The sequence below is a fragment of the Anaerovibrio sp. RM50 genome (assembly GCF_000622005.1).
GTDB lineage: Bacteria > Bacillota > Negativicutes > Selenomonadales > Selenomonadaceae > Anaerovibrio.
In genome coordinates, this window is the sequence record NZ_JHWV01000018.1 from 1 (window position 1) to 43,031 (window position 43,031).

The following is a 43,031-nucleotide window of genomic DNA, read 5'->3' on the forward strand; positions in this document are numbered from 1 at the left end:
ATGGTTGAGTTTGGCAATATCAATGCCTACATAAATCATGAGGTTGAACCTCCCTTTCTAAAGTCTGATACCGTGATATCCACCAGCGATTATCATCGTAGACTTGATGGAAATAAGTACTCGGACAGCTCCGGCAACATCCAGCTATAAACAATTCAGATAAAGGTAGTGGCAATACACTCCTTAGAGTAGTCAAAGCTACAGGAAAACAATCAAAAGTCCACAGTATCTGAATGTATTGAACCACGATATTAAAAAGAAAGGAAAGTATGTGTTTTAGCTTCTAAAAACATCATACAAGTGAAAATATGAAAAAGAAATTATCCCTTTTACTGTCCATGCTTTCCCTTGTATTTGGCCTGTCCTCACCGGCAGATATGCCCCAGGCGGAAGCTGAGGCCAACGGGCAAAACCTGGTTACGGGCACCATTCTTTTTGTTCCCCACGATAATCGCCCCACTTCCTGTGAGCAATCCACAGAAGCACTGGAGCTGGCAGGCTATAGGGTTCTCATGCCTCCAAAGGACATGCTGGGAGGCCTGAGAAATACAGCTGATACCCAGGAGCTTTGGGGCTGGGTCAATAGGAATATATCAAAGGCCGATGTGGCTGTGGTTTCCACTGACTCCCTTATTTATGGCGGCCTTGTAGCTTCCCGTAACCATAACAATACCGAGGAGGAGCTTCTTGAGCGTGCAAATAAATTTAAGCAGTTAAAAAAATCACATAATAAGCTTAAGATATTTGCCTTTGGCTCCCTTATGCGCACCCCTAAAAACGGTGCATCTGCCGGAGCCGAGGAGCCGGAATATTATCAAACCTATGGAGATAAAATATTCAAGGTTTCATCCCTTAATGACCAGAAGGAAACAAGACGACTGGCTGACTGGGAGAAGGAAGAGCTGGAAGGCCTTATGAATGCCATTCCAAGTGGTGTCTACAAGGACTACTTTGGGCGGCGGGCAAAAAATATTAATGTCACCAAAGGCCTTATGGATTTAACCAAAAATGGCATATTAAACTTTCTCGTAATCGGCAAGGATGATAATGCCCCATTCTGTGCCACCCATCAGGAGGCCCGTGAATTAAATACATATTCCAAAAAGCTGAGACTTCCCCAGGATAAATTTATGGTGGCCACGGGCATAGATGAATTTGCCATGCTGCTTTTGGCCCGCGCCGCAAATTCCATTGACCACAAGCAATATACTGTAAATGTGCAATACAATACAGGTGTAGGCAGAGATACCATACCAAAATTCTCCGATGAGAAAATCTATAGATCCATCCGTGATGAGCTTGCCATGGCAGGGGCAAGGGAAACCTCCAATTCCAATGCAGATTTGACCCTGCTGGTAAATACTGACCCAAAGGGCCGCACCACTGACGGTTATCCTGATCCAAATGATCCTGATCCAATGTATAACGATGGCAAAATGCGCATTGGAACACAATATTTCCTTGATATGGTAAAGGAAAATCTGGCCAAAAAACGCAATGTGGCATTGGCGGATATATGCTTTGCCAACGGCAGTGATAACGCCCTTATGGAGAAGCTTTCCGAAAACAGGCTGCTTTTCAGGCTCCGCTCCTATTCAGGCTGGAATACCCCTACCAACAGCACTGGCTTTGCCTTGGGACAGGGACTTGTAAACTTAAGAAACAGTCAGGAGGACTGTAACAGAATGCTGGTGAAGCGCTATCTTGACGATTGGGGCTATCAGGCCAATGCAAGGGAAAAGCTCATGTGGAGTCTGCCAAGCCATCAATATTTCCTAAATCTGGCAGAATACGAAAGCTACGCCGAAAATTTGGTAACAAATGAATTGCAAACCTTTGCTGCCAAGCATCTCAGCGAATATCCAAATGCAACGGACATTAAGGTTACCTTCCCATGGCATATTACCTTTATTGGAGGTATCACCATAAATGAAAATATTCCTAAAAAAAAACTAATTTTTAGCGGCCGCTGGTATATTGAAAATGACCAGGCCACCTGTGGCAACGGTGCCGCATATATAAAGGCGCGTTTTTACGGTACCAGCATTGCCGTAAAAATGGATGACAAAAATTGCTGGTGGCGCTATGAAATAGATGGCATACCATATAAACGGATTAAATTTAAGGATGAAGTGACAATCCTTGCAGATAATCTGCCAAAGGGAGAGCACGAAATCAAGCTTGTCCGCTCCACCGAGGGACAGGCGGGACACAGTATTTTCAAGGGCTTTATCCTTGACGATAATGGTGAATTACTCCCAATTGATGAGCCTAATAGGCTTAAGCTGGAATTTGTAGGTGATTCCATTACAGCCGGAGCCTTTAATGACGGTCCCCCTAATGTAATGATGTACCACGATGTGGAAAACAACGACATGGCCTACGGCCCTCAGCTGGCCAGAATGCTGAATGCAGATTACAGTGTTTTGGCAAAATCCGGTGAAGGCTTTGTACATAATTACGCAGAGGAATGGCCATACAACCAGGTCCACACCGCCGACCGCTACCCGTGGACCTACTATTCCTTTGACTGGAATGAACCGCACATAAACTGGGACTTTGCCAACAATAAAACCGATGCTGTGTTTATTTCCATTGGTACCAATGATCTTTTATTTGATCCAAAGCCAACTGAGGAGGAATTTATTAAGGGGTATATAAACCTTATAAATGTAGTCCGTAAGCATAACCCTGAGGCGGCCATTATCTGTCTGGATCCTGTGCCAACAATTATCGGGCCTGATGCTGCAAGATGGACTGAAATGGCAGTAAATGAACTACAAAAGAAAGGCGATAAAACCCTTTACTATATTCCGCTTAACAAGGATAAGCCTCTTCTTCTTGATGAAGATTACGTAGGTGATAGTATTCACCCGACCCAGGAGGGTTCAAGAAAGATCGCGGAGTATTTGAAAGACAAGGTGGAACCAATCTTAAAAAAATTAAATAAGTAAAATATTTAAAGCAGTGATTTAACCTAAAAAAATATTAGTTTGAATCACTGCTTTACTTATGTTATTCTGTAGGTAGATGTGATGTGTGTAATGATATTTAGGGGGTTTATTATGGATAAATCAAAAGTTTACTTTACTGATTTCCGTGTGCCTGTGGGTACAAGCATTTTGGCAAAGATGAAAAAGCTCTTTATCAAGGCCGGCATTCAGGAAATTGACATGGAAAACCAGTTTGTGGCCATAAAAATGCATTTTGGCGAGCTTGGCAACATGGCTTTCCTCCGTCCAAACTATGCCAAGGTTGTGGCTGATGTGGTGAAGGAACAGGGCGGTATTCCATTCCTTACTGACTGCAATACCCTTTATCCGGGCAGCAGAAAGCACGCTCTGGAGCACATGGACTGTGCCAATTTTAACGGCTTCAATACCATTACCACCGGCTGTCAGATTGTTATTGGCGACGGCCTTAAGGGTACGGACGATGTTGAAGTCCCTGTAAAAAATGGTGAATACTGCAAAACTGCCAAGATTGGCCGTGCCATTATGGATGCAGACGTATTTATTTCCCTGGCTCATTTTAAGGGCCATGAAATGACCGGCTTTGGCGGTGCCGTTAAGAATATCGGTATGGGCTGTGGAAGCCGTGCAGGCAAGATGGAACAGCATTCTTCCGGAAAAGTGGAAGTAAACATGGAAAAATGCCGTGGCTGTCAGGTTTGTGCCAAGCATTGCGGCTCCAACGCCATTACTTACGAAAACAAGAAGGCAATTATCAACAAGGATATTTGCAAGGGCTGCGGCCGCTGCATCGGGGCCTGCCCATTTGATGCCATTCACAATGACCAGTGGGATGCAGGGGATCTTTTGGACAAGAAGATGGCCGAGTACGCCCAGGCCGTTGTTCAGGACAGGCCTTGCTTCCATATCAATATGATTATGGACGTGTCTCCAAACTGCGACTGTCATGGTGAGAATGATGCACCAATTCTGCCAAATATCGGCATTGCCTGCTCCTTCGACCCTGTAGCCCTTGATCAGGCCTGTGTTGACCTTTGCCAGAAGGTTGAGCCTATCCGCAACTCCCAGCTGGGAGACAATATGGCTGACCCGAACCACCACGACCATGGTAACCATTGGCATAACAGCAATCCTAACGTTCACTGGAAGGAAACCCTGGAGCACGGTGAAAAAATCGGCATGGGCACCAGAGAATATGAATTAATCGTAATGAAATAAAGCACAAAAATCGCAAACTATACCGCACCAAAAAGCGCAAAACACGACGCAAAAACACAGAAGGCACTGGCTCAACATGAACCAGTGCCTTTTTAGTGTGTCAAATCATCCAAATTGGAACAATATAATTATCCTTGTCTATGGCCGACAGTTCAGGCTTTAAGCACAATACTGCCCCCTTGGATCGTTGTGTCCCTGATTTATCAAGCAAAGAAAATACTTTAATTATTTCTGAACCTGGATTAGAGGATTTCTTAACCTCCATAGGATACAAAACTCCATCCTGCTCCAAAATAATATCTATTTCCCTGGCGTCCTTGTCACGGTAATAGTAAATAAACGGTTCTTTACCGCAATTCATATAGGTTTTAACCAACTCGGCCACCACGTAATTTTCCAAAATAGCCCCGTTCATGGCACCCTTTTCTAATGTTTCTGCGCTGCTCCACTTAGTTAGATAACATACAAGACCCGTGTCATAAAAATATAGCTTTGGACGTTTTACAAGTCTTTTCAGCAAATTATTGGAATATGGGTGCAAATAAAAAATCAAGCCCAGTCTTTCCAGAATCGCCAGCCATTCCTTTGTCTGCTTCTGATTGATATCAGCATCTCTGGCAATTTCAGCTACATTAAGCATTTGTCCGCATCTTGCAGCCACAGCAGTAATAAAATTAAGAAATTTAAGTGTGTCTATGGCATCAGAAAGAGCTTTTACGTCACGCTCAATATATGTGGCAATATAACTGCTGTAAAAGATATTGCTGTTGCTGTGCTGTCCATTCACCATTGCGGGCATGGAACCTTTATATATTCTGTTAAAAATTTCCAGGGTATCAGCCTTTTTACGTTTTTTTCCCCGTATGGAAAGCTTATCCAAATCCAACACAAAGGGCTCCATCTCCCCGCCACTAACTTCAGCTTGGGCCAATGAAGTAAGGGAAAGAACCGCCACCCGACCAGCCAATGATTCCTGAACCCCCTCCATCATTTTGAAAATCTGTGAACCTGTAAGCCAGAAATCACCTGCATTGTGATGCTTGTCCACATGGATTTTGATGTAAGTAAACAGCTCAGGAGCATACTGAACCTCATCGATCAACACTGGTGGTTTATGGAGCTGCAAAAACAACTCCGGGTCATTTTTCGCAAGATTGCGATCGTTAAGATCATCTAATGATACATAATGCCTCTCAGTGTCCTCCATCAGCTTTTGAAGCATGGTGGTTTTTCCCACCTGCCTTGGACCAGTCACCAAAACCACGGGATATTCCCTCGTAGCTTCCAGCACAACCTTTTCCAGATTTCTATGTATATAATTCATAACAGCGCACCACCTTTTTTCGGCCGTTTTGTACTCTGATTACATTTTAGCCGAAAAAATAATTGATGACAACAAAAATTAATAGGCACCAGCGGCCAGCAGACGCCTTAAATTAGATAATGCATCCAAAATCTCAAGTTCCCTGTTTGTTATCCCCGTTTCCATATAATTCTGTAATTGTTTTGCCTTCTTTGCAGCTTCCTTATTACCTGAATCTGCCGACATTTTCAGCCATTTTAATGCCTGGTCGAAATTCCTATCTATAACATGGCCTTTAAAATACATGAGCCCCAGTACCATCATAGCCTCTGGATTGCCATTATCTGCTGCCTTAAAAATTTGTTCTCCTTCTGGCAGAAGATATGTCAGTCTGCTTATTTCATCGTTAAATTCCATCCCGGTTGGAACTGGTGCCGGGCATATAGTAGAACTACTCAAGAGATATTCCAATCTCAGATAATATCCATCACATATTTTATTTTCTGGAATATCTTTCAATTCCTCTAAACTCATTTCATGTACTGATTTTACATAAATCGGTTCAACTATAACATCATCAAATTCCCTTAATTCATCTGGTGACATAGGGAGTATATCATCCACATCCATCACCAAGTTACTACGCTTCGCCCAATAATAACAAACATTGTTTACTTCTTTATTCAGGCGACTGTTATATTTTCCTAATGCCTGGGTTATATGACAGCCTTTTTTAATTTCTATACACGCCATATAGTCATCACTGTTCATTACATAAACTATAACAGACTGATGTCGTATTATCCTATCCCGATATGTGGCCACACAGTTATTAAATGCAGCCCCTAACTTTGGAAGCATACCCGTATTTGGCAGCAATCTGAATTCATATTCTTTTATCCTGCAGGAATAGGATTGCTCTGTTTCATTGTAGTTTATTTTCGTGGATCTCCAATTTTCCATAAATGCTGTTACTTCCGTGCTTATAGCATCGTGCACATAAACGGTTGGACCATCCTTTAATAATCGTTCCTTTACTTCCTCGGACAATTGCTCATGATAGTCATGAAATGCGAGCAGTGCATCCCACTGCAATCTGTTTAAACCGGTTTCCGATGAAACGCGATACAACCACTTTAACATTCTTTTTTCGCCCTTTTGTTCAAGGACCCAGTGACAATAGTATTCCAATGCCTCCCAGTTTTTTAAAGAATAATCTCTGGTAACTTGGTTTGCCTCTTTGTCAAAGTAAAACTTTTTGAGATACATAGAGGCAATACTGTCATCCAGATAAAAGAATTTGTGCATATAATTTATGTCCTTAATCCCCCACTGCTTGAAAATCATGTACCAAACAATGGCATACGGATTAAAGGCATACGCTTTGCGCAGGCTCTTTGGTGGCCTTATTTTTAGCAAGTCACAAATAATCCTGTAGTTGTTTTTCTCCTCACGGGTAAATACTTCATCGAAAATATCATCTCCATCACGGGTAGTAAACTCCCGGAAGAACTGCTTTAAAAAAACAATATTTACATCAAATGGTCTTTCCAGGTAAGCCATTAATGTAGTTTTATTTTTTATCTGGCATAAAACACTAGGTTTAATGCCAGTTTTGTAAAGCGTACACTCACGCATAGCCTCCATAGCGGTTTCAACCACAACATCAGGGATCTCTATATCTGTTTCGGTCCAATTATTAACATTAGATTTTGGTAGTCTACATTTAGAAATAAAAATTTTGTCTTTTATAATATCCACTGATAAGGAAAAACTCATTACTTTAGTGACCACATGATTTATATCAGCATTAACCTTTAAAACATCACAGGCAATATTTATATATTTTAATGGGGCACTCTGATAAATTCGCCATCTAAGTGGTGCGAAACCTGGACTGGTGGCATAATAACCATCATAACCAATAGTGATTTCTGCAAAGCCCAATAAGCCTTCAAAACAACACCCATTCTCAGAAACAGCACGATGATTGGATATGGACTCTATTCTCTCCATCACACCATGCTTAGGGCAAAAAACGAACTTTGAGTTGGTATTCGGCCTATATGGGTTACTAATATAATTAATTAATGTTACACATGGTATATCTTCAATCTCTTTTTTAGCCAATTCAGTGTCAGTACATCTTATCCATTTACCTTCTTCATAATTGTATGTAAAAGCAACATCCAACATACCAACACCCCCTATCCTATAAAAACGATAGTTATCTAATCATATTTTATCAACTTTCATTTCGCTTTAGGTCGTTTCGCAAGCGACATTCACGTTTTCCCGAGTGTGATGTCAAAAAGCTAATCAATATTTATTATCTGTATATTATCATTACAAATTAAAATTGAAAACACTTACCTGTCCATAAAAAGGGCCACCATAAAAACCATACGTTCCAATTATGAACAATCTCTTTTTCCTATTATGCATTTTTGATATACAAAGAATTATATTCTGTTATATTTGTCGAAATTGTAAAAAAATTCTTTACATTTATTGTCTAAATAAGTAAAAAGGATTAAAATTTACATAGAGTTTTAATCGAAAAATTGATTGGAGGATGACAAAATGGCAGACAGAATCGTATTAAACTCAATTTCTTATCATGGTGCAGGTGCTATCAACGAGATTATCGGTGAGGTTAACCGCGGAGGGTATACCCACATTTTTGTATGCACCGATCCGGATCTTGTAAAATTCGGCGTAACTGCAAAGGTTACGGATTTGCTCCAGAAGAATAATATTAAGTTCACTGTATATGACAAAATTAAACCAAACCCTACTATTCAGAACGTACAGGACGGCGTGGCTGCCTTCAAGGAATGCAAGGCCGATGCTATTATTGCTGTAGGTGGCGGCTCTTCCATGGATACTGCCAAGGCAATTGGTATCATTATCACCAATCCTGAATTTGCTGATGTACGTTCCCTGGAAGGTCTTGCACCAACCAAGAACCATGCCGTTCCAACCATAGCTGTGCCTACCACCGCCGGAACTGCCGCAGAGGTAACCATCAACTATGTAATTACAGATGTGGAAAAGCAGCGTAAATTTGTATGCGTTGACCCTAACGATATTCCTGACGTGGCAATTATTGACCCTGATATGATGTCCTCAATGCCAAAGGGACTGACTGCAGCAACTGGTATGGATGCCCTTACCCACGCTATCGAGGGTTATATCACCAGAGCTGCATGGGAACTTACTGATATGTTCCACCTCGAGGCAATCAAGCTTATTTCCCAGCATCTCCGTGATGCCGTAGCAAATAAGCCTGAAGGACGTAAGGGTATGGCAATGGCTCAGTACATTGCAGGCATGGGCTTCTCAAATGTTGGTCTTGGTATCGACCATGCCATGGCTCACACCCTCAGTGCCCATTATGACACTCCACATGGTGTTGCCTGTGCTATGCTGCTGCCAATTGCAATGGAATTCAATAAGGAACACACCGGGGAGCGTTATCGTGAAATTGCCCGGGCAATGGGGGTAAAGAATGTTGATTCCATGTCCCAGTCCGAATACCGTGATGCCGCAATTGCCGCAGTAAAGAAGCTCTCCGAGGATGTTGGCATTCCTGCCAAGAATGACCGTATCAAGGAGGAAGATCTGGAAATTCTGGCCAAGGATGCCCTGGCTGATGCATGCTATCCTGGCAACCCTTGCGAGGCCACCAAGGAGCAGGTTATCGATATGTTCCGCAAACTTATTTAAGTATTTAACGTTATATAATTACCCCATTATAGTGCGCCATGTTGTGCGCACCCAAAAAGGCGTTGGTTCATCGCGAACCAGCGCCTCTTTTAATTAAATTCCTTAATCACTAAATTCACTTCAAATCTTAACATACCTCTGATTTTTACTATTTGGCTTGTCTGGAATGGTCATTTTCACCAGCCCCAGTTCAATGGCTGGATTAATATAATTCTTGCGGAGGGTGTCCCTGGACTTTAACCCCAGCTGCTCCATTACAGAAGTAGCGGTATAAGGAACATCATATTCCATTACCGTCAGCATACGCTTAACATACTCGCTGGTATTAGCACCATAATTACTTATCTGGTTAATCACCTCATCCATTATCCCATCAATCATTTCCAGCATGAACTCAATAAAGAAATCAGAGTTGCCGTTAATGTGGCACTTGGCAATGGCATCATAATATTCCTGCTGGTATTTCTCAATCTGGCTTTCCAGTGGAACAGCTTCAAAGATTGTTCGCCATCTATACAGAATCACTGTATGCCAGAGCCTGGCCATTCGACCATTGCCATCGGCGAAGGGATGAATGAAAACAAATTCATAATGAAAAACAGCGGCCATTATTAAAGGATGGACCTTTCCCTCATAATCTTTCACCCAATTTAATAGCTGGTCCATCAGCCCCGGAACCATATTGGGAGGCGGCGCAACAAAAATACATTTTTCACCGGAAAATACTCCCTCTTCCCCTTTGCGGAAATCACCTGACTCCTTCACCGTTAAATAAGTCATAATTCCATGAATCCGCTTTAAATCATAAATGCTTCCGGGATTAATTTTGCCAATCTCATCATAGGCAGCAAAAGCATTTTTTACTTCCTGAATTTCCGTCTTGTCACCAATAACCATGTGTCCATTAATAACATCCCTGACTTCATCCAGAGACAAGGAATTGGCCTCAATTTTTAAGGATGAATGAATTGAGCGAATTCTATTATTCCTGCGTAAATGCGGCTTTGCTTCCAAATCCTTATGACTGGTAATCCTGCCCACCTTTTCTGAAATGAAAGAAACCAGCTCCAGCATACGGTTTGAAATTGTATATGGTGGCATATACTCGCCCATTACCTCACCCCTATCTTGCATGTTTTCTTACTTATTATCTTATATGTTATCTTACTAAAATGCAATATGCTATAATATATTCTAGTTTCAAAAGTTTTTAACGGCGGTAAATCGTATTTATTGATAAATTGGGGAGTTTTAGGGATGTATGAACTTATAGGCAGTATTTGTGCGATATTTCAGGATTTGGCAGATCTAGTGTGGGGGTTTCCCACAAATTTGGAGTGGTATGCCAGTCTGCCGATTATAGGGGAGCTTCCGCTGGTAATTATCCTTTTGGTTGGAACAGGAATCTATTTCACTTTGAATCTGCGATTTGTTCAGATCAAGTATTTCAGATATGGTCTCAATGTCCTCATAAACAGCCAGAATAAGGACGAACGGGGCATCAGCCCACTGGCTTCATTTTTACTGTCCACCGCTATGAGAGTAGGGCCTGGAAATATTCTGGGGGTGACGGGTGCAGTTTCAACTGGCGGTCCCGGAGCATTGTTCTGGATGTGGGTATCAGCATTCTTTGGTATGGCCACTGCCTTTGTGGAATCAACTCTTTCCCAGATTTATAAAGATAAACAGGGGAATGAATATGTAGGCGGTCTGCCTTGCTATGGCAGAAAGCTCCTTGGTGGTGCAGCCATTATAGGTGGTGCACTGAGTTTTCTCTATATTATTTACGCCCTGCTTTGCATTCCGGCCCAGGGGTTCAACACAATTTCTGCCATGGTGGCCGTAACTAATAATGTGACCGGCATGGAAACAGATTCAGATGGTGCCCTGGTCTGGGGATTTTTCCTGTTGCTTATGGGATTGACGGCTTTTGCTATATTTGGCGGCCTTAAGCGCATCAGCCGCATTACTGATGTTCTTGTGCCAATTATGGCAGTTGTATATGTAGTGGCAGTGCTTATAATGATAGTAATGAACCTTGAACGTCTGCCTTGGTTCTTCTACGTGGTGGTGACGGAGGCCTTTAATCCGGAGCCTGTTTTCGGCGGTGCCATGGGTATTGCGCTTTCACAGGGGATTAAACGCGGTCTTATGAGTAATGAGGCCGGTCAGGGCACTCTCTCCATGCCCGCCGCTGTTTCCAACGCAAAGCACCCTTGCGAGCAGGGCATTATACAGGCTATTGGTGTATTTCTGGACACCATGGTTATATGTACTTTGACAGGTTTTGTCCTCATAATGGGGCAGGCCTGGCTGGGAGATAGCTCTGCAGCGTGGTTTGAGCTTGGGCGCTTGGAGAAATTTTTGGTTTCCTGCGCATATATGCTTGGTGATGGGGCTGTTTTCAGTTTGGCTACATTGATCATCACCATTTGCTTTGGGATATTCGCTTTCACCTGCCTTCTTGGTTTCCTGTCATTCTCGGAAATATGCGCAAAACAAATTTCTGGCAATAAAACCTTCATTTCAGTAGTACGGTTGGTAAATTTGACGGTGCTGGCCTTCGGAATGGTTACCAACATTGCCGGCTTTGATCTCAGTGCTCTGTGGTATCTCAGCGATTTTGCCAATATCGTAATGGTCTGCTGCAACTTGCCGCTCCTTTATCTTGGCTTCCATAAGGTCCAAAAAACCTTCGATAATTTTGAATGCCATGAAAAGAAATTCGATTCTGAAGTAATCGGTATTTCATTGCCGGTTTGGGATGAAATCAATCATCAGAGTGTGTAAGGCTGTTCAAATCATGTTCTGACAATACAATCTTGATAATCTAAGCATACTAAAACCCGTCAGTATTATTACTGACGGGTTTAATATTACCTTTTTCATTTGACACCGACTGATTAATCGGTTATTATTTAAAACATGAGAAAACGTGATGATCAGAAGAAGAATTTAATATTGCAAACCACTGCTGCCCTTATGGCGAAGCAGGGAATAAATGGCGTGTCCATGGCCATGATTGCCAAGGCCTCTGGGGTACCCCAGGCCACTATTTACGTTTATTTCAGCAGCAAGGAGGAGCTGCTGAAGGAGCTGTATAAGTACGTTATACAGCAAAACTGCGATTATATCCTGAAGGATTTGGACCTTGAGGGTGATATAAAGGAGTGCTTCAGAAAGTATTATTGGCGCATGGTGGACTATTTCCGGCATTATCCTACGGAATTTCAGGTTTATGAGCAGTTCATGTCCTCCATGATGGGCAAATCCCTGATGCTGGATAATGTTACCGACCTGTTTCAGCCCATGTATGCCTTTGTGGAACGTGGTCAGCGGGAAGGTGTCATAAAGCAGGAACTCCACCCCATTGTGGTGCTGAGCTATTTTTCCCTCCTTGCCTCCAATATCGAAAAGGGCAAGCTGTTTTGGGGCAACAGGGCTGATGATCTTGTTTACCAAATTATCTTTGATACCAGCTGGGATGCTGTTACTATACATAAATAATTCTTTGAAGGGTGTTGTTATTTTAAGATTATGGGTAAGCGTTTATTTTTCATGGACAATCTGAAAATGTTCATTATTAATTTGATGATTGTTTTTCATTTGGGACTTTGCTATATGGCCTATGCCCCGGAATGGTGGTATGTAGTTGATACGGAGCACTGCTCATTGTTCCTTACTGGCTTTGTGGTATGGGTAGATGTTTTTATCATGCCAATAATGTATTTTATCAGCGGCTATTTTGGTATTATGACCTTAAAAAAGCACGGTGACGGTAAATGGTGGTCCGGCCGCTTTAAGAGAATAATTGTGCCATGGATTGGCGGTACCTTATTATTTGCGGCTCCTGTCTCCTACCTTACATTTTTCAGCCGTAATGCCCCTGTAAGCTTTTCTGAGTTTTGCAGCAACTGGTTTTTCTTTGACCCGGTAAATGGCGGCTCCGGCCTCTTCTTTTCCCATATCCAATACTGGTTTTTGGGTATTCTGACGGTGTTTTACCTTATTTTATTCATATTAACCAAACTGGATAAGAGCTTGCTTGAACAGTGTGCCCCTTCCAAGCCTGGCAAGGTAATGGCCTGGAGCTTATTTATTTTTGTTTTCTGCAATGTTGTGGCCATGGATATTATCACCGGCTTTGATGATTTGTGGATACACCTCAACTATTTTCTGGTTCTGCAGCCATGCCGCATTCTTCCTTATGTATGGGCCTTTTTCCTTGGAGCCTACGCCTGGAGACATCAGTGGTTCACTGAGGAGGGCTACAAGCCTTCATTAGCTAAATGGGTGCCTTTGCTGGTTGTGATGACCGTTGCATATCCTATGTGGGTTCTCATGGGCAGATTTTTTGTTGCCAATGCCCTTCAGTTCGTTTTTATAAGAGGAATTTTGCAGGCGGCAATGTTTACCTCTTCCTTTTATGGTTTGCTGGCAATTTTCTGCCGTTTCTTCAACAAGACCAACAAGTTCTGGAGTGAAATGGCGGCAAATTCCTACACCATGTATTATTGCCACATGCAGATTGTATTCCCGGTGGCATATTTCCTGTTGCCGCTGGATATTTTCTGGCTGCCTAAATGGATACTCAGCTCCATAATCGGTCTCATAATCTGTTACGTGGTCAGCAGGCTGCTGCTGTTCCTGCCATGCTTTGCCAGCAGCAAAAAGGCCAAGGTGGCCTAAATTTATTTAAAAATAACATCTACGGGGAGTTTTTTCTTATTTAAAAAGGTAAAACTCCTCTTTTTGTAGAATAAGAACGTTAAATTGTTATTGAGTTAAAATATTGCTGAATTTAAAATATCGCTGAAAATAAAAAAAGCACCTGACAAAAGTCAGCTGCAACTTCTATTTAGTGAAGAATATCTCTATAATTAGAGAATAGACTTCACAAGGGCACGCATTTCGCTCATAGCCAGCTCTGGTGCAAAGATGCAAGGAATAGCTGCTGCTACGGTGAATAACCCTACCATTGAAAATAACATATCGATGTTAGTCAATGTTCCCACTCCTTTCGTGGCGATATTTAGTTTTCAACAACTTGTAATAGTTTATAACAGTTAGTGATTAGTGTCAAGTATTATTTTCATTTTTTTATAACGCCATTGTTCAATTTTTTCTTCTTCTAAGAAGAAAAAACTTCCAATTAGCGTTTCAACGAGCTGGGAGATATGCTCGCCAGCTGTTAAAGTTTGCTTTCCCCCACCTAAAGAGGTAGGGGGACATCTTTAAGCTCGTTATAATTATTTTTATGGCGGTGATTGTATGGAAATGAGTTTTATATCACCAGATGATTTGGTGCTTCTGGGAAGATTGGCTTTATCCTGCATATTGGGCGGCCTCATAGGCTATGAGCGCGAATCAAAAAGCAAATCAGCAGGTCTCAGGACCAATATGCTTGTATGTCTTGGCTCCTGCCTTATAATGATACTTTCCACTGAAATATATTCCACAGTTGAAGGAAAGACAAATGCCGATCCTGCAAGGCTTGCAGCCCAGGTAGTCAGCGGCATAGGTTTCCTTGGTGCTGGTGCCATAATGAAGGAGGGTCTCAACGTCACGGGACTTACCACGGCAGCCTGTCTATGGGTTGTAGCGGGTGTAGGCCTATCCGTAGGCGCAGGATATTATCTGAGTGCTTTCTTCACTGCTTTGCTCGTATTCCTTGTACTTGAGGTATTTGCCAAGCTTGATTCCTTCCATAAAATCGACAAGAAGCTCACTGCCAAGGTAATCATAAAAAACAATTCAGCCACCGTCCAGGAGGTATATGATACCCTGAAGCGTCATTATATAAAGATATGTCAGGTAAAAATGAAGAATACGGAATATGCCCAGGACGATTCCCATATTTTGGTGGAAATGGAGCTTATTAATACCAAGAATATCCGTGAAGTGGAAGTAATGCACGCCCTATATGCCCTTAATGGGGTTGAAACCGTAGAGCTGACATAAACCACAGAGCTGGGAAAATATGTAATAAGAAGCAAAGAGGAGGCCGCCCTGGCCTCCTTCTTTTATTGCAATTTTTTATTTATTTGAATTCCTATATTATTTAAATACCTGCATTCCTGTTATTTTTAATTCATTTCATTCCTAAATTATTAAATATAGGACATGGCATATTGCACTTCCTCGTTGGAAAAGCCTTCAATGGAAAGGCGCTGGCTGATCTTGTTTTCTGTCCAGCCCATGTCCAGATACTGTCTTGCCTTCCCAAGGGCCTGATTATTCCAGTCGGCGGACACATTAGTCATAGCATAGAAGGCCTCTTCCCTGGTAAAGCCCTCGTTTGGTGACAGCAACTGAATATAAATGCCCTTTTTGGAATAGTAGTCCTGATTCAGATAATCATAGGCCCTCCCAAGGGCGTTGTCACTCCAGTCTATACCAACATGCTCTGATACATAGGTGGCATTTTCTCTGGAATATCCATTTGACAGAAGGTATCTGAACAAGCCTTTTTTAGAAAGATGATTTTGCGACGCGTAGGCCTCCCCCTGCTGAACTGCCCCCTGATATTGTTTAGGTATATCGCCTCTTGGGGGCTGGACGCCACTTGGTTTAGGAGAGGTAATTGGCTGTGGAGTAAAGGTTGGCTGTGAATTTGGCATAGGCCGGGAATTGGTTCCACCCGCATTTGTGTTATTTACTGCAGACGGATTATTGTTTTTAAGCCTTGAAATGGCAAGCTGGTTTAATTCCGAAAGCACCAGATCAGGATCTGCATTGGCAGTTACGTGGGCAAATACGTGAATATCCCCGTCTGCGTCAATACTGCGCTTTATCACCTTGTTCTGAACCTTCAAAAAGCTGCTGCTGAATGTGATGATTTCATCACGGGTCACCACAGCATTTTCAACTTTGGTGTGGCTGGCTACAATGACCCCCAGCTGCTCCGAAATATTCCGCAGTGCCTCCTTTACAGCGTTATCCTCCCCCTGCTGTGGGGTCTCATTATCGCTGAGGGTGTACTCACCCACGGCAACATAACTCTCCATTTTGGCTTCAGCCATCTGTGGCATAACAGAAAGGAGAGAAGCAGAAAGCAATATATGGCATAAAATCTTTTTGCACTTTAACATTTTTAGGCTCCTATACACGTAATATGGAATACGTTTGCGGCTGTACACTTTAATATAAGCACATGCTGAATAAGTCTCATTTTATGACAATATTGTATTAGCAGTTAACAATATATTGCAAGTTAGAATTGGATGAGAATGCATGAGAATCATATTTAAATTGTAATTATCCTCAAAAAATGTTAAAATTTATCAGACGAAAAGAAGGTTTTTGAGATTATTTGTCGAACAAATTTATATATGGATATATGTACGAAAGGATGAAATGAAATTATGCCAAATACAAAAACAGTAAGCTTTCTCTACGATGACGGGGCCATCGATTTGGAAGTACCGGCAGAAAGCACCGTGCTGACCTCCCGTGTGGATGAGCTGAAAAGCACCCGCTCCGGCAGGGAAATAGTCCACGAAGCCATGATGAACCCTATTGACAGCCCGCTTCTCTCTGAGCTTGCAAAGGGTAAGCCTGACTGCTGCATCATCATTTCCGACCACACCCGCCCTGTTCCAAGCCAGGATATTCTGCCGGAAATGATCGCGGAGCTCCGCAAGGGCAACCCGGATATCAAGATTAATTTTTTGGTGGCCACCGGCTTCCACAGACCTACAAGTGTGGAGGAATTGCAAAACAAATTAGGCAAGGACTTGTATGATGAATTTAAAAATGATATCATTGTACATGATGCACATAATCCTGAGTGCAACACCAAGGTTGGTGTTCTTCCATCAGGTCCTGACTGCATTATTGACAAGGTTGCTGCAGAGTCCTCACTGCTTGTGGCAGAGGGCTTTATTGAGGCCCACTTCTTCGCCGGCTTCTCCGGGGGCCGTAAGAGTGTGCTGCCTGGTATCTGCGATGCAGTTACTGTTATGGGCAATCACTGCGGCGAATTTATTGCCTCTCCTTATGCCCGCACCGGTATTCTTGAAGGCAACCCTCTCCATATAGATATGGTGGCCGCTGCCCGCATGGCAAAGCTGGCCTTTATCTGCAACGTAATTATTGATGAGGACAAGAAAACCGTTGCCGCTTACGCCGGCAACTTTGAAACAGCACATCTGGAGGGTACGGAATTCCTTGCGAAGTACTGTGCCGTTAAGCCAGTTCCTGCTGATATTGTTATTACAACCAACGGCGGTTATCCTCTGGACCAGAACGCATACCAGTGTCCAAAGGGGATGTCTGCCGCTGAAGCCTCCATTAATGAAGGCGGTGTCATAATAATGCTGGCCACCTGTAAAGACGGTCACGGCGGTCAGTCTTATTATGACTCTATACACGATGCTGCCACTGCTGACGAGTTCTTCCAGAAGTGCGTAAACACTCCTCAGAAGGAGACCCTGCCAGATCAGTGGTGTGCCCAGGTATGGTGCCGTATTTTAAGAAAGCACACTGTACTCTTTGTGGCAGATCCGGCCCAGAAGCAGCTTATTGAGGACCTGAAGGCCCACTACTTCCCTACTTTGGAAGAGGCTTATGCTGAGGCCCGCCGCATAAAGGGCGATAACGCTACTGTAACCTGTATTCCAAACGGAATATCCGTTATAGTACGCGACTAAATTTGCGTTTCCCTATCATTACATACACATTTATCCAAACAGGTTATCCAAACGATAATCCAATCAAAAACAGCTGCCAGATACCCCCGGCAGCTGTTTTTGATTGCTTTTATTCTTTTTCCTCACGGGTTTTGTCGAAATAATATTTTACGAGCTTCTGGGCGTATTTCAGAACCGGCAGAACCACCTTATTATTATCAAAATAATAAATGTGACGGTTAAACCGCTTATTTACCAGATCATGCAAAAGCTCCAGCTGGAAATCCCTTTCCTCCTCACTGGTAACGATGTTCCAGAAAACATATAAGGTAATATTAAGCTCTTTTATAAATGTAACGTGATTCATTGCCCTGGATTCCTGCTCATCCAGCCCCATGTCCACCGCTATCCTTATGGCATCCTCAGTATCAATGGCAGTGGCTGACTGGTGAAGGTTGAACATAAGGCAGTTGTTGTGGGCGATGCAGTTTCTAAGGCTCTTTACCACATTAAGATATTTTGTATCAACGTGCTTTTGCTGATACTTCTCAAAATACATATCATAAAGATCAATAAACTGGGAAAAGGTCTGGACCTCTATAATATTCCACACCGCAAAATTGCCCTTATATTTTTCAATAAGTCCCTTGGCGTATTTTGTCTGATGGCGGGAAAGCTCCCTGTCCAGGTACTTGCGCTTGTCCATGTATTCATTGACAATATTGTAGCCGTTTTCCTTTTTGTTTCTGGAAAGGGCATTGAGAAGCTGAATCTTGGCGTAATGCTCCACGTCCTGCACAATATTAAACATGACCCGGCGGTAATACAGGTCCAGCAGGGACAGCTCCTTCAGATGGGCAAACTCCAAATCTATATATCTGGTTCCCACCCCGGGCTTTTTTATTTTTTCAAAATTCTCCGCATAGTGCTTAAGGCGGAAATAATAAGTATGTTTGGCCAGATATTCCAGTGCCTCTGGCTCCTTGACAATGTTAAAGCCGATATTTTTCGACTTCATCTGCTGTATCTGACCTTCAAGGTTAAGCTTGTTGTTGCCCAAAAGGTTTACTCCTTCTCTCCGTATAATTCTATGTACTTCTGTTCATTCCTTAAAACGCCCTTGACGTACAATTCTGTTTCCCTGAAAGGAATGGCTGAAATATCCTTAAAATCATAGTCCCAGCCGTATTGCTCCATCCATGACTCCACATTGCCATGGCCTGCATTATATGCCGCCAATGCCAATATTTTATTGCCATGAAAATCCCTTAAGAGCCGTGCAAGATACCACGAGCCATAATATATGTTAATTTCCGGAGATTCCAGCCGCTCCGGAGAATAGGATTTATCTTGCATTTCATAGGCTATCCACGCGGCTGTATCAGGCATAAGCTGCATCAGCCCTATGGCCCCCGGAGTGGAAACAGCATTATTTTTAAAGTTGCTTTCTGACTTTATTACAGCAGCAACCAAAAATTCATCAACATGGTTTTCTTCACTGCAAACCTGGACAATCTGCTGATATTCATACGGAAACATAAAGGTCCGCTGGACACTTTTCTGCTGCATTACAAAAAATGCCACAAAGGCCATGAGAAGAATAATAATACCTACTGCACAGCTCCAGGTTCTCCTCTGAAATTCTTTTTTCTGGCGAAGATATTCACGGCGACGTTTTAAGCGTTCGTCTTCCCTGTCCATTACTCACCTTCTAATCTAAGCTTCTCAAGTTGTTCATCCAGCTGACGGCGAAGCCTTTTCCTGTCAGCATTGTTATTTATAATAACATCACTTAATTTTTTCTTTTCCTCAAGGCTCATCTGGGAATCTATGCGCCTGATGGCCTCTTCACGGCTGTAGCTGTTACGGGCCACAAGCCGTCTCAGCTGTGTATCACGGGTAACGTATACCAGCCATTTTTCATCTGTTAATTTATCGTAGTTTGCCTCAAATAATAAAGGCACATCAAGAAAAATCTGTTTTTCTCCCCTGGCCCTGGCTTCCTCCACCTGGGCCATCATCTCCTCCTTGATAAGGGGATGAACCAGACTGTTAATAACAGACAGCTCATTTTTTTCCTTAAAAACAATGTCTGCCACAGCCTGACGGTTCAAGGACCTATCTGAATTTATTACCCTGCTGCCATAACGGGCGAAATACACCTGCCATATTGAATGGTCCGGCTCCGCCAGCTCCCAGGCAATTTTATCACAATCCACCACCGTATAGCCCTGCTGACGCAGATACTTGGTAACAGTGCTCTTGCCGCTGGCTATTCCGCCGGTCAAACCGATAATCTTCATATTTTAAGCTTCCCTTACAAATTGAAGTATTGCTTACATATTTAAGTGTTACACATACTAAAATATTATTTCAGTTTTTGGCACTTTGGGCAATATACAGTGCCACGGCCTCCAACCTTTATTTTCTCCATTATAGTACCACATTTTCGGCATGGCTGACCACCTCGGCCATAGGCATACAGATTATTCTGATGGCTGCCCTTGCCCCCCACACCGTCACGATAGTCACGGAAGGTGGTGCCACCATCATTTATTCCGTCCTCTATAACCTTATTAATACAGGCGTGAAGCTTTTTTGCCTCAGCAGATGTTACGGAATCCGGGGTTCTCAGTGGATTAATACCCGCCAAAAACAGGCACTCGTCCACGTATATATTCCCAAGGCCGGCAATATAATTCTGCATTAAAAGAAAGCTCTTTATTTTCCCTTTTTTCCCGGAAAGAACACTTTTAAGGTAATCAAGGGTAAAGTCTTCGCTAAGGGGTTCAGGCCCCAGCTCAGCCAGCCCCCTGATAAGGGATATTTCATCATCCCTCATGGCATATATGGTGCCAAGGGTGCGTGTATCGGCAAATATAAAGCGGGCTCCGTCATCTAAATGAAAAATAATGCGGGAATGCTTTCTGTCTGGCTCATTTGGCCCACAATAGCAGGCCTGTCCGCTCATTCTAAGGTGAATGACAAGGGAAATCCCATTTTCCAGTCTTAAGATAAGGTATTTGCCCCTGCGCTGAAGCTCACTGATTGTATGTCCCTTAATGCGGGAAACAAATTCCTCAGGAGAGGGGTGCTTAATCTGACGGGAAAGCAGCAGCTCCACATCAGTAATTTTTCTGCCCTTAATATGGGGTTCAAGGGAACGCCTTATGGTTTCAAGCTCCGGCATTTCCGGCATGGAAACTCCTCCTTTATTTCGCCTCAGCCCAGTTTTTGCCCATGTTTATATCAATAGAAAGAGGAACACTTAGGGATGCAATATTTTCCATGGCATCCTTCAAAATGCCCTTAACGGTATCAACCTCAGACTCCACTACTTCCAGCACAAGCTCATCGTGAACCTGCAGGAGAATGCGGCTCTTAAGCTTTGCTTCCTTTATCATTTTATGGGCCTTTATCATGGCCAGCTTGATGATATCAGCAGCGGTGCCCTGAATCGGGGTATTCATGGCCATTCTTTCTGCCAGCATACGCTGCATGTAATTGGAGCTGTTAATGGAGGTTAGCTCTCGGCGGCGGCCGTAGGCTGTCTGCACATAGCCCTTGCTGTGGGCATCCTCCACGACTTTATCTATAAAGCTCTTAACACCCTTACATTTTTCAAAATAACTTTCTATATAGCCCGCCGCCTCTTTGCGGGTAATACCCAGATCCTGGGACAGGCCATAATCGCTGATGCCATAAACAATGCCAAAGTTTACGGCCTTGGCACTGCGACGATGCTTTGGTGTAACCTCTTCCATAGGAATGCCGAAAACCTCTGCAGCAGTACGGGCATGGATATCCTCGTTATTATTAAATGCCTTGATAAAGCTTTCATCCTGGGACATGTGGGCCAGCACCCGAAGCTCAATCTGGGAATAATCAGCACTAAGAAGGTAATCATAGCCCTCCCCAGGCTCGAAAAGCTGGCGGATTTTCTTGCCCTCTTCAGTACGGACAGGAATATTCTGCAAATTAGGATCGGAGCTGCTGAGTCTCCCAGTAGCAGTAACGGTCTGATTAAAGGAGGTATGAACCCTATTTGTTTTACCGTCTATCAGCTGGCTGATGCCGTCAAGATAAGTGGATTTCAGCTTGGTCCACAGACGGTAGCTCAATATCTTTTCAATAACAGGATGCTCCCCCTTAAGCTGGTTCAGCGCCTCTGCATTAGTGGAATATCCGGTCTTTGTTTTTTTAATCACTGGAAGGCCTAATTTTTCAAAGAGAACCTCACCCAGCTGTTTTGGGGAGTTCACATTAAAATCAGTCCCGGCCAGTTCATGGATTTCCTTTTCCAGCTCAGCTATGGTTTTCCCCACAGCAATAGACTGTTCGTGGATATTTTTACGGTTTACGTGTATACCACATTTTTCCATATCAGCCAGAACCTCCACCAATGGAAGCTCCATATCCCAGTACAGCTTGTCAAGCTCCTTGTCCTGCAGGGTCTGAAGCATATCCTCCCCCAAAAGTGCCAGGGCATAGGCCTGCCAGACCATGATATTGCCCGGATCAGCCCCCTTTTCCGGAATACCAAGGGTTGGGAGATATGCAGAAACCAGCTCTGCCACATCGTATTTGGAGCTTACAGGGTTCAAAAGATAGCCCATCAGCTCCATATCGTATATTTTGCCCTTTATCTCCAATCCAGAGTGGTAATATTTTTTTAACCCATGAATATATTTTTCAACTGAATCATCCGCCAAAAGCTCCCTAAATACACTCAAAAGCTGATTTTCAGAGGCATTTTCATCAAAAAACAGGGAATCCTGTGCAAATTCATCCTTGGATTCGGAGTATACATCTGCATAATAGCCCTTGCCATTTACGGAAATCCCAAGGCCCCTTACGGACACAGAGGGAACCTTGCCATCAAAGGATGCTGAAATATACACCTTTCCCGCCTGACGGCATTCCTCAATAAGTGCCTCCATTTCAGCACAGTCTTTTATTGTCACCCAATCCGGCAGCTCCGGCCCCGAAACAGTTTCAGTGGTTTCGGCCTCCCCTATAAATGGCTGAATGGCCTTCAGCATTGACTTAATATTATAACGTGTATAGAAACGGGTCAACTCATTGCCGTCAGTGGTGATTCTAAAGGCATCCCCGTCAAATTCCACAGGAACCTCAAGGCAGATCGTAGCCAGCTTCTTGGACAAAATGGCCATCTGCTGATTTTCACGGATATTTTCCTGAAGCTTTTTCCCAGCAATTTCCTCAATGTGAAGGAGAACCTCCTCCACACTGCCATAGGCAGCCAACAGCTTTGAGGCAGTTTTTGGACCAACTCCCGGAACCCCAGGAATATTATCGGAGGTATCCCCCATAAGGCCCTTCATATCAATAAGCTGAATAGGATCAAGACCGTCGTATTCCTCGTGGAAGGCCTCCACATCATATTTTTTAAGCTCTGAAATTCCTTTTTTTGTAAACAGCACGCTTAAGTCAGCCTTCACAAGCTGCAGAGCATCCTTATCCCCAGTAACCACATAGGCCTCGCAGCCATTGTCCACAGCCTTATTGGCCAGAGTGCCAATAATATCGTCAGCCTCATAGCCAGGCAGCTCCACCAAGGAAATGCCCCAGGCCTTGGCCATTTCATGAAGCAACGGAATCTGGCTCAGCAGCTCGGGAGGGGTAGGCTTTCTGGTACCCTTATATTCAGAGAACATCTCATTGCGGAAGGTCTTTTTCCCCGCATCAAAGGCAATAACCAAATAATCCGGCTTCCACTCTGTCATAAGCTTTACCAGCATATTGGAAAAGCCGTAGATAGCGTTGGTGAACTCCCCGGACTTGGATTCCAGAAGCGGCAGGGCGTAAAATGCCCTGTACAAAAGAGAGCTTCCATCCAAAATAAAAAATTTCTTCTTCAAAGCAATACCCCCATCTATAGGCCAAAGCCTATAGGCACAAGAAAGCAGAGATATAATATACCTCTGCTTAAAAAACAAACTTATACTTGCCACATCCCATTACTGGTTATACTTGGCAGTTTCATTAACCTTGGTTACAGAACCGGAGTTATTAAAAGCCCCAGGCTGAGTTTTATTCCCACTCTTATCAGAGCTGTCCACCCGATTAATATTTTCCGGCTGTCTCGACATTTCCAGCTTTCTGGAAGGGTTCAATTTATAAACCATGGAATTGTTGGAGAACTTGCCACCACTGATATTAAACAGTCCCTCAGCATCATCGGCATTTATATAGGAAACATTTTTAAATACAGTTACTGCAGCAACACCATAGGCAGTTTTCACCATGCCCGCTTCCTTATCGGTGTAAACAGGCATCTTCATTGCATCGGCCATTGGATATACAGGCAAATAATAAATACCATCCTTAAGGATAGCCTTCCATTCCAGTGTCTTTCCGTCCACAGTCAAATTGAAAGGCTTGGCAACGAAGGTTGGCTGGCCGTCCTCGGCATCAATCTTGGCCTGTATAGCCTCGTCACTTTCAAAACACTCCACGCCGTAGCCGTGAAGCCACTCATTAATCTGTCTAACAGTAAGGGGCTGGCATTCGTAGGCATCAGGATAAATGTAATATACCACAGTGCCGTCAGGAGCCTTCTCCATTACACAGCGGTTGTAGTAAACCTCCACAGGAGTGCCCACGTCAACCCGCTCATAGAGATCCTCCACATCAGCCTCATTCATGCGGATGCAGCCCTTGGAGGCGTAAGTGCCAATGCTGGCGGGATTGTTGGTACCATGAATACCATAGTAGCCGTTAAATCCTATCCAGCGATAGCCTAATGGATTGGAAGGACCGGAGGTAACCACATTGGTGCGATCAGCCGGATCAACCCACGTAGGATTAACTTCCTTTTCGATTACCTTATAATATCCCACCGGGGAACGGTTGGAGTATCTGCCGCAGGCTATAGGATAAAGCTTGGTCTTTTCCCCCCGCTCATAAAGATACAATCCACGGGAAGCCAGATTTATCAAGATTTTGGTACCATCATCTGCCTCAGCAACCAGCTCATCTGCATGAATGTCCTGCTCAGCACTTGCCACGGCTGCAGCCTGTTCCCTGGCCACATCTGTCTCTTTTATTGAAGTCATTTCCGGGTCAGCTGCCCAAACTGTCCCGCTTACTAATAATGTAGCTGCACATAAAATTCCAGCTACCTTTCTTGCCCTAAACCCCATTATTTTCAACTCCCGGATAAAAATAAATTCCAACTATAAGTTTAACATGGCAACTTATTTTTTTCAATGCAGAAAACATAAGAAAAAGCCCTCCTCAGGTTAATTCTGAAAAGGGCTCAGACATAATTAACTATTTTTCATTAGCGCCATGCGTTTCTTCTTTTTTCTTTTCCAGCGGCTGTGTTCAAACTTGTAAATAACCATTGGAATTATAAGGCTGATAACGCCGAGATAAATGGTCTCCCGCAGCTCCGGCTCCGAGGCCACAATGATAACACTGATAATCTGTGCCCAAATGCCGAAATGGGTTACAAATGGAAAAAGCGGCGTCTTATAGCGAAGTCTCTCCACAGAATTTCTTGCCTCGCAGTGCTTGCGGAAATTGTACTGGCTCCAGCAGATGGAAATCCAGGCTATGGCGCCAGTAAATCCGGACAATGATAAAAGATATGTGTAGGCCATGTCGCTGGTATCAAAGCTGTACAGAAGAATGATCAGCCAGCAGGTGGCAATGGTAACCACCACGGAATTTTGAGGCATACCGTTTTTATTAAGCGTTGACAGCTTCTTTGGGGCCATGCCGATCTTTGACAGGGAATAAAGGGCACGGCTGGTACCATAGAGCCCCGAATTGGTACAGGACAGGGCTGCAGTCAGCACCACAAAGCTGAAGAAGGCGGCAAATTTGTCCAAACCGTATTCAGACAAGGCAACTGCAAATACACTTTCCTCAAGACTTGCCTTGTCCCATGGCAAAATGGAAATCAAAACAGAAATCGGAATAATATAAAGGGCAATAATACGCCATGTCACGTTTCTTACTGCCAAAGGAATGCTCTCCTCAGGCTTTTCACACTCACCGGCTGCCAGGCCGATGATTTCAGTGCCCTGGAAATTTACCAGAATAATGGTCATAGTAACAATGATGGCCCAATAACCATTTGGGGTAAAGCCGCCGCTGCCAAGAAGCAGGGAGGTGCCCAGATAGCCCTGGTCACCAATAACACCTAATATAATAAGTCCACCAACCACTACGAAAGCCATAAGGGCAACAATTTTTATAATTGCCAGCCAAAATTCGCTTTCGCCAAATTTATCCACCTGAAACAGATTAACAACTGTCACCAGCAGGCAAAACAGGACAGCCCACCAAAGCTGGCTCACCTCCGGCACAAAATTATTCATTATTATGCCCGCAGCAATCATTTCCGAGGGTACATAGGAAACCCATGTGACCCAATATGTCCAACCTACACCACATGCCCATGTAGGATTAATATATTTTCTTGCATAAGTTACAAAAGATCCCGCTATGGGTTCGGCCACCGCCAATTCCGCCAGACAAAGCATGACACACAGTACAATGGCGCCTCCCAGCAAATAGGAAACTATTGCAGCCGGTCCCGCTTTTTCCAGAATATAGCCGGTACCAAGGAAATATCCGCTGCCAATTACGCCCCCTAAGGAAATAAGCTGCAAATGGCGGTTCTTCAATCCCCTTTTCATTCCTTTTTCTTCCATTGCCTCACTAACACAACCTTTCATCCGTATAATATGCACAGAGTGCAAATATCTCGTTAACTATACCACTTTTGAGGATATAATACTATAAAATTATCATTTTTTATGGTCTGACAAATCCCCATTCCCCTGTTTATCATCATTGACCTCATCAATGTAATCTTCAGCATCATAGTCAGGGTCATCGTCATCGTAGTCCCCAGGCTCTTCGGAGTCCGGATTACCGCTTCTGCTGTGCTTTTTATTGTAAATAATCATTGCCACCACAGCCACGGCAATTCCCAGCATGCTGGTTACAGCGGACACATCCTCGGAGGCAAACTCAGAAATAAGCCAAAAAACCAGTACCGCCACAAGACAAAGTTTTAATATATTCATATGCATTCGTCCTTTCCCAGTGTACATGTACATATTTATTGTAACACTAAACTGTACATTTTACACTTTTTAATCTTATTTTAATCTTTCTCTCATCTTGATTTAATTTAATTATACTAATATAGTTCTACATCGTAGGAGGTAATCGAATCTCCTATGGAAGGTGAATCAAGGTTAATGTAACAAACAAACCTCTCCAATTGGTTGTTACGTAAGAATTGCCTTGATGTAGATCCCATTATCATTCCTTCTCCGTGAGAAGCCCCTCATCTCCAAGGGGCTTCTTTTATTGCTTAAATTAATCGGACTGTCCACCCAGATCCGATTTTTTTATTTTATATCATATTTTTTTGCAATTTCAAATATTATATATTAGAATTGTTTGATGAATTGTAAATTAAGGAGCCAGTTATGAATAATGAAAACCAGCAGCTGGATGAGGCTGTAAGCAAGCTTAATATAGTGCCCGGCACCCGGCACTTCTTCTGGGTGCTGTTTAAATCCACATTTCTTATCAGTGCCTTCACTGTAGGGGGCGGCATGGTAATCATACCCCTGCTGAAAAAAAAGTACGTGGATGAATACGGCTGGATTAACGACAAGGATACATTGGATATCACCGCTATCGCCCAGTCCCTGCCCGGTATTATGGCTGTCAATGCCTCAATTATGCTGGGCTATAAAATGGCGGGATTCATGGGGACCATGGTAACCATATTGGCCACTGTGCTTCCTCCCCTTATAACCATTACCATTATAGCCTTTTTCTATGACCTCTTTGCCCATAATTACTATGTGCAGATGATTCTCAAGGGCATGCAGTGCGGTGCCACGGCGGTGATTATTGACGTGGGACTTAATCTTGTCGGGAAGCTGTTCAAAAAGAAGCTTCTCATTCCTATCCTCATTGCCCTGGGAACATTTATTGCATCCCTTTGCTTCAATGTAAATCCAATGTACTGCGTTCTGGTGGATGCAATTATAGGACTTATGCTGCTGAGGGACCCAAAATATAACTAAGAAGGAGGCCATAATATGAATATTCTGCTTTTATTATATTGGGAATTTTGTAAAATCGGCCTTTTCTGCGTTGGGGGCGGCTATGCCTCCCTGCCATGGATTCAGGCCGCAGTGGTGGATGATTACCACTGGATTACCATGACGGAATTCATAGATATATTTACCATTTCCCAGATGACCCCGGGGCCTATTGGCATTAATGCCGCCACCTTTGTGGGCACGAAAATTGCAGGGACACCAGGAGCCATTGTGGCTACACTGGGCTTTATTACCCCCTCCATTATTCTGTGCCTGCTTATTACCTACCTTATGAAGAAATACGGTGAGCTCAGCGTTATCAAGGGTACCCTGAACGGACTTCGCCCGGCAGTGGTTGCCCTTATCTGTACGGCAGGCCTCAGCTTTATCTGGCTTTCCGTATGGGATACAGAAACCATTCCCACAAATTTTGCTGACTTTGATATTAAAGGCATCATCATTTTATTAATCGCCATGATAGCCGTAAGAAAAAAGGTAAGTGTCATTACCCTTCTCTTTGGCAGCGGCATTGTGGGTCTGGTATTGGGTTTAATTATTTAATCCAGCTTAATTTTGTAAAGCTTTTTGGAAAGCTCAATCATTTCAGGATCATCAGAGCTGTTGAGCCAGGTTATATTCCCCGGGGTTGAGGAGTTGCTGATCATATTTATGGAGTGAAGGCGTCTTCTCAGCTGCCTTGCAGTACCCGCCGCACCGTCAAATATCCTGACCTCATTGTTGAAAAGCTCACTTATAACCTTTCTGACAAAGGGATAATGGGTACACCCCAGCACTACCCCGTCTATCTTTTTCCCCTCCAGCTGACTGAAATACCCCATAAGGAATTTTCTCAGCTCGGGGGAATCCAGCTCCCCCCGCTCCACGAACTCTGGAAGCCCGGGAAGGGGCATTTTTATGATTTCAGCCCTGTCCTTCCACGCCTCCATCAGAGTGGCAAACTTCTGCTCCCGAAGGGTGGCTTCCGTGGCCAAAACAAGAACCCTGCCACCGGGACAGCTGATAACTGCCGGCTTAAGGGCAGGCTCAATGGCAATTATGGGCAGCTGGGGATATTTTTCCCTAAGCCGCTTTCCCGCCGCGCTGCTGGCCGTATTGCAGGCAATTACCACGGCCTTTACCCCCATATCCAGCATTTTGTCCACCACATCTGATGTAAGGTGGTATATTTCCTCTGTACTTCTGCTGCCGTAGGGGGCATTTTTTGAATCCCCGTAAAATATATAATTTTCATTGGGCATGAGCTTTGTTATTTCCCTGAGGACGCTGATTCCTCCCATGCCCGAATCCATTATTCCTATTGGATTATCCAATGTCATTTTATCAAGAACCTTTCCATGGATGGTTTTGTTTTTATAATTAATTATTATACACCCATACACCCATCTGATAAAGGCACTGCTATTGATTTACAGAGTCTTCTTGTATAAAATATGAATGGTGAATAGTTTATGAATGTTAGAGATGATTTTCTCCTTTATAAAAATGAAAATATTAACCAAAATGTAATGCTGTCTGCCAAAAGCAAGCGCAGAATGAGGAAATCCAAGGCTGACAACACCCTGAAATCCTATTCTGCTGACTGGAATGACTTTACGGACTGGTGCGAGGCCCACGAAGTACCGCCTCTCCCATGCAGTGCCGAAACAATAGTCAACTATATTAATGACCTGGCAGACCACGCCCACGCCAATACGGTGTCAAGGCGCATTACAGCCATCTCAGAAAACCATATTGCTGCCGGCTTTCACGACAATAATCCCGCCAAGGACGGTATGGTCCGCAACGCCATGCAGGCTATCCGCCGTGAAAAGGGTACCTTCCAGCATGGCAAGGCACCTATTCTTATGGAAACCATGTCTTTGCTGGCGGACCTCTTTGATGCAGGGGATTTGGTGTCCATCCGCGACAAGGCCTTGATGTTTCTCGGTTTTGCAGGGGCTTTTCGTCGTTCTGAGCTTGTAGCCATTCAGCTTAGGGATATTACATTTTCACCACAGGGTATGGTAATTTTTATTCCCCAATCCAAGGGAGATCAGCTGGGACATGGAAGCCAGGTGGCTATTCCCTACGCTCCTGACCCTCACACCTGTGCCGTTACGGCTGTACAGGACTGGATTGAGGCCGCAAATATAAAGGACGGCCCTCTGTTCAGGGGCTTCAAACGGAATCTGGATCCCCGTGAAACCCAGCTTTCCGATAAATCCGTGGCACTTATAGTAAAAAAATATATGGGTATGCTGGGCATGAATCCTGATGACTTCGCCGGCCACAGCCTGCGCCGTGGCTTTGCCACCTCTGCAGCCCAGCACGATCTGGATGCCCTGTCCATTATGAGACAGACCAGACATAAATCAGAAAAAATGGTTCACCGCTACATTGAGCAGGGTAATCTTTTCAAGGAGAATCCTCTTAATCGTATGTTTGGAACCTCACGTAGAAAGGATTAAATCTTAATGTCTAAATATCCTAGCAGATTATTAATGTGGATAGGTATTTTTTTAATATTACTTGGCGGCTTTGGCTGGGGCTTTACCTACGTTTTCGATCATCGCCCTGCAGACAACCTTTCCGGCTACTGTGATATTGATTTCCAGACTGGTGTTGACGTAAACGGCAAAATAAACACTGCCAACCTCACCATTCAGGACTACCGCTATTCCAGTGCCAATCTTCTGGCTGCCATGACCATGATTTGCGATGATGAAGTTTTCACCATGGAGGCCTCTGTCCGTCAGATTCCTCCCAGCTATTCCCTTGCATTTTTTAACGACAAAACAACTTTAAAAAATACAAACAAGCTCTTTGTAGAGTTCCCTCCGGAATCCTATAATGCCATGCGCAAGGCGGAGGTTATTACCATTCAGTTTGCCTATGACAACGGGGACAAGGTATCCCTGCCCCTCAGTGAGCCGGATATGGAATACTGGAAGGATCACTTGAAGGATCAGAAAAAATAACTTAAAAACAAAGGAAGCATAAAGGTAAAATAATTTAATTTTTTTGTATACATAAACAACTTGTCAAAGATTAATAGACAAGTTGTTTTTTTTGTGTTAAAGTCTTATAGGGTTTTTTTGAACCCACTTTTGCTTATTTTTTTAAAGGAGTGTTTTTACTAATGAGTGAGAATCGCGTAATTCAGGTCCATGAGAGGCCACCTATTACAAAAACTATTCCGCTATCTTTGCAGCATTTATTTGCTATGTTTGGCTCCACCGTATTGGTGCCAATCCTTTTTAACGTTAATCCGGCAACTGTACTGCTGTTTAACGGTATCGGTACATTGCTTTACCTTATAATTTGTAAGGGCAAAATTCCTGCATATTTGGGGTCCAGCTTTGCCTTTATTTCCCCGGTATTTGCCGTATTGTCCCAGTTCAACTACGAGGCAGCCCTGGGCGGCTTCATTGCCGTTGGTATTGTCTTCGTTATTGTGGGCTTAATTGTTAAAGCAGTGGGAACTTCCTGGATAGACTTCATCTTCCCGCCAGCTACCATGGGCGCCATTGTGGCCGTTATCGGTCTGGAGCTTATGCCAACTGCGGCTAAGATGGCAGGTCTCACCGAAGAGGTTCCAGATATGAATGCAATTATCGTATCTGTAGCAACTCTGGCCATTACCCTCTTTGCCCAGATTGTGTTCCGTGGCTTTTTGGGTATTATTCCAATCCTTATTGGTATTATCTGCGGCTACATCATTTCTCTTGCATTTGGTATTGTTGACCTTAGCGGCATTGACAAGGCCCCTTGGTTCGCATTGCCTACCTTCTACACCCCAGAGTTCAATCTGACTGCCATTACCATTATTCTTCCGGCGGCACTGGTTGTAATTGCTGAGCATGTGGGCCATCTTTTCGTAACCAGTAACATTGTGGGCTCCGATCTTACCAAGGATCCTGGTCTTGACCGCTCTATTATCGGTAACGGTATCTCCACTATCCTGTCCGGTTTCTTTGGCTCCACCCCTAATACCACCTATGGCGAGAACATCGGTGTATTGGCAATCTCCAAGGTATTTTCCACCTGGGTTATCGGTGGCGCAGCAATTTTTGCAATTATCCTGTCCTGCTTCGGCAAGCTGGCAGCTGCTATCCAGAGTATTCCTACCCCTGTAATGGGCGGTGTTTCCATGCTGCTCTTCGGTGTAATTGCCGCTTCCGGTATCCGTGTTCTGGTAGATGCAAAAATCGACTACAACAAGCCAATTAATCTGATGCTTACTGCCATTGTTCTTGGTATCGGCGTATCCACCGCAAGCATCACCATCGGCTCCACTACTCTGGCAGGCATGTCCCTGGCAACTGTAGTGGCAATCATTCTCAGCATCTGCTTCAACGTAATCAAGAAGCTTCGCGGTGAGAATTAAAAATGAACATAACTTACGAGGTTAAAAATAGTGAAGCCCTGACCCCTGTTTCGGTCAGGGCTTTTCTTAGAAGCAGCTGCGGCGTATCCCATGGTCTGTGGCGGCGGTTAAAATGGAACGGCACCATTTTGGTGAACGGTGACGCTGTAAAAGCCACCATGGCCACTGTTAAGACCGGGGACAGGGTAACCTGCATTTTGGAGGAGGAATCCACCGTTGTTCCTGCAAAAATGCCCTTGGATATCCGCTATGAGGATGATTATCTCATTGTTCTCAACAAGCCTGCAGGCATATTGGTTCACCCCACCGGCGGGGACCATGACAACACTTTGGGCAACGGCTTAAAATACTACTATCAGCAAACGGGACAGAATATTGACTTTCACCCAGTTCACAGACTTGACAGAAATACCACGGGACTGGTTGTGGTGGCCAAGCTCCCCCAATTGCAAAGTGCATTAACCCAGCCGGGTACCAATATCAAAAAAATTGCCCCTGTAAAATTCTTTCATCGCAGCTATTTTGCCCTGATAAATGGCATTATGCCCAAAAGAGAAGGAATTATCGATTTGCCAATTGCCCGCCACCCGAACAGCATTATCCAAAGAATCTGCTCCCCGGAGGGCCAATATTCAGAAACCCATTATGAGACTGTGGCCGTAAATAATGGCAAGTCCCTAATTAAGCTGGAGCTTAAAACGGGCCGCACCCATCAGATAAGGGTTCACATGTCCTCAATTGGCTTTCCCCTGCTGGGAGATGATTTATATGGGGGCAATCACGAAATAATCAGCCGTCAGGCCCTACATGCCTATCATCTGGAGGTTTTCAATCCTCTGAACGGTGAAGCCATTTCCATATACTCCGATATTCCCCAGGATATGGTGAGGGCTTTTTACAAGTGATTTAATGAAGAAATAACGCTTTTTTCGCACTAAAATAGGACCAGCCCTTGGGACTGGTCCTTCATTTTTTAGGTAAAATTTTAAACTATTAATATTAAACGTCGATTGCCTTGCCATCAGAACCAAGAACATTTCTGATCTTATGGGCAACGATGTCCTGAATGTTCTGGCGGGCTGGCTTCAGATACTGACGAGGATCGAAGTGCTCAGGATACTTGGCCATGTGCTCACGGATACCTGCAGTAAGGGCCAGACGCATATCGGAATCGATATTAATCTTGCAAACGGCACTGCGGGCAGCCTTGCGGAGCTGATCCTCAGGAATACCAATGGCATCCTTCAAATTGCCGCCAAAGTGATTGATAATCTCTACATACTTAGGTACAACAGAGGATGCACCATGGAGTACGATAGGGAATCCAGGCAGACGCTGGGAAATTTCCTCTAAAATATCAAAGCGCAAATCTGGTGGAACAAGTACACCCTGTTCGTTTCTGGTGCACTGCTCCGGTCTGAATTTAAATGCGCCATGACTGGTACCAATGGCAATAGCCAGGGAATCTACACCCGTACGGGATACAAACTCCTCCACATCATCAGGATCCGTATAACTGCCTGTTGTCACATTGACATCATCCTCAATGCCTTCCAGCTGACCAAGCTCACCCTCTACCACTACGCCATGGGCATGGGCATACTCTACAACTTCCTTGGTAATGGCAATATTTGCCTCAAAGGAATGGGCAGAACCGTCAATCATAACTGATGTAAAGCCGCCATCAATACAGGACTTACAGGTCTCGAAATCTGCACCGTGATCCAAATGCAGGGCAATAGGAACTGTGCTTACCTTCAAAGCGGACTGAACAAGACCAAAAAGATATTCCGCACCAGCATATTTTCTGGCACCAGCGGAAGCCTGCAAAATAACAGGAGACTGGGTTTCTTCAGCAGCAGCAACAATACCCTGAACAATCTCCATATTGTTTACATTGAAGGCACCAATGGCATAGCCACCCTCGTATGCCCTCTTAAACATCTCTTTGGTATCAACTAATGGCATATAAAATACCTCCCTCTCTCTTTAAATTTTTCTTATTTCGTATTATATCATAGAAGGCTTTTAAATACTAGGTGAATTGTCAAACAAATTTACAATTTTGTTTCAATTTTTGCAAATTAAAATGAACTTTGTATTTAGCCTGCTCACTGACGATTTTCAATATTTTTTAAAGGGATGGAATATATAAATCTGCAAGGATTGGCATTTTTTGACCGTTCCAGGGCAGAGGTGAGATAAAGGGCCTTTTTTGCTCTGGTGATGCCCACATAAAAGAGCCTTGCCTCCTCATCAAAATAATCTGCATCTATAGAGAACTTGCTTGGAAAAACACCCTCCTGAAGCCCTGCAAAAAATACATAATCAAATTCCAGCCCTTTGGCCTGATGAACAGTAATAATAGGAATCTTTGGATGTGATGCCAGCATTAAATCAAATTCCGTATTTGAAAGAGAGGTCAGAGTGAGGAGATTTTTTATGCCATCAAGACAGGACATGGCTTTGTCGTCCCTTTCCCGCATAAACCTATATAGCTGGCGGAGATTACCCACCTTGCTGGTGGATTTATTTGTGCTGTTGTTCCGCACATCCTCATTTGTATAGCGGTCCAAAATGCCCAAATCCCTGATGATTTTATTCATCAGCTCCTGGGGCCGCATGGAATACATAAGCTTCTTAAACTCGTTAATCTGTTCCGCAAAGGGCACAAATACCTTGGAATACTTGGTGAAGAACCGCCGCCGCTCATCTATGCCCTGGACAATATTATTATTAACCGCATAAATCAGGCACTCGGCAGTGGCGGAAATGTCGTCAAAGGCGTCGTGGGTGGACTTATGGGATACCTTCACAAATTCCCCCACAGTGGAAAGCTTGTGATTTTCCAGATTTGGATAGAATCTGCGGAAAATATCAAGGGTATCGTAATGGGCCATACAGCTAAGTGGTTCCATATCCAGACGACGGAGCTGGCTGTCCAATATGGTTAAATCATAGCCCACATTATGTCCCACAATAACGCTGTCCCTGGCAAAGTCCAAAAACATCTGAAGTCCCGACTTGGGATCAACACCATGCTGCTTCAGGTATTCATCTGTAATATGATGGGTATTTACCGACTGTCCTACTGGTTTGGTAGCTTTCAAGAACAGATTCAGCTTATCCAGCACCTTCCCCGTCTTGTCAATTCTGATGGCCGCAATCTGGATAATTTCATCCCTGGAGGTGTCAAGACCGGTGGATTCAACGTCAAACACCACCACATTTCCCTCCTCCAGTTCACGCCGCAGCATTTCAAAGGGTTCATCATATTTTATGGTGGAAGGATGCACCATATCGCTGGTACGGACCCCCAAAGCCACCGCCTCATCAGACTGGAACTTTTCTATGGTTCTGGCACCAATACCCTTGGCGTATTCCTTGGCCACACGGCAAATGCTGGTATCATCCCATTCATTAACCAGCATATTAAAAACCGCCAAAACATCCTTTATCTCCTGTCTGCGGAAGAAATGAAACTCGTCCACCAGCATAAACTCAAGGGGAAAATCATCGAACACTCCCTTTTGGCTCATCTGGTTTCTCTGTCTCGTTTCCATTATACTGCAGAAGAAGTTGGACAGCCGCTTGTTGTACACATTGGACCGGGTCAAAATACAAACCCTTGACAAATCCCTTGGCCTAAGCCGCTGCAAAGTATTGTAAATCCAGTCCGCCTCAATATATGTATCCCCAAAGGTGGCATGGACAATCTTCTCCCCATCATTATCACTCATGGCCATGGCATCCTCCGGGAAAAAATTGCTGATTTTGTCGGGAAAACGCTTTTTCAGATACTCATAGGAGCTGTCCAGAAGAATTTTGGTGGAGCGGTAATTCTGGTTAAACACAATAAGCCGGGCCTGATACTCACCATAAAACTTGTCGAATATCAGATCCGGCTGGGAACCCCGCCACTCATAAATTGTCTGGAAAAAATCACCGCACATCATTATATTATTCTGCCCAAATAAGCATTCCAACACGCTGAATTCCAGACGGGAGGTATCCTGCACCTCGTCGATGCACAAAAATTTAAAACGGTCGCTCCATTCCCTCTGCACCTCCGGCTTTTTCAAAAGCTCGTAGGCCATGTTGATAAGGTCGCAAAAATCCATGCCATGGGCCAGTCTCAGGGCGTTGTCATAGGCAGAAACAAGCTTACCGCCCCTATTTTGGAATTCCATAATAAGGGCGGTGCATGATTTCCAGTTTACACGGCTGGCATCAGAAAAACGCTGTCCTTTTTCCACCAGCAGGCGGTCAATAACCCGCTGGTAGTCTGTCTCCGCATCATTGGTGAAATAATCGTACTCTCCCCGATAATCCTTAACCAGAGCTATTATTTTCTGTATAGCCCCGGCCCAACCGGTCTGGGCTGCCATAGTCTTCATTTCAGGCACATTGCGAATGATTTCCAGACAGTCCTCCTCATCGTAAATAACGGAATCGGTGGAAATGTCCATATCCCGGCGCTTTGCCTCCTGACGGATAATTTCATAGCAAAACCCGTGGAAGGTCTTGATGGTAACATCATTGGCAGCTTCCCCCACCACCTCCGTTACCCTGGCCTTCATCTCGCTACAGGCCTTGTTGGTAAAGGTGAGACAGGCTATTTCACTGCCCTGGGCCCGTTTTTCTTCTATTATATGGGCTATTCTGTATGCCAGTGTATTTGTTTTTCCCGTGCCAGCAGAGGCGATGAGAAGGATATTGCTGTCCAATTCATTGACAACCTCACGCTGCTTTTCATTTAAACAATTCTGCCATTTTTCATTAACACTCATTGGTTTATATCCCCACTTACCGAACATTATTAATCTAATATTATTGTATACAAAAGCGAGGATAAAAACAAGTGTTTGTTTTTATTTTTATTACTGTTATCTAGGTGGCATAATGTTGTTGCCCATTGCCCGGCAGTGAAGCACCTTGCCGGATACTGCATCAATATGAACTATGTACTTCACATTGTTTGCCTCGCAAAATACATTGTAAACAGGGTGGAATTCAAAGGCCGGTCTCATGTCCTTATTGTCCTTGTTATCCATATTAGCTGCGTCCTGAGGAGGAAGCTGCGGTGCATTGGCCTGGGCCTTTTCCTTAAATTCCTTCATCTGCTCAGGAGTTGGCATCATTGGAGGCATTCCAGCCCAGTTGCCGTGATGTCTGCCACCGTAGCCAGGGCCCCAGTGATCATTGAAGTGGTCATTGTTCTGATTATCCTTGTCATTCTGCCAGCCACCATGATGTGGGCCGTGACCATCACCATTTGGTCCCCTGTGATTATCGAAGTGGGCGCCACGTGGCATAAAGTGACCGCCTCTTCCCATGAACTGACCACCAAAGCCTTCACAAAGGAATATTTCATTCCATTTAATATCAGACTCGCTGACTGCCATGGCCTGGGCTGCTGCTGCCTTTACCTGGGCCTCGTCAATTACCTCAATATTATTTTCTGCCAATTGAGTCTCAATAATTTTGCTGTTGGCCTGGGCCACCTTATGAAATTCCGTAATCTTCTGCTGATAGCCATACCAGCCAAGAGCAGCCACTGCCACAACACATGCTGCCAATGCAGCTCCTGCCTTCTTCATAGTTCCGCTTGAAATAATTTTGTTATCCATAATCGTTTCCTCCTTTTTAAATGCACTTATTTCTGATTTGCTTTTCCCGGTGAATCCCTTTCGCATGTGATTCACTTTTTTGTTTCTATCTGGACTCTCGTTTTGTCTCCCCTTATTGGGTACACTTGAAGTATAAAGCCTAAATCTAAACAAATTATAAACTGGCATTTAACATTTTCAAAACCTATTATTTTTTCGTGTTTAGATTTTTGTTAGAATTAAGACGTATACTATTATTGAAAGAAACAATATCTTCGATTCACTAAGATTTCACAGTAAAATATCGGACAATACACCGAAAGAGGGTAATATAGTGCGACTACAGGATTTTTCCGTACGAAAGCGATTATTTATAGCAAATTTTATGATGGTGTTCATTCCCTTTTGCGTGCTGGTAATTATCGGCAGCAGCTTTATGCTGGGACTGAAGCTCATGGGTGGCTCCGATCAGGACAAGGTAAATTCCGCCTGGCCTGAAAAGGGTCCTGCCCCATCTATACAGTTCGCCATAAGCTCCATAAAGGTGAAGCTGGAACAGGGTGGGCCGCTGGTTGTTAATAATATGGGACGCCACGGTCACGGACAGGGCCATGGACACGGTCCGGGCATGAGACGTGGCCAGAACATGGAAGGAAGTCCTGATATGGGGCCAGGTCCTGGTATGGGGCGCAATGATGACATATATCATGATCTTGGCATGCTGGAGCAGCAGGGAATACAAAGTGTGCTGACCATTGACGACAACATAGTCTATGTATCTCCTGATGCTGATGCCAATGAACTCATGGAAAAGGTGCGGAGCCGCAGCCACAATTCCTCCATGATGCTTTGGGATAATGACATATTCCTTTTCGATTATCAGAGCTCCAACGGCCATATACGAATAAATTCCTATGGCAAGGCGCCTATTATAAGCCAGGGAACTCCTCCACTGCCAAATCCCCACAGAGATTATAGCGATATTATTACCATAATAATCATCGTGGCCATTGTTTTTATAATATTGCTGGGATTATATCTTTCCCGTCTCCTTTCCCGGCAGATTCTGGGGCCCCTGTCAGCTCTTCGCAAGGCTTCGGCTGAGATTCGCCAGGGCAATTTGGACACCCCAATAGAAATACAGGCCCAGGATGAATTTGGTGATGCCTGCCGCGATTTTGAGGCCATGCGGCTGGAGCTTAAGGCAGCCAGAGAACAGCAGGAAAAATACGAGGAAAACCGCAAGGAGCTCATCGCGGGAATTTCCCATGATTTATCCACCCCACTTACTTCCATGAAGGGCTACGCCAGCGGCATACTTGACGGCATTGCCAAAACTCCGGAAAAACAGCGCCATTATGTGGAAATGATATTTCAGGGTGCCACCACCATGGAAAAGCTGGTGGAAAGCCTGTTTTTGTTCTCAAAGCTGGATTTGGGACGCATACCATTTAATCTGGAAAATGTTCCCCTTAGGGATTATTTCACGGATTTTTACAATGAACAGAAATCACTCCTGGCTGAAAAGAATATAAATCTTTCCATGGAAATGCTGCTTGATGATAATAATCAGGGCCTGGTATCCATTGACAGAATCCAGTTCCAGCGGGTAATAGATAATCTTATTGGCAACAGCAGCAAGTATTCCAACAAAGATGGTGTAGATATAAACATTCGCCTTGAATCCGTCAATAACAACCTTCGTATCACCTTTGCTGACAATGGCCCGGGAGTACCGGAGGAGGATTTGCCAAAGCTCTTTGACAGCTTCTACCGTACCGACCATGCCCGCAGCAACGTAGCCAAGGGAAGCGGCCTGGGGCTGGCCATTACAAAGCGTATTATTGACGGCATGAAGGGAACTATCTGGGCAGAGTCCAATCCGTCAGGGGGACTGTGCATTATCATGGAGCTGCCTATTATTAACAGTCATCCCCGCAACACACAGGAGGTTTAGAAAATGAAGCGAATATTGATTATAGAAGACGATCCAAGCATTGCAGAGCTGGAAAGGGATTATCTTGAAGCCAGCGATTTTCAGGTGGATATTGAAGGAGACGGCACTGCCGGCCTCAAGCGTGCCTTAAATGAGGATTTTGACCTGCTTATTTTGGACGTAATGCTTCCGGGACAGGACGGCTTTCAGATTTGCCGTGAGCTGCGGAAGGAAAAGGAGCTGCCAATCCTCATGGTATCTGCCCGTCATGAGGACATCGATAAAATCCGTGCCCTGGGCCTTGGAGCCGATGATTATGTAATAAAGCCCTTCAGTCCAGGTGAACTGGTGGCCCGTGTAAAGGCCCATCTTGCCCGTTATCAGCGGCTTACCAAGCTTTCAGGTGATACGGCACCAAAGATAAAAACCATACAAAAGGGAGATTTGGAAATACAGCCTGAAACCCACATGGTTTACCACAAAGGCAAGGAAATTACCCTTACCAACAAGGAATTTGAACTGCTGTTGTTTCTGGCGGAAAATCCGGGCATTGTCTTCAGCAAGGACAAGCTCTTTGACCAGATATGGGGTCTGGACGCCATGGGAGACACCGCCACGGTTATGGTACACATCAACCGACTCCGTGAAAAGATAGAGCCAAATCCTTCCTCTCCTATTTACATTGAAACCGTATGGGGAGCCGGATACAGATTTTGCAACAAATAATAAATTCGGTAACATAATAATGCTTTAGGGCATCAAAAAGCGGCTGCAATGGAAAACAATCCACTGCAACCGCTTTTAAATTTAAGGTTTACTTTTTAAGCTTAAATTTCAGCTATTTTTCTTAAGCTAGTTGAAAACTTATTTTTTTAGCCAACTCATCAATGTTCAGTCTGAACGATATATTCCTTCCCTTCCTCATCATCCTCAAGATTGGAGGTATCCACATGGCCAACTACCACACTGCTGAGAGCAAAGAGGGCCAGGGAGTTTGGAATAACCATGAGATTGTTGAACATATCAGTCAGCTCCCAAACTAGATTGTTGGACAGGCAGGAGCCCATGAATACGAAGCAGATGGCAATAACGGAGAAAACCTTTACAGCAGACTTGCCCATAAGATACTCTACGTTAATCTTGGCAAAGAGATTCCAGCTGAGAATAGTGGAAAATGCGAAGAACAACAGGCTGACAGCGATAAATGCACTGCCCAAGGAACTGCCAAAGAGACTGCCAAAGGCAATCTGTGCCATATTGGTCTTGGAAATGCCCTCTGCTGCACCGTTGGCCAAAACGCCGTCGCCGGTGTAAAGGGTGGTGATTACAACAAGAGCAGTCATGGTGAGAACAACGAAGGTATCGATAAATACACCAACCATGGCAACAACGCCCTGGTCATGTGGCTTTTCAACATTTGCAAGGGCATGTGCATGTGGAGTGGAACCCATACCAGCCTCATTGGAGAAGAGGCCGCGCTTTACGCCCTGGGAAATAGCAGTCTTGATTGCCATACCCCAGCTGCCGCCGATGATGGCATCAGGATTAAATGCGTAGTAGAAAATCAGGGAAACAGCCTCAGGAACTCTTTCAAAGTTTGCCAGAAGAATTGCAGCACCACCGATGAGATAGAAAACAGCCATAACAGGAACCAGCTTCTCGGTGATTCTGGCAATACGCTTAGTACCGCCGAGGAATACGAAGCCAGCCAACAAAGCGATTACAATACCAATTCCCCAAGCTGGGATACCAAAAGCGGCCTCACTGGTCTCGCCAATGGAGTTAGACTGAACCATGCAGCCCATGAAGCCAAGTGCCAAGGTGATGGCCACTGCAAAGAATGCTGCAAGGAATCTGCCGAACTTACCTGGGAAAGCCTTACGAATATAGTAAACAGGACCGCCAAGAACGGTGCCGTCCTCCTTAACGACACGGGTAGCCTGGGCGAGAACTGCCTCAGCATAGTTGGTTGCCATGCCGAAGAATGCAATGATCCACATCCAGAAAATAGCACCAGGGCCACCAGTAAGTATTGCGCCAGAAGCACCAACTACATTACCAGTACCCACCTGGGCAGCTACAGCTGTAGCAAGAGCCTGGAAGGAGCTCATACCGCTTTTGCCATTTTCACCATGAAGGGAGAAATTGCCAAAGAAGCGTCTGAAGCCTTCACCCAGACAGCGAACCTGAACAAAGCGGGTTCTGATGGTATAATACAGGCCCAAACCAATCAGCAGAAAACAGAGAATGTAGTCTGATAAATAGGTGTTGACCATTTGAACGAGTTCTAATAAGTAGTCCATAATCAAATCCTCCAAAATAAAAAGAGTATCATCCGAAGGACGATACTCCATAAAGACAAAATAAATAAACAACGCCGCATAACTTCTAGAACATTACTTGGCATGTGTTACTCATCATCACTGTCTTTTTGCCTGAGAGATTCAGCTTACACTTTAAATGTAAACCTTGCACCTTCGGCACCCAATTTAATGGGATTCTCCAGAGTACCCTCCATCACCAGTCTGCGTGGCATTCTGATGACTTCTTCGGATTAATGTAGTTAACATAGAGTAATATACTACTGTTTATTGTTCGTGTCAAGCGGATATTTGTATATATGTTAGACAATCCCACTATTTATGCCATAAGCCCTTATGTACCAGGGCTTGGAGCGCGTATCAGCAGTTTTAGAAATCACCAGATTTCCTTCATCCATTGTCTGTAGTTTTCTTCCAGGAACTTTATGATTAAATTAAACATGCCGTAGATTTCATCACCCAGAGTTGCAAAATCCTTCTCCTTGTCGCCGATGGTCGTCATGCACACATCCATAATCAATGCGCCGTTACGATCGAAAAAGAGCTTAAACGGCTTGTAATTCATGTTCTGGGTATTGGTCATATAAAGAAGCTGTACATCTTTATCCTGTTTCAGGGCGTTGTTAAGAATCAAAACCCTTATCACGGTAAATGCCGAGTCATCCAATATAACCATAAGAGGAAGCTGCTGTCCCTCCACCTGAATGTGGGATTGGAAGGTCACCGTATTCTGCTCGTCATCAGGTACTTCCTCCACCTGAAATACCGTAACCTCCTTCTCCTTCAGATACTTTTTAAAAACTTTTGCCTTGGTATTCATAAA

35 protein-coding genes and 1 riboswitch are annotated in these 43,031 nt (G+C 44.1%); of the genes, 16 read left to right on the forward strand and 19 right to left on the reverse strand.

Annotated elements, in window-relative coordinates; all coding sequences use genetic code 11:
* Window positions 1-308: 308 nt before the first annotated feature.
* Together T525_RS15680 and T525_RS0109515 are read left to right on the forward strand one after the other, a co-directional pair.
* On the forward strand, window positions 309-2,954 hold the full coding sequence (locus T525_RS15680) for a DUF4127 family protein (RefSeq protein ID WP_051533533.1): 2,646 nt from the start codon (window positions 309-311) through the stop codon (window positions 2,952-2,954).
* A 111-nt stretch (window positions 2,955-3,065) separates the two neighbouring features.
* Entirely contained in the window at window positions 3,066-4,190 is a 1,125-nt protein-coding gene (locus tag T525_RS0109515; protein WP_027407014.1) for a DUF362 domain-containing protein, read from the forward strand.
* 100 nt (window positions 4,191-4,290) lie between these two features.
* Here the strand turns inward: T525_RS0109515 and T525_RS0109520 are convergent, their stop codons facing one another.
* Together T525_RS0109520 and T525_RS0109525 are read right to left on the reverse strand one after the other, a co-directional pair.
* On the reverse strand, window positions 4,291-5,514 hold the full coding sequence (locus tag T525_RS0109520; protein ID WP_027407015.1) for an ATP-binding protein: 1,224 nt from the start codon (window positions 5,512-5,514) through the stop codon (window positions 4,291-4,293).
* Between the two features lie 78 nt (window positions 5,515-5,592).
* On the reverse strand, window positions 5,593-7,689 hold the full coding sequence (locus tag T525_RS0109525) for a tetratricopeptide repeat protein (RefSeq protein WP_027407016.1): 2,097 nt from the start codon (window positions 7,687-7,689) through the stop codon (window positions 5,593-5,595).
* Between the two features lie 387 nt (window positions 7,690-8,076).
* On the opposite strand from T525_RS0109525, the gene fucO reads away from it, so the two are divergent.
* Window positions 8,077-9,222 (forward strand): lactaldehyde reductase, encoded by a 1,146-nt coding sequence (fucO, locus tag T525_RS0109530; protein WP_027407017.1) that lies wholly within the window; start codon window positions 8,077-8,079, stop codon window positions 9,220-9,222.
* A 120-nt stretch (window positions 9,223-9,342) separates the two neighbouring features.
* Here fucO and T525_RS0109535 read toward each other — a convergent pair whose 3' ends face one another.
* Window positions 9,343-10,335, reverse strand: coding sequence for a Fic family protein (locus T525_RS0109535; protein ID WP_027407018.1), 993 nt, complete (start codon window positions 10,333-10,335; stop codon window positions 9,343-9,345).
* Between the two features lie 144 nt (window positions 10,336-10,479).
* Between T525_RS0109535 and T525_RS0109540 the strand changes: the two genes are divergently transcribed.
* The 3 genes from T525_RS0109540 (at window position 10,480) to T525_RS0109550 (ending at window position 13,911) form a co-directional block, all read left to right on the forward strand.
* Window positions 10,480-12,012: a sodium:alanine symporter family protein gene (locus T525_RS0109540; RefSeq protein ID WP_027407019.1), complete on the forward strand. Its 1,533-nt coding sequence runs from the start codon at window positions 10,480-10,482 to the stop codon at window positions 12,010-12,012.
* 135 nt (window positions 12,013-12,147) lie between these two features.
* On the forward strand, window positions 12,148-12,729 hold the full coding sequence (locus T525_RS0109545; protein WP_084277044.1) for a TetR/AcrR family transcriptional regulator: 582 nt from the start codon (window positions 12,148-12,150) through the stop codon (window positions 12,727-12,729).
* Window positions 12,730-12,780: 51 nt separating this feature from the next.
* On the forward strand, window positions 12,781-13,911 hold the full coding sequence (locus T525_RS0109550) for an acyltransferase family protein (RefSeq protein ID WP_232219213.1): 1,131 nt from the start codon (window positions 12,781-12,783) through the stop codon (window positions 13,909-13,911).
* Between the two features lie 191 nt (window positions 13,912-14,102).
* Here T525_RS0109550 and T525_RS16710 read toward each other — a convergent pair whose 3' ends face one another.
* Complete coding sequence (locus tag T525_RS16710; RefSeq protein WP_255346645.1) at window positions 14,103-14,228, reverse strand: hypothetical protein; 126 nt, start codon at window positions 14,226-14,228, stop codon at window positions 14,103-14,105.
* Window positions 14,229-14,493: 265 nt separating this feature from the next.
* Between T525_RS16710 and T525_RS0109560 the strand changes: the two genes are divergently transcribed.
* The gene (locus T525_RS0109560; protein ID WP_369751945.1) at window positions 14,494-15,183 is read left to right on the forward strand and encodes an MgtC/SapB family protein; all 690 of its coding nucleotides are present in this window, start codon (window positions 14,494-14,496) and stop codon (window positions 15,181-15,183) included.
* A 149-nt stretch (window positions 15,184-15,332) separates the two neighbouring features.
* Here the strand turns inward: T525_RS0109560 and T525_RS15685 are convergent, their stop codons facing one another.
* Window positions 15,333-16,313 (reverse strand): Ltp family lipoprotein, encoded by a 981-nt coding sequence (locus T525_RS15685; RefSeq protein ID WP_051533534.1) that lies wholly within the window; start codon window positions 16,311-16,313, stop codon window positions 15,333-15,335.
* A gap of 273 nt (window positions 16,314-16,586) precedes the next feature.
* On the opposite strand from T525_RS15685, the gene larA reads away from it, so the two are divergent.
* Window positions 16,587-17,873 (forward strand): nickel-dependent lactate racemase, encoded by a 1,287-nt coding sequence (gene larA, locus T525_RS0109570; RefSeq protein WP_037325584.1) that lies wholly within the window; start codon window positions 16,587-16,589, stop codon window positions 17,871-17,873.
* A 109-nt stretch (window positions 17,874-17,982) separates the two neighbouring features.
* Here the strand turns inward: larA and T525_RS0109575 are convergent, their stop codons facing one another.
* From T525_RS0109575 to T525_RS0109615, 8 genes are all read right to left on the reverse strand, one after another.
* A complete protein-coding gene (locus tag T525_RS0109575; protein WP_027407024.1) occupies window positions 17,983-18,912 on the reverse strand; it encodes an Abi family protein in 930 nt (309 codons plus the stop codon).
* 5 nt (window positions 18,913-18,917) lie between these two features.
* Window positions 18,918-19,553, reverse strand: coding sequence for a lytic transglycosylase domain-containing protein (locus tag T525_RS0109580; protein WP_051533535.1), 636 nt, complete (start codon window positions 19,551-19,553; stop codon window positions 18,918-18,920).
* On the reverse strand, window positions 19,553-20,155 hold the full coding sequence (gene coaE / locus T525_RS0109585) for a dephospho-CoA kinase (protein ID WP_027407026.1): 603 nt from the start codon (window positions 20,153-20,155) through the stop codon (window positions 19,553-19,555). Before coaE ends, T525_RS0109580 begins: the two co-directional genes overlap by 1 nt.
* A 65-nt stretch (window positions 20,156-20,220) precedes the next feature.
* Window positions 20,221-21,051, reverse strand: a complete 831-nt coding sequence (gene mutM / locus T525_RS0109590; RefSeq protein WP_027407027.1) for a bifunctional DNA-formamidopyrimidine glycosylase/DNA-(apurinic or apyrimidinic site) lyase — start codon at window positions 21,049-21,051, stop codon at window positions 20,221-20,223.
* A 13-nt stretch (window positions 21,052-21,064) separates the two neighbouring features.
* Window positions 21,065-23,734 (reverse strand): DNA polymerase I, encoded by a 2,670-nt coding sequence (gene polA, locus T525_RS0109595; RefSeq protein ID WP_027407028.1) that lies wholly within the window; start codon window positions 23,732-23,734, stop codon window positions 21,065-21,067.
* A 99-nt stretch (window positions 23,735-23,833) separates the two neighbouring features.
* The gene (locus tag T525_RS14910) at window positions 23,834-25,018 is read right to left on the reverse strand and encodes a L,D-transpeptidase (protein WP_051533536.1); all 1,185 of its coding nucleotides are present in this window, start codon (window positions 25,016-25,018) and stop codon (window positions 23,834-23,836) included.
* A gap of 126 nt (window positions 25,019-25,144) precedes the next feature.
* Window positions 25,145-26,524, reverse strand: coding sequence for an amino acid permease (locus tag T525_RS0109610; protein ID WP_037325585.1), 1,380 nt, complete (start codon window positions 26,522-26,524; stop codon window positions 25,145-25,147).
* A 111-nt stretch (window positions 26,525-26,635) separates the two neighbouring features.
* A complete protein-coding gene (locus T525_RS0109615; RefSeq protein ID WP_027407030.1) occupies window positions 26,636-26,917 on the reverse strand; it encodes a hypothetical protein in 282 nt (93 codons plus the stop codon).
* Between the two features lie 411 nt (window positions 26,918-27,328).
* Here T525_RS0109615 and T525_RS0109620 point away from each other — a divergent pair, with 411 nt between their 5' ends.
* A complete protein-coding gene (locus T525_RS0109620; protein ID WP_084277046.1) occupies window positions 27,329-27,937 on the forward strand; it encodes a chromate transporter in 609 nt (202 codons plus the stop codon).
* Between the two features lie 15 nt (window positions 27,938-27,952).
* Window positions 27,953-28,516 carry a chromate transporter gene (locus tag T525_RS0109625; protein WP_027407032.1) on the forward strand — a complete coding sequence of 188 codons (564 nt, stop codon included), beginning with the start codon at window positions 27,953-27,955 and terminating at the stop codon, window positions 28,514-28,516.
* On the opposite strand, the gene murI is transcribed toward T525_RS0109625, so the two are convergent.
* On the reverse strand, window positions 28,513-29,292 hold the full coding sequence (gene murI, locus T525_RS0109630; RefSeq protein ID WP_027407033.1) for a glutamate racemase: 780 nt from the start codon (window positions 29,290-29,292) through the stop codon (window positions 28,513-28,515). The genes T525_RS0109625 and murI overlap by 4 nt on opposite strands.
* Window positions 29,293-29,424: 132 nt before the next feature.
* On the opposite strand from murI, the gene T525_RS0109635 reads away from it, so the two are divergent.
* The 4 genes from T525_RS0109635 (at window position 29,425) to T525_RS0109650 (ending at window position 33,247) form a co-directional block, all read left to right on the forward strand.
* Window positions 29,425-30,423: a site-specific integrase gene (locus T525_RS0109635; RefSeq protein ID WP_027407034.1), complete on the forward strand. Its 999-nt coding sequence runs from the start codon at window positions 29,425-29,427 to the stop codon at window positions 30,421-30,423.
* A gap of 33 nt (window positions 30,424-30,456) precedes the next feature.
* Window positions 30,457-30,933 (forward strand): hypothetical protein, encoded by a 477-nt coding sequence (locus tag T525_RS0109640; protein WP_051533537.1) that lies wholly within the window; start codon window positions 30,457-30,459, stop codon window positions 30,931-30,933.
* A gap of 161 nt (window positions 30,934-31,094) precedes the next feature.
* Window positions 31,095-32,342: a uracil permease gene (gene uraA / locus T525_RS0109645; protein ID WP_027407036.1), complete on the forward strand. Its 1,248-nt coding sequence runs from the start codon at window positions 31,095-31,097 to the stop codon at window positions 32,340-32,342.
* A gap of 2 nt (window positions 32,343-32,344) precedes the next feature.
* On the forward strand, window positions 32,345-33,247 hold the full coding sequence (locus tag T525_RS0109650; protein WP_051533538.1) for an RluA family pseudouridine synthase: 903 nt from the start codon (window positions 32,345-32,347) through the stop codon (window positions 33,245-33,247).
* A gap of 94 nt (window positions 33,248-33,341) precedes the next feature.
* On the opposite strand, the gene fba is transcribed toward T525_RS0109650, so the two are convergent.
* The 3 genes from fba to T525_RS0109665 all read right to left on the reverse strand — a co-directional run bounded on the left by fba (window position 33,342) and on the right by T525_RS0109665 (window position 37,972).
* Window positions 33,342-34,310 carry a class II fructose-1,6-bisphosphate aldolase gene (fba, locus tag T525_RS0109655; RefSeq protein ID WP_027407038.1) on the reverse strand — a complete coding sequence of 323 codons (969 nt, stop codon included), beginning with the start codon at window positions 34,308-34,310 and terminating at the stop codon, window positions 33,342-33,344.
* A gap of 143 nt (window positions 34,311-34,453) precedes the next feature.
* The gene (locus T525_RS0109660) at window positions 34,454-37,132 is read right to left on the reverse strand and encodes a 3'-5' exonuclease (RefSeq protein ID WP_027407039.1); all 2,679 of its coding nucleotides are present in this window, start codon (window positions 37,130-37,132) and stop codon (window positions 34,454-34,456) included.
* A 96-nt stretch (window positions 37,133-37,228) separates the two neighbouring features.
* On the reverse strand, window positions 37,229-37,972 hold the full coding sequence (locus T525_RS0109665) for a hypothetical protein (protein ID WP_027407040.1): 744 nt from the start codon (window positions 37,970-37,972) through the stop codon (window positions 37,229-37,231).
* A gap of 313 nt (window positions 37,973-38,285) precedes the next feature.
* Between T525_RS0109665 and T525_RS0109670 the strand changes: the two genes are divergently transcribed.
* The gene (locus T525_RS0109670; RefSeq protein ID WP_051533539.1) at window positions 38,286-39,908 is read left to right on the forward strand and encodes a HAMP domain-containing sensor histidine kinase; all 1,623 of its coding nucleotides are present in this window, start codon (window positions 38,286-38,288) and stop codon (window positions 39,906-39,908) included.
* A gap of 3 nt (window positions 39,909-39,911) precedes the next feature.
* On the forward strand, window positions 39,912-40,613 hold the full coding sequence (locus T525_RS0109675) for a response regulator transcription factor (RefSeq protein WP_027407042.1): 702 nt from the start codon (window positions 39,912-39,914) through the stop codon (window positions 40,611-40,613).
* A 158-nt stretch (window positions 40,614-40,771) separates the two neighbouring features.
* On the opposite strand, the gene T525_RS0109680 is transcribed toward T525_RS0109675, so the two are convergent.
* Entirely contained in the window at window positions 40,772-42,190 is a 1,419-nt protein-coding gene (locus T525_RS0109680) for a sodium:alanine symporter family protein (protein ID WP_027407043.1), read from the reverse strand.
* 110 nt (window positions 42,191-42,300) lie between these two features.
* A riboswitch (glycine riboswitch) is annotated at window positions 42,301-42,403 on the reverse strand.
* 181 nt (window positions 42,404-42,584) lie between these two features.
* On the reverse strand, window positions 42,585-43,031 hold a 447-nt coding region (locus T525_RS16555), incomplete at its 5' end, for a hypothetical protein (protein ID WP_232219214.1).

Coding starts and splice junctions, on each gene's coding strand:
- T525_RS0109560 (WP_369751945.1), top strand. CDS start 14,494: ATGGAAATGAGTTTTATATCACCAGATGATTTGGTGCTTCTGGGAAGA.
- T525_RS0109545 (WP_084277044.1), top strand. CDS start 12,148: ATGAGAAAACGTGATGATCAGAAGAAGAATTTAATATTGCAAACCACT.
- fucO (WP_027407017.1), top strand. CDS start 8,077: ATGGCAGACAGAATCGTATTAAACTCAATTTCTTATCATGGTGCAGGT.
- T525_RS0109640 (WP_051533537.1), top strand. CDS start 30,457: ATGTGGATAGGTATTTTTTTAATATTACTTGGCGGCTTTGGCTGGGGC.
- T525_RS15680 (WP_051533533.1), top strand. CDS start 309: ATGAAAAAGAAATTATCCCTTTTACTGTCCATGCTTTCCCTTGTATTT.
- T525_RS0109650 (WP_051533538.1), top strand. CDS start 32,345: ATGAACATAACTTACGAGGTTAAAAATAGTGAAGCCCTGACCCCTGTT.
- T525_RS15685 (WP_051533534.1), bottom strand. CDS start 16,313: ATGTTAAAGTGCAAAAAGATTTTATGCCATATATTGCTTTCTGCTTCT.
- T525_RS0109515 (WP_027407014.1), top strand. CDS start 3,066: ATGGATAAATCAAAAGTTTACTTTACTGATTTCCGTGTGCCTGTGGGT.
- T525_RS0109675 (WP_027407042.1), top strand. CDS start 39,912: ATGAAGCGAATATTGATTATAGAAGACGATCCAAGCATTGCAGAGCTG.
- T525_RS0109525 (WP_027407016.1), bottom strand. CDS start 7,689: ATGTTGGATGTTGCTTTTACATACAATTATGAAGAAGGTAAATGGATA.
- fba (WP_027407038.1), bottom strand. CDS start 34,310: ATGCCATTAGTTGATACCAAAGAGATGTTTAAGAGGGCATACGAGGGT.
- T525_RS0109625 (WP_027407032.1), top strand. CDS start 27,953: ATGAATATTCTGCTTTTATTATATTGGGAATTTTGTAAAATCGGCCTT.
- T525_RS0109580 (WP_051533535.1), bottom strand. CDS start 19,553: ATGGACAGGGAAGACGAACGCTTAAAACGTCGCCGTGAATATCTTCGC.
- mutM (WP_027407027.1), bottom strand. CDS start 21,051: ATGCCGGAAATGCCGGAGCTTGAAACCATAAGGCGTTCCCTTGAACCC.
- T525_RS14910 (WP_051533536.1), bottom strand. CDS start 25,018: ATGGGGTTTAGGGCAAGAAAGGTAGCTGGAATTTTATGTGCAGCTACA.
- T525_RS0109680 (WP_027407043.1), bottom strand. CDS start 42,190: ATGGACTACTTATTAGAACTCGTTCAAATGGTCAACACCTATTTATCA.
- T525_RS0109540 (WP_027407019.1), top strand. CDS start 10,480: ATGTATGAACTTATAGGCAGTATTTGTGCGATATTTCAGGATTTGGCA.
- larA (WP_037325584.1), top strand. CDS start 16,587: ATGCCAAATACAAAAACAGTAAGCTTTCTCTACGATGACGGGGCCATC.
- T525_RS0109660 (WP_027407039.1), bottom strand. CDS start 37,132: ATGAGTGTTAATGAAAAATGGCAGAATTGTTTAAATGAAAAGCAGCGT.
- T525_RS0109620 (WP_084277046.1), top strand. CDS start 27,329: ATGAATAATGAAAACCAGCAGCTGGATGAGGCTGTAAGCAAGCTTAAT.
- T525_RS0109610 (WP_037325585.1), bottom strand. CDS start 26,524: ATGAAAAGGGGATTGAAGAACCGCCATTTGCAGCTTATTTCCTTAGGG.
- T525_RS0109635 (WP_027407034.1), top strand. CDS start 29,425: ATGAATGTTAGAGATGATTTTCTCCTTTATAAAAATGAAAATATTAAC.
- T525_RS0109550 (WP_232219213.1), top strand. CDS start 12,781: ATGGACAATCTGAAAATGTTCATTATTAATTTGATGATTGTTTTTCAT.
- T525_RS0109615 (WP_027407030.1), bottom strand. CDS start 26,917: ATGAATATATTAAAACTTTGTCTTGTGGCGGTACTGGTTTTTTGGCTT.
- murI (WP_027407033.1), bottom strand. CDS start 29,292: ATGACATTGGATAATCCAATAGGAATAATGGATTCGGGCATGGGAGGA.
- T525_RS0109665 (WP_027407040.1), bottom strand. CDS start 37,972: ATGGATAACAAAATTATTTCAAGCGGAACTATGAAGAAGGCAGGAGCT.
- T525_RS0109520 (WP_027407015.1), bottom strand. CDS start 5,514: ATGAATTATATACATAGAAATCTGGAAAAGGTTGTGCTGGAAGCTACG.
- T525_RS0109535 (WP_027407018.1), bottom strand. CDS start 10,335: ATGGGCGAGTATATGCCACCATATACAATTTCAAACCGTATGCTGGAG.
- uraA (WP_027407036.1), top strand. CDS start 31,095: ATGAGTGAGAATCGCGTAATTCAGGTCCATGAGAGGCCACCTATTACA.
- coaE (WP_027407026.1), bottom strand. CDS start 20,155: ATGAAGATTATCGGTTTGACCGGCGGAATAGCCAGCGGCAAGAGCACT.